The organism is Pleomorphochaeta sp. DL1XJH-081 (genome assembly GCF_049310885.1).
Classification (GTDB): Bacteria; Spirochaetota; Spirochaetia; order Sphaerochaetales; family Sphaerochaetaceae; genus CAYZJV01.
Map to the genome: position 1 here is coordinate 57,672 of NZ_JBMDYO010000007.1, position 40,696 is coordinate 98,367.

A 40,696-nucleotide genomic window follows, 5' to 3' on the forward strand; every position below is an offset into this window, starting at 1 on the left:
GTACAGGTACTTCCTACTGGTTCAGATGCGATGAATATGGGACGCTGTGTCTTTTCGGCATCAAGCCGATGATGGTCTATGATCTCAACGATATCGGCCTCATCCAAGCCTTCGACACTCTGCTTCAATTCATTGTGATCAACCATTACCACCCTTCTACGGGGACGTTCCAAAAAACAACGGCGAGTGACGAATCCAATAAACTTCTCACCGTCGAAAACGGGAAGTCCACGATAGTCACTCTCCATGAGCATCCGTTTGGCATCCTCAAACAAGTCATCCACCGCAACACGGGGAGGAGCACTTGCCAGCAATCTCCTTACCGGAAGACTCATGCGTAGCAGGCGAATGGTCTCAGCAGTATCTTCATATGATTTATAGACAATCCCCCGATATGGTTCCAAATCCACCTCGATGGGTTCATCGATTCCCAATCCTGTTATTATGATAGCCGGAAATTGATTTTCCACCGCATATTCCAAATGTCTTCTTCTATTTCCTACCACCAAAACTGGAAGATCGGGAAGAAGAGCATTCAAGCGATTACGATAGACATCGAATTCCATGGCGCCAGTCATGATATAAGCATCGAACCAACGGACATCGTTTTTCAGGATATATTCACCCCGGATCACCTTACTGAAATTCTCTGGATAAAACCGATAACGAGGTCTGTCCTCAGCATTCTCTCGGAGAAAAAAGGCTGTTATCTCATCAAGACTCAACAGTCCATGAAAGGAATCACCATCCAAAAGAGGTACAACCGAAGAATGGCGATTACTCATCATGGTGACCAGACTATAGACGGGGTCTTCAGGATGCAAAGACCAGAAATCCCTTGTCACCACATCGCCAACTTTCGCCCTCACATCCTTGACGAATAAGGGAGGTTCGGCACCTGCCTTCTCAAATTGTTTTTTTGAGGTTTCGTTCATGTGTCCGATACGGATAGGAATATAGGTATTGCCAGGATCAACGATACTCTTCAACCGAGCATAACACCATGCTGAACTGACCGAATCGAGATCGGGATTGCGATGACCGGTGACATAGATTTCTTGCATATGGAAGCCCCCCGTCCACATCGTAGTCAATCAATCACCTTCGCGCAATAGTAATTATTCAGACAACCACGAAGAGTCGTAAAAGGAGAAAAAATATTGCCTGCACAACAACAATCAATGATGGTATGAAACTGGTTGTTTTAAGTCGCATGGCCTCAAAAATCCGCGTGAAGGCATATGCTATGAGAAACCAGGCGATATAATTCTGCAGAGGTATCTTGCCTCCCGACCAACTCCAATAGTCGAGCGCAATCGCAACTGGTTCCATGATCCAGTCAAAGACTACAGTGATTGTAGCAGTTCCCAATGCAATAAGGGATGCATGGGAAGTTAGTCGCTTCACCATAGAGAGTGCTCCCATGATTATCAATGTCCAATTGATACCAATTAAAAGGGGTACCTCAAGCAGGGAAAAACCAAGAGTCTGTCCATAGGTGTAAGCGCCGAAAATCATTCCTGTTGCGACACCAAGGATCTCAAGGATGAGCGTACAGAGGAAGGTGATCGCAGCCCATATCAGTAAACGATTATTATGTGCCTTAAAATCGGGCAAAAAGCCTATCACAGCGGTTGCCAGTATCGTGTAGGGAGTCATGAACAACATTAATGGGTAGGTCGCATCAATGAGATGGAAGACAAATCCCATAAGATAGAATATGGGTAACAGGAGCATGACAAAGCGCTCAAACCGATTCTCCACTAACATCCGAACGCCATCCCCAACGTATGGGCAAGTCCCTTGCGGAGTATGCGAAACTTCGCCGGCTTGACCCGCTTGTCAAAAACAATCATTGGATCCTTGGCAATCTGGCGAGCTGTCCAACAATACATATCGGCCGCAGTCATGATCGGAATCCGATAGCGACGTGGAATATAATGATAACCTTTTTCAGCCTCACGTTGCCACTGGGAATATCGGGCGATCTCTTGCCTGATAAAACGCTTGAATTCTTCCTTTTGTGCAAGAGCATCCTCCTTGGTGAGTCCTCTAAGAGAGGTCTCTCCTAAGGGAAGATACCGCCTCCCTAGCATGTTATCCTCTTCGATATCACGAATAAAATTTATATATTGCATGGCTCGGCCAAGCATTGCAGCTGCTTGGAAACTCTCCTCTGGAAGGTCCATGATACGTGCCATGAACAATCCAATGACTTCCGCCGATCCATAGATATAGGTCAGCGTCTCATCGAGCGTATCACATGAAGTGGATACCAGATCATGTTGCATGGAATCGAGAAAGGCTTCTGTCCAGAGGGGATCGAAATTCTTCCTTTCTTGCAGTTCGAGGAAGGCATCGATGATGTGGTCCCCGGTCGGCTGTCCAGTCAACAACCCTTCACTGTACAAGGCCCGGAACGTCTTGAACTTATCCGGATCGACCGGAATATCATCGACCAGGTTGTCGGCTACACGTACAAAGCCATAGAGCGCGTAGACATCTTCCCGCACATACTGGGGAAAAAATCGCGAACTGAAATAGTATGTCTTGCTTCCACTTCGGAAAATCTCTTCATGCTGTTCATGGACCATAGGACTTCTGTATCTCCTGTGCAACGATTTCCGAAGCTATGAGTACCATCGGAACCCCAACACCTGGGTGAGTATACTGTCCGGTGTAAAAGAGGTTTTTTATCTTCTTACTCCGGTTAGAAGGCCTGAAGATCGCCGTCTGCATCAAGGTATGTGATAGCCCAAGAGCGGTACCCTTGAATGCATGATAATCCTCTATGAAATCCCGATGGGTATATATCCGCTTTACTGCGACATCCTTGGTAAGATCCTCACCCGTAACTTCCTTCACATGCTCCAATACGTGAGCAAGGTAGGCCTCCCGCTGTTCGTCGGAATCATCCAAGGCTGGTGCAACAGGAACAAGGAGAAATACATTCTCTCCACCTTCGGGAGCCGATTTAGGGTCGGTCTTTGAGATGCAACTCAAGTAAAAACAAGGATTCTCAGGCCAAGCAGGATCCTTGAAAATCGTATCGAAATGGGCATGCCAATTTTCTGCGAAGTAGAGATTGTGGTGCTCCAAGTTCTTTAGTTTCCGGTCAATTCCCAAGTAGGCAATGAACATCGATGGGGCCACCACCCGATTCTCCCAATAACGATCGCTATACTGAGATTCATTATCATGGAGAACTTCACGATCCATATGGTGGTAATCGGCCCCCGAGACAACTACATCGGCCTCATAGTATCCCTTGGAAGTCTTGACCCCCATAGCCTTCCCGGCCTTGGTCTCAATTTCGACAACCTCCTCTCCCGTGACCAGAGTTACCCCCATTTCCTGGCAGAGTTTCACAAAACCTTGGGCAGCTCCTGCCATTCCGTCATTGGGAAAGAACACTCCCAGATTCAGATCAACGTGGCTCATGATCGAGTAGATGGCAGGGGCTTCTACTGGATTAGTGCCCAAGAATACCATTGCATACTCAAGAATCTGTCGGGCTCGACGATCTTCAACATAGGAACCGACGAATTTATCCAATTTCTTGAATATACCGAGTCGTAAACCTTCGGTCATGATTCTCTTATTGAAAAATTCACCCAAGTGTTTGTAGTCTTTGTAAAGGAATTCTTTCATGGCTACCTCGTACTTGTAGGTAGCTTGCTCCATATATCGGGAAAGGGCTTCGCCCCCACCACTTTCGAAAGATTCAAAGAGGGCAATATTTTCCTCTTTTCGCGGACTCAGGGAAGCGGTCTCATCATTACCAAAGAAGACCTTGTAGTAAGGATCGAGCGGCAGGAGGTTAAAATAATCTTTCCTCTCCTTGCCAAAAAGGGAAAAATAGCGCTCGAAGACCTCTGGCATGAGATACCATGAAGGCCCAAGATCGAAGGTATAACCACCCGATTTCCAGTGTCGTGCCCGACCACCGAGTGAATCGAGTTTCTCGAGGAGTGTGACTGACCAACCATCCCGAGCTAACAATGCCGCACTACTGAGGCCTCCGAAGCCTCCACCGACCACCACTGCCTTCTTTTTCATAGATTGACAATACAAGATTTTTGAACACATTACAAGAAATATATGCTACCTTAGTGCCATAAGTAGTTGTAACGAGAGCCTTTTTATCCGAATGGAGGGTCTGTATGAATCTATACCTGAGCATCACCATTGCAGTATTGGCTGCTCCCTTAGCCCTCTCGTTCGACAAACGGGTTGCCTACTACACCCATTGGCGGCAATTGTTTCTCTCCATGATACCGGTGAGTACACTCTATATCGTTTGGGATATTCTGGTAACAGAACGGGGGGATTGGGCTTTCGAAGCCGAATATGCCGGTTCTATTAGGATTTTTGGTCTTCCTCTCGGAGAGTGGATGTTCTTTATAGTAGTACCGTATGCATGCATCTTTATCCTTGAGGTCGCAAGGGCTTATTTTCCTGACAGAGAGTACAAAAACCCAAAAATGATCCGATATGTGGGAATCACTGCTGTAGGTATCTTCCTCGCTCTAGCTGTGCTGTTTAAAGATCTTGATTACACTATGCTTGCCTTGCTTTCCGTAGCTGTGTGGATCGGTGTGGCACTTATAGCAACCCCGTGGATATTCGGGCAAATACATACGCTGTGGTATTTTTTCCTCTCCATTGTAGCATTTCTACTAGTAAACGGAGTCCTTACCTACCTTCCCATAGTTACCTATAATCCTGAGGCCATTTGGGGTGTCCGAATCGTGAGTATTCCCCTTGAGGACCTCTTTTATAACATAGGCATGTTGGGACTTTTTCTCGTCAGTTATGAAGCCTGTGGACGGTATTTGATAAGGAGAGAACACTGATGGCATCCGATAAACCGATACGGGTAGTAGGAGGAGGATTCGGTGGGCTATCAGCAGCGATCGCTCTCGCTTCAGTTGGAAAGAGGGTCATCCTCCACGAAAAGCAAGAACAATTGGGAGGAAAAGCCAGTAGTAGGACCATAGGTGCATTCCGATTCGATACAGGGCCATCCCTTCTTACTCTTCCCGTCGTATTCGAACGATTGTTTGCCCTATCTGGTCACAAGATGGAAAATTATATTCCGATCGTACCGCTCTCTCCCCTTACCCACTATTGGTTTTCCGATCATACCCATTTCACGAGCGATCTATTGGAACGATTCATTCCTACCCTGACAAAACATCTTTCCGTAACAGAAAAGGAGGTCTCACGCTACTTCTCTCATACGAAGAAAATTTGGGAGATCACCAACGGTGTTTTCCTTGAGAAATCCCTCCATACGGCATCGACCTACCTGTCGAAGAATACACTCGGATCGCTGTTGGGAATTGGTTATATTGATGCTTTTAGAAGTATGCATACAGCCAATGCCACCTCATTTTCTGATAGTAGGATGATCCAATTGTTGGACCGATACGGAACTTATAACGGATCCGATCCGTACAAGGCGCCTGCAACGCTCAATATGATTAGCTACGTGGAGCATGGATTGGGTGGATTCGGTGTCTCAAACGGCATATATGGCATTATCGAAGGAATGGAAAAACTTGCTCGAGAGCTTGGTGTGGAGATCGAAACGAAGAGTGAGGTGGAAAAAATACTCTACAATCACTCCAACAGGCATATTGAAGGTCTTTTGATAGCGGGAGAAAAGATCGAATGCGATTGCGTTGTTTCGGGTGTGGATGTCTCCACCTTATATGAAAAATTGCTGGATGACACCGAAGCCCCTTTAGCACAACGTTACAGGAGGCTGGCACCATCCTCATCTGCCCTAGTCTTCTATTGGGGAATCGATCGATCGTTTAATCAGCTCGGATTGCACAATATCTTCTTTTCAAGCGACTACAAACGGGAATTTGAGCAGATCCATCGATTTTCCCAAGTCCCCCTTGAACCAACGATCTATATCAATATCACCAGCAAGTTGACCCCAACCGATGCCCCACTAGGACAGGAGAACTGGTTTGTCCTAGTGAACGCACCATGTGATGATGGACGGGACTGGCAAGCCGAACTTCATGAGACTCGTATGCACATCATAAACAGATTGTCGAATATCCTGGATGTGGATCTAGGCACACATGTAGTGGCGGAAGATTCATGGACTCCTCGGCAGATAGCGGATGAGACAGGAAGCTACCGGGGAAGTCTGTATGGAATATCGTCGAACACAAAAATGGCAGCATTCCTCAGACACCCGAATTTTTCTCGTAGATATCGCGGGCTGTATCTATGCGGAGGAAGCGTCCATCCTGGTGGTGGCATGCCATTATCTGTGCAATCGGGGATGATCGCCGCGGAGTTACTGTTAAAGAGGAAATATTAATGGGAATTGCTATTGCGCTATCCGTTATCGTGGCGTGGGCTGGACATCTTGTATGGATCCTCTCAATCGATTCACCCGACCTCCTGTCCGTCTCTACCTATCTACATATCATGGTACAAGCCTATCTCTACACAGGATTATTCATAACAGCTCATGACAGTATGCATGGTTCAGTAGCAAAAAACCGAAGGATAAATGATGCTATAGGTCAGTTGGCTCTCTGGCTGTTCGCTGCATTCCGCTATAAGCCAATGTTTACTAAACATATGGCACACCATCGAAACCCAGGTACTATACAAGACCCGGATTTCTCGCCGAAAAGCCAGCATCCGATAATCTGGTTTTTCCACTTCTTCTTCAATTATGTCACCATACTGCAACTGGTTACCATGGCAATCCTTTTCAATATCGGCCGCTATCTTGTGGGTATACCCTTGGCTAACCTGTTGTTGTTCTGGGTCCTCCCTGCCTTCCTCGGGACTTTCCAACTCTTTTACTTTGGGACCTACCGCCCCCATCATCTTCCTCACACGGAGAACATGGAACCTCATAGGGCACGAACCCAAAAGAAAAACCATATGTGGGCAATGGTAAGCTGTTGGTTTTTTGGATACCACTGGGAGCATCACGAGTTCCCTCGCACCCCCTGGTGGAAACTCTATCGGAGCAAAGATCGAATCGGCTCCCTATAGGCTTGACCCTCCTTGCGATTAGCACGAAAATATGGAGAACATAAGGAGTGTTGAGATGAAGAGAGTCGTTCTAGCAAATGACCATGGTGCTGTTGAGGTCGGTAAAGAGATATCAGAGCACCTAAGATCACGAGGATATGAAGTAAAGCATCTGGGAGTTTTCTCCGCTGATTCGGTCGACTATCCCGATATGGCAGCTCAAGCTTGTGGGGAGTATCTCTCTGGTGGCTATGAATTCGGTATTGTCTGCTGCGGCACGGGTATCGGAATCTCGATTTCAGCCAACAAGATCGACGGTATACGTTGTGCGCTTCCCCAAAACGTATTCGCCGCAAAGATGGCAAGGAGCCACAACAACGCCAACTTCATTGCATTCGGAGGAAGGATCGATTATCCTGAGCCGATTATCGATATGCTGGATGCCTTTATTGACAGTAAGTTCGAAGAAGGCCGACACGCCAAACGAGTCGATAAGATCATGTCCTTGGAGGGTGGTACCTGCTAGTGCTCCATACCATCCTAATCTTTACTTCTTTTGGGACTATCGATTAGAGCACTAGTCAACTATGCCGATGTCTTTGGGTAGGAAAGATGAACGGATGCGGCAACAACTCGTCGAATCGGAACTGTCTGCCCTTACCCTCCGTATCGTAAAGGAACACTTCGGTATCGCTCTTCGCGAATTCAGCCATGACCTGCAGGCAAAGTGCACAAGGTGGCGCCGGTGGATCGTCATCGGATACGACAACAACCATATCGATCCTAAAATCGCCTTCTGAAGCGACAGCTTCCATCATAGCTCCCCGCTCGGCACAAATGGTCGCTCCATAACTACTATTTTCTACATTGCAACCACGGTATACACTACCGGTCGAGGCACTTACGACTGCCGCTCCAACTTGGAAATGGGAATAGGGTGTGTAGGCATTCAGTCTCACTTGACTGGCGATTTCCCTTGCCTTGAATCGCAGCAATAAACGATTAAATTCGGAGATACTAGAAAAATCTTCAAAATCATCCAATCCTCCGATGATGAAATCAGCACCTACTGCACGCAACTGCTCTTCCGAAAAGCTGGTCGTAATTCCTCCACAGAGACTTCCAGCAGCTTTTGCGGCCTGTACCCCATTGGTAGCATCTTCGAAAACGATACATTCACCATTCTCAACTCCCATATCGTTGGCAGCCTTGATATAGATATCAGGGAATGGTTTCTTACGTTCTAAATCCTTCCCATTGACCAGTACCTTGAACCACTTAGGATCGAGACCCATGACTTCAAGGTTGATTTCCATTTTTCGTCTATCGGCACTGGTGGCAACAGCCATGAGCATTCCCGCCTCATGGGCATTGGTGAGGAATCGTACCACTCCAACAAGCGCACTCTCCTTACCCATAATCAATTGTTCATAGATATCGTAAGTGTCGAGTTTAGCCTGTTCTATATCGAGTTTGATACCATACTTTTCAGCTACTCCCCCAATATAACGATCTTCACCAGCTCCAACGAAGGGAATGAAGTCTTCCGCCTTGACCGTAACACCGATACTGGCGAAATAAGCGATCGCCGCTTCGGAGATATATTCTTCGGAGTCGATGAGAACTCCATCCATATCGAACAAGATTGCTTTGATCATGTTGTATCCCTCGATTTCTGTTATCAGAGCGGTTCTACCGCTTCATGCAATAGACTGATCAGTGGTTGGTAGTCACCCTCCAATGAGGCTATATCGGCTTCCAATAATCGGCTGTCGGAGGTATCCGATGGATTAATTCTCCATCCCGCTGCATGACTCAACTGTTGGAAAAACAACCTCATAGTTCGAGTATTTCCATCAAGGAAAGGGTGCAATGCGTGGACTTCAGCCATAAAGTAGGCAAGATTGTCAACAAACTCATCCAGTTCCTGGTTTCTTAGATAATGTTCATCACGCAACTTGTTGAAGATATCTTGTGCCACCGATGAAATATACTGGGGCAAGCAGAAAATAGTCGAACGGGTAATAGGAATGTAACGGACCATGCCTGCAAAGGGATAGATATCATCGAACAGTCTGGCATGAAGGGTTTTCAGATGGTCAAAGTCGAACTTCCATTCCTGCGGCCCCATGAGAATCTCGGCCATTCTGACAGCCACAATCTCGGTCTCCACCGAATCGAGCAGATCCTGGTCTTTTATACCAAAATAGTTGATATAGACCTCAGTCCCGGGATAACACCCATCGGAAGTCTTCTCTCCACCATCCTCCTTTACCAGTCCATAGGAGTCCATGATGTTGTTTATAGCGACGTCTCCTGTGACCTCTTCATCCAAAACATCGCGAATAATCTGTTCAGTCTTATCGCTGACGGGATAACTTTCAGTCTCCATTACAAAACAGATGAAGTCCAGATGCCTACGCAAGTGACTTTCTTTCATGAATCCTCCATAGATCAGAAATCGTATCCAACACCAAGTCTGACAATGCCTGTCAGCTCATAGGGTTTAAAATTCCCTCCAAACAGCAATCGGGTTTCAGCTTGGAGCCCTACCGACCAACGTTCATCGATCAGGTAGCGACCATTCAATTGGACCACAGGACCAAGGAAGAATCCCAACTGATCTTTTGCAGGAGTATGGATATCCTTACCGGTAAACATAAATGAAAGTCCACCGGATATATCGAATAGGAATCTCTCCGAGATAGGATACTCCAGTGTGACCATACCATGGAGATCTATTCCTGCAAGAGGTGTTGTCCCGATTTCATAACCTGTAAAGCCAAAACCTGCACGTATTCCTAGGTCGAACGCCTTATTATTAGGTTTGAAGTCGGTGTAGACGAAATCAGCAGTAAGAGAGGGAAGAATACGCGTTCTTGGGTTGGCAAAATCGCCATCGGGATCGAATGCCGACTTCCAGATGAGATTGTCAGCCTTGCCACCGACTCCGATAAAGAAATCTATTCTCTTACGGGCAGGATTATCTTGTACAGGAGTCGCAATAGGCATTGCCTGCACCGGTTCTCCGAAGACAATCTCTTCTGCTTCGAAAGACTCGGTACCAACATCTCCATCAGCAATGACAAAATCATCAAATGTTGAGTTATCGATGGGTTCTTCAATCTCTCCTGGTTCAGTCGTGACAACTGTAGCATCCGTCTCTTCCAATTCGGGTTGAATTGTTGTCTCGGCAGGGTTCGTTAACTGTGCTGTCTTTACCGCTTCTTCGGGTATCGGCATAGATACACCGAACTCGACAGGATCATAAGATAACAAAGCACTTGGACTCCAGTTCTCCGAATCATAACTCTGTTGTACATAAAGTGTGTGGTAGGAGGTGTCCTCGACAGGACCGAATGTAAATCCGTTTACCGAAGCTTCGACCACCGTCCAGCCATCAGGATCTTCGGCATCCAGCTGGTATCTGAACGCCACAACATCTTCATCCGCAGCATCCCATTCCCAATCAATGGTGATCAGCTCGGCGAACAGCGGGCTTGCACTACACAGTAGGAACACTACCATGAACACGAGACCCATCCGTAGCGATGTCTTCATATGCATACACCTCCAATCCCTTTTCAAGGGACGTATGCATAGCGTAGCCATGGATAGTGACTTAGGTCAAGTGCAAGGTTGGACACAGTAGGCGATTATCGGTCAGTTTCCTATCAGTTTACGCATCCAGTAGGCTGCCCGTTCGGACTCACCCTCTTTCAATGGTCCCTCCTGCCCTTCTACGATAAATCCGATGGGAGGAGAAGCCCTATGGAATCCTCTTCTTGTCATGATCTTATCCATTGGCTCTGCTGCATAACCGAAAAGTGATACCATGAAAGTTAGAAATTTAGATCCTACATCGACAACAGAAACCCGTGTATCGAAAACGGCATATCGTATTTTTTCCGATAATGAGCCCGAGGGAAGGCTCCTAATCATATCTACTATTGCTTTTGTTGGACGGAAGGCTCGCGTCGGGCTCCCAATGACCAGCAGGTCGCAAGAATAAGCCCCATCACGGGAAAAATCCTGAACTTTCACCATAGTAGCCACATGAGGCTTTTGTACTGCATCACAAAGAGCGCGGGCAATTGCTTCTGTATTGCCGAAAAATGAATCGTAGACAATAAGTATTTCCATCGGACGAGTCCTCCCAGACGCAATGGTATCACGAAAGATACACTGGCCATATCCCTTAAATACAAGGACTTGAAAGATACAGCGGCAACATGATAATACTTCGCTACTTCTTGCCCATCGAAAAGCTATGAGATATGCTTTGCAGATGAAAAAAACGTCCTCTCTTAGAAATATCGCTAATCTTTGTGTTTTCTGTGGCTCTTCGGAGGGTCGGAACCCACTCTACATGCAAGCAGCTCATACCTTGGCCATAGAAATGGCTAACCGACGGATCAATTTAGTCTACGGCGGGGGAGGAGCTGGAATCATGGGTAAGCTCTCATCGACTTTGCGCCACTTGCCGGTTTCGGTTGTTGGCATCATACCTGATCGAATTTATGAGATGGTACGCCATTTGGACCATGCGGAAGATGAATTGATAGTGGTAGGAACTATGCATGAAAGGAAAGGGGCCATGTACGAACGTTCGGATGCGTTTGTAGCCCTTCCCGGTGGCATCGGTACTTTGGAGGAATTGATGGAAGCTCTTACCTGGTTACAATTGGGCTACCACGAGAAACCGGTGGGTATTTTAAACACTGCTGGCTTTTTCGATCCATTGATTGCCATGTTGCACCATATGGTGGATGAGGGTTTCCTTCGTATGAACATGCTCGAATCACTTGTCGTGGAATCCGAACCCAAAGCACTACTCGATTCCTTGGAAAGAATTGATCTGACGATTCCACAAAAGATTTCCACTTGATATAATCTTTGTATGAAACAGCTGTATCACTTGAGAGATTTCCTATTCATAATCGGCGGCTCCATGGTCACCGCTATAGGTGTCGCGGGCTTCATCACACCAGCAAAACTCGCTGGAGGAGGCGTCAGTGGTATTTCAGTTATCCTCTACCACCAATGGGGTCTTGAAGTAGGGCTGACTATCTTTCTTCTGAGTCTTCCCCTCTTTATAGCTGGAATCCGGATATTCGGAACCCGATTCGGCTTCAACTCACTTCTGGGGACAGTTCTATTATCGCTTTTCATCTCTTTGTTCGGTCTGCTGATAGGATATGAAGGTTTTCTTACTTACCAGGATTCTGTAGATACCCTACTATCCGCACTATTCGGGGGATTCCTCAGTGGTTTCGGCATGGGGTTGGTACTCAAAGGAGGTGCCAATACCGGGGGAACTGATATCGCAGCCCAGATTATAAGCAAGTACACTCCTATTCCGACCGGTAGTGCACTTTTCCTTGTCGATGGTCTGGTTATCGTTGCAGGTGGACTGGCCTTCGGTCTGGAGAGCGCCCTATTTGCCACCATAACCTTGTATGTGACCAGCGTTTCGATTAATTTCGTCCTGCTCAATATGGGCACTCGCTATGCGAAGACGGCACTTATCGTAAGCCAAAAGCACCATATTATCTCCCAGCGTATATTGGATGAATTAGGTCATGGGGGCACCTTGCTGCAAGGCAAGGGAATATATTCCAAACAAGAGAGACCGGTTCTCATGACCGTGATCCCAAACCAGAAGATTACACAGCTGAATACCATTGTAAAAGAGGAAGACCCCGAGGCCTTCATGATCATAGAAGAGGCCTACGAGGTCCTGGGAGAGGGTTTTGTTCCCCTTAAGGGTAAATCGAAATCCTAGATATCTCCAACAGCATGAACCTTGTCAGTTTTTCCATAGTTTTTCTGGATATATACCCTCTTCGATCTTTTTCGCCAGTTCATCCTTTACAATCTGACGGTCTTCTTGGTACGTCATGCCAAACCAGCGTTCAGTCGTTGTATAAAATCGCATTTTCCCGATACCTTTATTCACCATGACACTTGCTCCCTCAGGGAGGTAACACTCCTCCTTTTCGGTGGTAAGTCCGGACTTCAGGAACTCATTGAAGTACTCCTGATAGAAATCGAGAGCTGCGGGAGAAAATCCGAAATAGTTCATGGATACCCATTCATCACCAGTAAGGATCTTGTCTTCACCATCTATTGAACTGATGATCTTATCCCCTTCATGGAAAATCTTTTTATTCTCACGCATGGATACCAGATGCCCATCCTTGACATTACAGATTGCCCGTGAAACGGACCCGCTGCGACTTGTGGTATTCTTGAGCACATAACCCACCATTGCATGTTCGGTGGAATCATTGGATATGGAGGCTAGATGCTTTCCCATGATCTGATAGGCTTCCCTTCCATAGTAATCATCACTATTAATTACACAGAAAGGTGCATCTAATACATCTTTCGCACTCAGGACCGCGTGTACTGTGCCCCAAGGTTTCTTCCGTCCTACAGAAGCCTTTACCTGCTCTGGAGTCAGAAGTGTATCAAGTTCCTGAAAAACATATGTAGCGTCGCAATTCGCGGCAACCCTATCGAATATACGGGAGCGAAAATCTTTCTCTATATCCTTACGAATGATGAAGACAACCTTTCCGAATCCACCTTGTAGTGCATCATAGGTCGAATAATCGAGCAGGGCTTCATTGTGCATCCCTACTCCGTCAATTTGTTTAACGCCACCATAGCGGCTTCCCATTCCTGCTGCCATGACCAAAAGAATCGGCTTCATTGGGACCTCCTCTCAAAATTCTGGGTCTAGTATACCATGATGGGGAAAAAACCACTACAGGAGAGCGTCTACCTTTTTCAGTCCGCAGAGACTTCAACGGCAATCGAGGCTTCATAGGCACCGAATGTGTACCCTTGGAGATCAAAACCCTCTTCGACTGTGGGAAAAGTCACATAGATGATTCCCTGTTCCGTGGATCGAGATCCCTCCCGGATACCAATGCTCTTTTGGATGGCATCGAAATCTTCGTTGGAGATTCTGTCTAGATTAGCCCTATTGACCAGACTCAATTTAAAGGGGATTGGAGGAGAATTGTTATCCGCACCAAGGCCAACACTCCTGAATGCAAATACATTGGCTCCCAATTGAGTAGCGAAGCCGGGTGATAATCTCAGTTGATAGGCGACATCGGGACTATTAGAGAAAAACTCATACGTAGCAACCTCATGGGTAGTTCCTGCCATTTCCTGACTAAGCGTGAATTGGATACGTTCACGTACATTCAACGAAAAACTTTCTTGCAATTCAATGTGTCCCTGCATGGGGATAGTTTCGCTAAAGAGGCTTCTTTGGGCTGTAAGGGGAATGGTAAGGAGTTGGAGAAGCGATAGTACCAACACCAGTCTTCTTAACATGCACCCTCCTTATCCCTTTTTGAACCACTAGCGACAATACTCATGGTAATAAAAAACACCAAGTGATGTCAAGAGATATTGTTTTTATTGACCATTGTAATATATTACCCAAGTATAATTTTTTTAATTTTTTATATTATATTTATTTATACAATTTTAACTTATGTCATAAAGTTGCCAATATTATGTATTTCCTCATGTTAGCCTAAGGGAAAATGCGATAGTGCTATTGACAATGTCAGTGGCAATCCATAGCATACGTGAATCGGATGCGTAGCTCAGCTGGATAGAGCGCTGCCCTCCGGAGGCAGAGGTCGTGGGTTCGAATCCCGCCGCATTCAATCGTACTTCCGATAATTACTATACGCCAGTACTCTTTTCCCGTACCTTTCATGAAAGGAGTAAATTTAAGATCCATGAAAACAGACAGCACAACTGTTTCCGAATATCTCCAACAGATACCTCCTCGATGGCAACCCACGCTATCCGATCTTCGCGATCAATTGAGGATCCATGTGGATAAAGGATTCGTCGAATCACTTCGCTGGGGAATGATCACCTATGAAGTTCCCCTCGAGATCTCGGGACCAACATATAATAAGAAACCGTTGATGTTCGCCGCACTCGCAGCACAAAAGAACTATTGTAGCCTTTACCTTATGGCAATCTATGCTTCACCGGAGAAGATGGCCTTCCTGGAAAAAGCATATTATTCAAAAGGCCTAAAACCCAATATGGGAAAATCTTGTATCAGATTCAAAAATCTTGAAGATATCCCTCTCTCAGAAATTCTCCAATTGCTCAAGGATATATCGGTAGAAGATTTTCTTGCCATGACAAGAGCTTGAGCAAGTTTGCAAAAAGAGGCACACTCAGTAAAGGTATCAAAACCCCATGGCAAGAGGTGGAAAAGGAGGCGTTGCCTACATAAACACCCCTTGGGGCAAGGTAAAGACCTTATTCGAGGATGCAGTATTGTCCCAATTGCCAGTTGAACAAAAACGCCCATTACTTTTCTCAAACAAGCAACTTGTAACATTGATCATCCCTATTGTCATTGAGAGGATTCTCGATGTCTCCATAGGTTTTGCAGATACATTGATGATCTCCTCCGTTGGTGAAGCTGCTGTATCAAGTATTTCACTTGTAGATTCGGTCAACTATCTATTCCTTTTCCTTTTTTCAGCACTCGCAGCCGGTGGTGCGGTTGTTGTTGCCCAGTATATTGGCCAACGTAACGCCGAACGTGCTGGGGAAGCGGCAAAACAACTAATTTATACTACGACACTCGTAGCATTGATGTTTACTACTGCTTTCCTAATCTTCAATCGAACTATCCTCATAGCCCTATTCGGTTCGCTTGATCCTGAGGTACTTGACCAAGCACAAATCTATTTTGCATTCACAGCCCTCAGTTTTCCATTTCTTGGTCTTTTCAATAGTGGAGCAGCTCTTTTTAGATCGATGGGCAATAGTCGCATAACTATGCGGGTCTCAGTGGTCATGACGCTATCTAATATTGCAGGGAATGCTCTTCTAATCTACGTATTCAATCTAGGGGTATTGGGAGCTGGTATTGCATCCCTCGCGTCACGAATCCTGGCATCTTCGATCATGCTATCGCTTCTTATGAACAAGACAGAGATTATCAGGATAGAACGGTTGCTCCAAATCAGATTCGAATGGACTATGGTGAAAAGAATTCTTCGCATTGGTATTCCCAATGGTATTGAAAGTGGGATATTCCATATCGGCAAAATTCTTGTACTGAGTCTGACAGCTACATTTGGAACGATAGCCATTGCGGCGAATGCGATAACGAACTCAATCGCCTCTATGACAAATATTCCGGGAGGAGCAATCGGTTTAGCAACCATCACTGTAGTGGGACAATGCATGGGAGCGGGAGAATTTGATCAGGCGGCTTATTATGCGAAAAAGCTTCTAAAATCAGCATATTTCACCATGGCTGCATTAGCAGTTATCCTCTTTATCCTCGTAGAACCGATGGTCCACCTATTCAATTTAAGTGAAGCGTCTACTACTTTAGCAATCCAAATACTGAAGATAATGTACGTAATGAGTACTCTTCTATGGCCTGTAGCATTCACGCTCCCCCAAGTACTTCGCGCCTCTGGTGATGTCAAATATACCATGACGGTGTCCATCATTTCCATGTGGACATTCCGTGTAGGACTAAGCTATATCTTCGGAGAAGTTCTTGGATTAGGTTTACATGGTGTATGGTTCGCGATGTACGTCGATTGGATCTGTCGATCAACATGTTTTGTCACTCGTTTCCTTAAGGGTACATGGAAAACCAAACGGGTAATTTGACTAACAGATGTAATTATAAGAAGCAAACGGTAACTCGATGCTGTTATACCGGTATGAACAAATATACAAACCATACCGTTACGGCTACAGACATCAAGGAACTGCCCACGGAACAACGCCCCCGTGAAAAGCTACAACGCAAGGGTGCCGAAACCCTTTCGGATGTAGAACTCCTTGCCATATTAATCGGAACTGGAACCACCAAGCGTCCTGCCTTTGTCCTCGCTCAACATATTCTGGATCTATTGGACAGAAATAGTGGAGGCTCGGAGGTCCTGATTGAGGATCTCACGGCTATAGAGGGAATGGGGGTAGCCAAAGCGACTCTCATAAGCGCCGCTCTCGAACTCGGCAGGAGACGGCTTCCATCTAAACGAAAACAGATCATTTTCCCTGGAGATGTCTATCCACTCATACGACACTATGGAAATCGTCCCCAGGAGTATTTCCTTTCGGTCTCCCTCAACGGTGCACATGAAGTCATTGCAGTGCAGGTTGTTTCGATTGGACTGGTGAATCATACGTTAGTACATCCACGAGAGGTCTTTGCGTAGGTTTTGATACAATGATTTAGAGGTACTATAGGCATAAAACCCCTCTAGAATGCGCTAGTTTGAGGTTTTCATGCCATCACGGCCTTAATTGGAGAAAGCTTTTTAGCGAGGAAAGACTCGTGGAATTGAGAGCTTGTGTATTTTGAAACCATGGGATACGCACACATAGAAAAAAACTATTAGTGTACCCCGATATTAAAATTTGAAAACGTTGAAGTTAGTTAGATTGTCGGATCTTCACCAACTTGATTGCTATAACCCTTTTAGTATCACCTAGATTACCGTGAGCGATTTGAGATTTTTCTGAATATTGCATATCTCGTTTTACAATCATTACTTGATGATTATTACTCTTTACTTATCCCTATCTGGATAATAAGCTGAGTTATGGTTAAACCTCTTGGAGGAATTTCATGATTTCAAATATTAGACTTAGTACAACGAATTCATTTGATGGTTATCAAATAACTCAATACTTAGACATCGTCTATGAAAGCATAGTTGTTGGTACAAACCTTTTCAGTGATTTCTTTGCTAGTGTCTCAGATATATTTGGAGGAAAATCGCGTAGTTACCAAAAACAACTATACCAGTTACGCAAGTACGCCTTAGAAGGCTTAATTGAAAAAGCAAGAGAGAAAGGTGCTAACGCAATCCTTGGAATCAAAATAGATTCTGATGAAATTTCTGGCTCTGGAAAATCCATGTTCATGATCAATGTTGCAGGTACTGCAGTAGTAATAAAAAAGATAGACGATACAAGATCTGAAGTGCAACATTTAATGGTTGATGGTGAAGATGTAAAAAAACACATAAAGATGCAAGAAATCGAAAAAAGATACACTAAACAGAACTTTCAATTGGAAGAAGATGAGATTGATATGCTTATACATGGTGAATTCCCAGACGCAGCCAAATTTTTCCTTAAGTCGCTATTCACAATCCAAGAAGGGTCTTCAACTTTTAACCGAGAAGACTATAACGAAAACCTTTCTTCTTTATTAATGTATCTAGGTCAATTCGAGCCAAAAGAGCAAGCATCCTTTCTTTATCCTTATATTCCGGACTATTTAAGACTTGAAGAAGCCATAATGACCATTCTGAATAGTTTAGGCCTTGTTGATTTTAGTAAAATCGCTGATTGGTTCTATTCAGATGCAGTCGACCTCCAACACTTTGCACTGAATGTATTAAAAATAATTAAAGCTGGGTATTCTACAGAAGATATAGTTGCTTGTCAGAATCTTATACATCTTCTGGAAAAGAAATATTCCATGGACACCCTAGAAGACGATGGAAAGAACTGGGAATGCGCCTGTGGGAAGATCAACTCAACTAAACATTCCAATTGTAGACGGTGTAACAAGAACAGATTGGGATTTTTCGATAACGAAGTTCAACCTTTAGAAGTAATCAATATTTTGAGAAATGAATTATCTATAGTTAAAGTGCTGTTGAATGATGACTAATCAAAAATTATTTGAAGGAGGCAGTCAAATGGGAAAATTACATAAGCCGGGAGAAGACAATCAGAAGCCTGGCAAATATATTGAAACCGGTCCACTTGGAGGAGATTTGCCAAAACCAAAAGTGGTAAAAATTGATCCAGGTGATAGACTCCCGCCCACTAGCAAACCTGGGAATAAATGGAAACATAAATAGGTTGAAGTTAGAGCATTGAATTAGCAATTTTCTTTCGGTAGAGGTTCTTCAGTCAAATATTGCCCCAGCGTTGCCCCATCGTCAGTGACCCAATAATCATTGCCGTTTAGACTAGCCCCTCCAACAAAACCTGCGGCTGCAGAAGGGCTAGTGAATCTAATTTCCTTCGATAGGACAAACGAATTGTCGATAATATCTTTGTATTTCTCACGTAATCTAATCACTTGCTTCGGGGCACTTCTGACCTAAGCCCTTTGTCTAGACAGTTGGTTTGAAATCATACGAAAATCAAGCCACCCGTTGTTCCATTTCCTTGATTGGAAATGCTCCATAATAGACTGCATCTGGAGTTTGATATGCCAACCCTTGATGCAACCTTTCTCCATTAAAGAAATCAATGAAGCCCTTCAAGCCCCTTCTCAACTCACCGAGAGTCCGGTAGTCGTGAAGGAAGATATGTTCATATTTTTGGGTTCGCCACGTTCTCTCCATGAATACGTTATCCAGACACCTGCCGACTCCATCCATGCTTATTTCAACTTTTAGATGCTCAAGGATTGCTAGGAACTCAATGCTAGTAAATTGGCTGCCTTGATCACTATTAAAAATGGCCGGTACACCATACTGATCAATTGCTTCATACAGACATTCCTTGCAGAACGCCACATCCATAGTATTACTTACCCGATGGGATAAAATCTTACGGCTAAACAGATCGATGATGGCCACCACGTAGACCATACCACTGGGAAGCCTCACGTAGGAGATATCTGTTGCCCAGACTTGGTTCACATGCCGTATCTTCTTTCCTCTCAATAGGTAGGGATACTTCTTATGTTGCTTTCCTTTCCCTTGTCGAGAGGTGTTCGGTTTAGGAGAAATACCACGAATCCCCAGTCGTCTCATAATCTTTCTTACCCGCTTCTCAGTTGCTCGTTCATACCCATCTTGCTGTAATTGTCGAGCCAGTTTCTGGTACCCAGTCGCAGGATGATCTGTCCACCAATTGAGAACAACCTGTACCAACGCAAGTTCATCATCACAGAACTTGATCTGATCCTTGTGACGAAGCCACCAATAGTAGCTACTTCTCGATACACCTAACAGGCGACATTGCTCGGCAATACCCATACTAAAGGTTTTACCATGCAGTTCGATCGAAAGCCCAGGAGTGATGATCTGCTCATCTCTTAGTCCTGGATTTTCAGTTTTTTTTTGAGTAGCACGTTCTCCAGTTGGCTCTTACCATACTCTTCAAGTAGCAACTGTTTCTCCCGTTCAAGTTCCTCTAGGTGCTGTTCAAGCTCCTTCTGGATCTTCGATTTCTCATTGAAGAACCGAGGCCCTTCCTGTTGGAGAGTCTTCTTCCAAGTACTTACCAAACTCACAGAGATGTTGTTTTCCGCAGCAATTGCCTGAATGGTCTTCTCGCCAGCGAGTGCTTCAGAAGCTACTTTTAACTTGAAATCGCCAGTAAATGTCCGTTTTTTCCTTCCCATAGGTCCACCATACGCATGTTACGCATCGTGGGCAACTCTATTCGTATCTTTTCGACTCCTCCTGTCCAAGATTCGGTCTTAGTATACTAGAATAATTTCATTGGGCTGGGCAAATTTGATTAAATAGATTATCAAATCATGAAAAACTACCTTGAGTTTTAGTAATTTTCATAGCACGACTGTTGTATGACGTTTGGGGATAGGTAACAAAGTAGAATAAATATCCCAAAATGGGAACTTCATATTGATTATATTAAAAAAGGGATTATAATGTATGCATGTGATATCAAGAAGGTGTCTAATTGAGTTTGGTACTAATCACCCAGATGTTAGAGGAGAACTAAATACATGGTTTCACATGATGGAAAGGGGGAAATATCCAAGCCCCATCGCCATCAAGGAGGTCTTTAGGTCAGCAGATATTATTCCTAGTGATAGAGTAGTATTCAACATTAAAGGTAATTCTTACAGGATCATTGTGAAAATAAGATATTCCACACAAACTATGTTTATCAGATTCATAGGAACCCATGCAGAGTACGCTAAAGTAAATGCGGAGAAAATATAATGAAACCAAAACTATTGAAGAATGATCACGATTATGAGATGGCCCTAAAATATATAGAGTCGCTGATGGAACAACCTGAATCGAAAGACACCAACGAAGAAATTGAATTATTTACCTCATTGATATCATTCTATGAAGAAGAATCTTTTCCTGTTGACCTCCCTGACCCCATTGATGCAGTTTTATTCGTTATGGATCAACAAGGACTGGGAAGAAGAGACCTCATCCCTATTATTGGTAGCCAGAGCAAGGTATCTGAAATTCTGAATAGGAAACGGCCACTTAGTCTTTCTATGATCAGAAAACTTCATGAAGAACTGAACATACCAGCTGAAATTCTTCTTCAGGATACACAGCAGAACCAAGTTCCAGAGAAACAATTCACCTATGAAAATTATCCCGTTCCTGAAATGTTTAAGTTAGGATATTTTTCCAGTTTTAATAAAATTTCTCAAGTTAGAGAGTACTTTGAAGAAGCTATGTCTAACTTATTCCGTCAATTTGGTGGTAGAATTCCCCAGACAATTTATTGTAAGCAATCATTAGAAAAGGCAAAACCAAATCTTAATGCATTGCTTGCTTGGCAGGCGCATATCCTTCAAAAAGCATCTTCAGACGAGGTAGATGATTTCTCTTTAGATTCTCTCGATAATTCATTCTTCGAGGAATTGCTCTCATTCAGTATGTACTCCAAAGGTCCGCTATTAGTAAAAGACTACCTTAAAACATATGGAATCCGTTTTGTTATAGAACAACATCTCTCTAAGACTTATGTAGATGGTGCAGCTTTCAAATCTCATGATGACAAACCTATGATTGTTCTTTCTTTGAGACATGATCGAGTTGATAACTTTTGGTTTACCCTTTTACATGAGTTAGGGCATGTCGTTAAACATCTTTATAACGAATCGGATAATAAAGCATTTTTTGATGACACTTCTCCTAGTCCAAATGAATGTGATTCCCAACTAGAACAAGAGGCAAATCATTTCGCTATGGAATATTTAATCCCACCAACAAAGATAACAGTTAGTGAATTAAGTGATGCATCCTTTTGGTCTCCCTCTAAAATATTAACAACATCAAAAGAGCTAAAACGTTCTCCCGCTATTCTTGCTGGCCGTATACGATATGAAACCGGTAACTATTCTCTATTCTCCGAGATGTTGGAGACAAGAGGTTTAAAATGCTTGTTTCAGTAAATTGTTTTCTTAGAATATAATTGGCAGTTCTTTTACAAATATGATCTATTGCTAAAATAACCGTCATGCTTCATTAACCAAGGATTGACTGGTAGATGTAGCTGAGGTGCTGCGTTTGAGCGAGAATGAGAAAGCAAATATGTATGACAAAATCATCAAAAAAACCTGCTCGCACCGGATTTAAATTCGTATGCGCCCAAAAGGCACCTGAACGCTACACTCAAAACTACCAAAGTTCTTGGAAACGAATGTAGAAGATTGGTTATTTTTCATCGAAAAGTAGAATCTCAGTTCGATAATCTGTGAAATACTAAAAGGTTAGAATTATCTGATAGTTTAATCATAATACAATTCGGTCTACCATCTGAAGCGCTATGCCTACGCTCTTTTTTCCTTACGTATTCAATTATAAGCATCGCTTTTATCTCATATGGTTTATATAAAACGCTATTACCCAGCTTTACTTCCACATGAAAAGGCCCATTAGTATGGGCAAAATATCGTTCTTAATCCGTATTGCACTCATTGAATTGAATACGTATCCTTGACATCCGGAGGCAACCTAGTTAGCATTCATTCACGAGAACAACTTGTGTGTTTTCCCAAACGTTGAAGCAACGACTGTTCCAAGATGCAGCCGTTGTTGAGTTTTATAAGGGTTCGACATTTACCACAACTTGGATAGATTGTGAATCGAAAGAAAATGTCTTTTTTAAAAGAGCCTGTTTTTTGGCTCATTAAGGTCTATCCCTATTCTCATTAACCCCAGAAATACTCACTGGACCGTTTTTCATCTTTACATACAACTAATGTAATCAAAATACATTCTCTCAGTCAGTCCCTCTCCCACAACTCCTATGGATTTCTTAAGTTGTTTCGTTTTTCTCATTGTTTGTCCTTTCCCAAGAGAGGACTTCCTAAAACTGGTTTCGCGCCAAGCTTTCCGGCTTGGTAGAAATTAGCCAGATTATTGTTTTTGTGGAGTTTGAAATCTTGTGCGCTGTAATACTCACTTGTGCCACTATCCTGTTTCTCACAAAACCAAACCATGTCATTGCGCATATAATCCTGTTCCATGAGGTATTGTGCATGGGTGGTGACGATGAGTTGGGAGTTGTTGGCATTCAGCAAGAACATTTGCAAGAAAAAGGAGACGAGATCTGGATGCAAGGAAGATTCCAATTCATCAATCGCGGCCACATGAGAAGACCCAATCAGCTGCTGTAGCACACCTCCTAACCCGAAGTAACGCATGGTTCCTGCAGATTCATCCTCTGAAGAAATCTGATAGGTTCCTTGGGTTGTAGCGTGTAAAAATAGTAATTCCTTTACTTCCAATTGGTTGTCATTTTTCAATTTTTCCAAGAGACTTTTCGGGGCGCCCTGCTCTGCAAACTTATCCAGTAGGGTTTCATCGATAGGAATGATCCCGTTCCGTATCTCAAGGTCAGCTATCTGAAAGTCGGCTTTTGCCAAGAATGTCACAAAAAACTGTTTCTGTTTGGCATCTGCTTCCAATCGATTTCTACTCCATTCCCTCAAGCGATGATTTGGGGTGATTAGGGGCATCAGGTTTTTCCTGAAATATGAAATGACGGTATCCAGTACCGGAGAATGGATATTACTCTTCTGATAGGCAAATAACGTGGTGGAGTTCTCAAGGGTATTTCCATTCAGAATCGTCCTTTCCTTTGCAGATAGAGTGCATTTGGAGCCAAAATTGAGTTTAGAAACAGATTTCTCTGTGTCATAATTGCGTGAAAAGAGTGTGGCTATCCTTTTCTCTGGAGTAAAACGGAGAACTTCCCATAGTATTCGCTGTGAATCCAAGCAAACTAAGTATTCATATTGAATACCTTCGATGTAGAAAATCAATGAGAATGTTCCCGGTTGCGCTTGGGCTATAGGATCCAATAAGAATGGAGTGAATCCGGTTTCCTCATCCTTGGTCTCCGGACCGGATAATACCAAGTTCCGTACAAAGTCCAGTGCGTGTAACATATTTGATTTCCCCGATGCGTTGTACCCATACAAAACACAGACCTTGAGGAGACTCACAGAGCTATTGATTCGGGTGAGAAGATACTCATCCGACCCATTATGTATTTTACTATTTGGAAGAAAACTTAGCGTCTGTTTTGTCTTGATAGAACGATAATTTTCTACAGAAAATTCTTTTATCATATTTTTATTTCCTTTTCACGTATTATTTCTACGTTTAGTTAAATTATATTTCATATTTTTAATATTCTCAAGGAAAATCTTTATAAGAATATTTTTGCGCGCGGTAAAATGAAATGCACGCCAAAAGGGCATTTAACCGAATGGAAAATCTTCTTATAGGAGATCTTCTGAATCATCAGATAGAACGAAAACCTACGGAACAATTGAAGATTTTGGCGACGGATCTAAGAGTGCAGGAAAAATCAGCTCTTGTAGAGTGCGACCTATCAGAACATTCTAGTCACTCACAAAAGCAAAAACCGTCATATTAGGAAACCACTGTAACGGATCGCGTTCGGTGGTTTCCTTCTCTGTATCTGTTTTACCTAGTAATAAATACTCAGAACATTATCACATTCCCGCCAGTACAATCCTTAGGTAAGTTCTGCTAAATCTCAGGCCATAGCCTGTACATTATTAACACCATTACTCATCGAAAAGTAGAGCAATAATGGAGAAGTAATTAAATCAGCCACAGTCGATCTGGAAATCCTAAAGGGTGATGCAAACAAACTGGGGGAAGTACTCAAAGGTATATTCGCCGATGGATCGTACAGAGCAGTGAATGCAAGACGCTACTTGTGAAATGTACTCTTTTACCTTCCCAGCTTTGAAACCGAATAGATTCTCCCGGGTGTTTTATTAAACTCCCACATGATCACTACCGCGGGAGATTATATGTGGTCGGAGATCGCAAGTAGGCGGTGTTTCTGCCGTTACCTTGGCTGAGGATGTATCCCTCTTCCTTGAGGCGCTTAAGCGCAGCCTCTACTGAGGAACTTCCGATACTTGGGCAGAGCTCAAGGATCTGTGCTTTGGTGAACACTCCCAAGGTGCTGTCCACAGCTTTGCGCACGATCTCATATGGGGTACTTTTATAATCCATCGAACCAAGCCTTTCCTCGAGGTCACGATAACAGTTCAAAACGATGCCGAGAAAATATTTGATGAAGGAAGTGTAGTCGTTCTTACCCTCATGCCATCCGCTGGAGACTTTCTCCAATACGTCGTAGTACGTATCTTTAGTTTTCTCAATCTTCTGTTCGATACTGATGTATTTGCCCACCATGAAGCCACTTTGGTACAGCAACAGCGTGGTAAGCAGTCGACTCAACCTCCCGTTGCCATCATTGAATGGATGAATACACAAAAAGTCGCAGATAAATAGGGGAATCAAGATCAGCGAATCCAACACTTGCTTGGCAAGAGCCTCCCGATAGCTAGTGCAGACCGCATCTACGGCTTCCGGTGTCTCAAATGGTTCAATCGGAGTGAATCGGGTGAAGGAACTACCGTCCGCATGGGTCTCGTTGATGTAATTCTGGGTGTTTTTAAACTTCTTCCCGAACGTCCTGTCGGTATACGAAAGCAGGTCCCGGTGCAACTGTAGGATGACATCACCTGTGAGTGGAATATATTCATAGCTTTCGCAGATTGTGTTTAGCACGTCACGATAACCCACAATCTCCTGTTCATCCCGATTCCGGGGTGTAGTCCGATTCTCCACCAGTTGTTTCATTCGAGCATTAGATGTCCCAATACCCTCGATCCTGTTCGAACTGTCAGTGCTCTGGATCTTTGCCACTTCGACCAGCCGTTCCAGCTCAATCGGCTTCTGCCTAAGGTATAACTCTTGCCTACCCTTATACTCACGTATCTGTGCGACGAACGAGAGTATCTCGGCATCCCATGAGCTTTCTCTCAATTTGCTGTAATCGAATTCGCGCATCTTTATCCCACCTGCTTTGTTTTTCTCCCACAGAATACTCTATTTTAGGAGATAATTAATCCCCGGGGGAAAAACCAGATGACAACCGTCTGCATTCCAATGGTTACATTATCTGGTAATTACGCTGTACACATCATCGCACAATATGGTGCTCATCGGTGATTTCTCCGGCGATATTCATCTCGAATAACGTACGAACCTTTTGGCGGTCATCATCATAACGACTCAGGAGATAGGTGAGTTTCATCACAGCGGCTTCCAGAGTCATATCCTTGCATCCCAGCACCCGCAACTGTTTTACGATACGGGCACTCTCATAGATATCGAGCGATACACGACCATGGGTACATTGAGTAGCTATTACGACTATCTTTCCTTGTTCAATCGCTAAGGTGATGAAACCAACCAACCCCGAATCCTTCCCTGTAGGCATATTTCCCGCCCCGTAAGCTACGATGATGAATGCTTCAATACGCTCATTGTGTAGCAGAAAATCCAAGTCGGTATTCTGCAGACCGGGAAACAGATGAATCACGAACACCGTCTCCCTCAGTTTGCTGAACGGTTGGAACTCTTGTGCTTCTAATGTGGGATTGCCCACCGGGTAGAGGTTGAAGTTGATATTCACCCCGGCTTCACCAAGAGTGGGAAAGTTTGGACTATCGAATGCCTCAAACTTCCAAGTCGAGACCTTGGTGGTCCGATTACCACGCAATAACTTGTTTCCAAAGAATAATGCGATCTCATTGAAGGAACTGGCAGCAATCTCGACTGAATTGATCAGATTGCTTTTCGCATCCGTTCGTATCTGCATGAAAGGACGTTGGGAACCTGTGAATACCACCGGTTTGCCAAGACCCGCCAACATGAAAGAGAGTGCAGAAGCCGAGTAGGCCATCGTATCGGTACCGTGGATTACCACAAATCCATCGAATGCATCACGATTGTCAGCAATGGTAGAAGCAAGCAGATTGATATGTCCCAACGTCAACTCGGCACTATCTTGGATATAGGGGACCACCACATCGATTTGTGCAAGCAGTTCTAATTCGGGTACGACCGATAGAAGATCGTCTTTGGAGATACGTTCATTGGGTTTCCATACCCCCTCCTTCTCCAACATTCCGAAGGTCCCGCCAGTATGCAGTATGAGTATACGTTTCAGAGTACTTCCCTCCCCTATGCTTAGCTCTTATTACTATATCACATTCTACTTCAACCACATCACCAACTTGATCAAAGTCCCTCCAACAAATGCACTGCAGATATCAGAGCAATCTGTTGATTCGGCTCTCATAGTACGTATATAATGCATTGGATTGAACACAAATGGCTTCAGAACATACATATAGAGGAGATTGTTGATGACATTGCAGAACGAAAACCACATCAAAAAGGATTATTCCAATGGTTTGGTCATCTTTCTCGAAAAGAAATCCCTTACCGATGAACTATTTTCTTCCAACATGCCAGCGAACCATCGGGGGGTTGTCGATGACGTAGTTTCTGCATTGCACGAATTGCAACATCACCACCATCTGGTGATTGCAGGAGAAGGAGAGATTTCGGATCATCCAACTGAATCTCATCTAAGTTCCCTCCTATTAGAATCTGAAGTCAAATTCTCTGAAACCGCAGATTACCTGACTGGAAAAGATACATTCTCCCAAAGTGAAGACTCAACACGTACCCATATTGAGGAATTCTCACGAAACTATGGTATCCCTGTCGAACGCAGACTTCTCGTTCAAGCTGGTACAAAATTATCGATCTTTTGTGACCTGAAGAATCTTGGAACAGAAACAGTTCTTCCAGAAGTGCTCACTATCTGCTTTCACACCTATAGTGATATGGCATCTTGGATACTGTCTCATCCTTCTCCCTACAAAAACCTCCTTCAAGGCCTCCAAGAAGGAGCGGGAATTTTGAGAGAAGGCGGCCTCGTCGTCCTACCGACGGAGACCGTCTATGGACTCGGTGCGGATGCGACAAATCCGGTAGCTGTTCAAAAGATCTTTGCAGCCAAAAAACGTCCATTCTACGACCCGTTGATCGTACATGTGTCCGATACGAAGCAGATGCTACCGTTAGTGACCGAATTTCCTGAGAAAGCAAAAGCGTTAACAGCACATTTTTGGCCTGGACCGTTGACTGTCGTGCTTCCCAAATCCTCATTGGTACCTTCGATAGTGACTGCCGATAGTCCTTCGGTAGCAATAAGAATGCCCAGTAATCCATTGGCCCGCGAACTGATTCGCCTCGCAGGTAAACCGATTGCCGCCCCAAGTGCAAACCTTTTCGGTTGTACAAGCCCGACAACCGCACAACATGTGGAGCAACAGTTGGGGGGAACATACGATGCGATTATCGACGGAGGGGCATGCATCGTGGGTATCGAATCTACCGTGATATCATTTCTTGGAAAGACACCTAGGATTCTTAGACCCGGGGGCATAGACCAGAAGGCTATAGAGGCATGTATCGGCAAAGTATTGTCGGATCAACACGACAGCGTTGAGGAATCAACGACCAGTCCCGGTATGCTCCCCAGCCACTACGCTACAGCCACCCCACTCCAAATAGTCGAAAATCCGAGCGATTATGCATCAAGAAGTGATGTGGGTGTACTTCTCTTTGGAAAAAGTACTGAAGACTTTCATGGACCGGTAGAATATCTGAGTCTCTCTTCAGATCCGAAAGAGGCCGCTAAACGATTGTATCAGGCAATGAGAAAGCTCGATCGCCTATCACTCTCACTGATCGTGGTTAAGCTACTACCGGAAACCGGAATTGGAATCGCAGTCAATAATAGACTTCGAAAAGCTGCAAATAACCATTAAGCCACATGATAAGGCCAACTGACTGTTAAGGGTTTCTCCTTGCTAGCCACCTATTGGTCCTTACTGTTTTTCTTCAGAAATAAACTCATAGGAGACGAGCAACTTTGTAGACGAAAAAACAAATCGGGTGCCGTATCGAAAACTACGATTTTACAAAGTACCGCACAATCGTGGACCCATAGATAACGAAGTTTGCTCCGAAAGGATCCAAAGGCCCACGTCAATGATGATTCTGAGATTGAATGAAAATACTTCATTAGTTCCATTTTAATAGCTAAATGAGCAGGTGTCCTGCCGCAAAGAACATCATTCAATCTCCAGCGGAAGTGATGACCCGAGGATGCCTACGTTGCTTGTATTCGCTCGGGAGAGGGGACCATATACTGGTCCCTCCCCACTCGTTCAATTTATAGATCAAGCACAACCGCTGGGCAATCGCATATATCGAGCATCTTTATTGGAAGCCCCATGTACAGCCAGATCCAGGCTACTATAAATTTTTCGCGTCGTATCGTTGATATCGTCTTCACTTACTACATCCACCACCGCATACCTGTCTCTTAGATATGATAGCACCGGTTCCGTTTGGGCATAGTACACTTGTAATCTCCTCAATACAGTTGATTCTGTGTCATCGACCCGTTGTACGAGATCGGTAGTGCAGTTGTTGCATCGACCCACACTGTAAGGTTTATGGTATGCCAGATGGTAGACAGAATTACATGATGGACAGATACGCCTACCCGTCACACGATCAATGATTTTCGCATCATCCAGAGTAATATTGACTACTGTATCGATAGCCCGCATTTCTGCTTTCAAGCTCTTTTCTAAATGCTCAACTTGGGAAATCGTTCTCGGAAATCCGTCAAGAATGAATCCTTGCTTGCAGTCGGCTTGACGAATCCGATCCATTATTAATCCTATGGTCATCTCATCCGGCACCAGCGATCCGTTATCCATATGGATTTTCACTAGCTTTCCCAGTTCGGTACGGTTAGCAACATTTTCACGAAATAAATCCCCGGTCGAGATATGTGGAATTTGCAATGCTTCCGAAAGAAATCTCGCCTGGCTTCCTTTTCCAACACCAGGCGCTCCAAACATGATAAGTATCATTCGATAGAATCTCCTTAATAATTTCTGCGAGTGAATATGATGGAAAACATGCTTATATCCTCATTTGAATTAGTTTTACATATTCTTCTAGCGCTCCATCGTTCAGACATGTCTCAATGATTCTGCGTCCTAGATGATCTAATTCAGGAGTCAGGAATTTCTCCAACTCCTTCTTGAAAAAGTTCGAAAGAATGATTGACCCCGCATCATAGCCCTGTTCTCCTACCTCAATCTGCCGGTTGACTTCCAGCAATTCTTTGGGAATATTGACTCCATCTACTTTCACGTTAGCAATGGAATATCCAAGGAGTGGATTTCGGGAAGTATTGAGTTGATGTGGTTGGAATTTGGCACTGCCCCGTCTCGCAAGATATTCCCGCGCGATCCATTGTGGCATGAATCCGACTTTGTATATTCCGATATACTGGTTGGGAACCAATATATAGCGGGTATTCGGATAATCCACAATCTGCTTGAGCAACAGGTTTGCCTGATCGACCATCCTCCCGGTAGCGAAAGGCCAATAGGAACCGACTCCCTCACTACTCATACCTTCCGTATCGGTGATGCTTGGATTGTCGTGTCCTCGAGGGGCCACCAACCTCCATAGCCAGGCCAAAGCCGGAGGGAGGATATGGAACAGGCCAATAATACCGTAGGTTGGATGTTCCATTGAGCAAGGAGGTGTCCGTACGCCAAAACTCCGGATGTCGATTTCGACAGGTTGATCGACAATCTTCGTCACCAGTCTTCGGGGCATGATAACCCGAGGATTTGGACAAGGTTTGCCAGGAGCATCCAAGGTGTGTTCCCAGATCAAACAGGTAGAACCAGGGGAGGTTTCGTAATTGAGGAAAATAAGCGGTTCTTGGGGATGTATAGTCAATTCCTCTAGGTATGGATCAGTACCATACTTTGTGATGTGGTTAGTTCGGAGGAACCAACCGTCCTCAGCATCCCCCACTACAAGCTTCCCACTCGAGTTTTGCATTGCAGGGTGGCACAAAGCCATATCGTCGGTCACTGGATTAAGTTCACAGGGCTCAATCAAGTCGAGGTACATCTTTTCATTCGTCAATGTGTTCTGACTGAGAAGAATTCTTCCATCCATTTCTCTGTGAATCTTCTCAATCATTTCACTCTTTCCACCGCCACTGGCTCCCTCATGCATAATAGTGATTACGTTGTCATAGGGTGTGACTACCATCACAGTCGATCCATGGGCGGTAACCCATCCCTCTTTTTCACCAATGTCCAGGAGTACGCCGTAGACACCTTTTTTCGCACTGGGTCCTGGATATAGATTATAAGCAAACATCTCATACACTGTTTCCAACCTATTGTGCACTACCATTTGCTTTCCATTGAAATGGGTATGTCGGAACGTTGGTGCAAGGTAGATGATTGCTGTTGGTGTAAAACCCTCAGGAATCTCACTAGCCGGTATGAATCCCTGGAGATCAGCTAGTCCACCAGCGAAGAACCCGGCATTAGCCGGAGCCACCAATAATGCAGGACCTCCCATCTCCTTGATTCCCGCGGTGAAAGGCATCAGAATCAGATCCGTTGTAGATAACCAATCGAAGGTTAGTTCTCTAAGTGTAGAGAAATCGGTTCCATACTTTTCAAAATAGCGAGTCTTGTCGGTATCGCCTTGATCAGCTATCAACATGCAGTTAGGATCACGACGTCTCATGTAGAGATCAGGGTAGTTGACGACAGCACCATTCTTGCATCTAGCGACAGTCGCCTCGACTATGCTTCCTTTACCGGGAACATCGTACGACACCTCAAAATAGTCGCAGCCTTTTCCACCCATCGCTGCTTCCAACATCTCTTGCCTGGTTTCGGGAATCATTACCTTGTTCCCTTTTGACAATACTACTTGCAATTCCTTTGGCAAAACCATTTTTTCTATCATATTGCTCATTAGTTTCCCCTTCCCGTGATTTTATAGTGATCAAGGTTCTCAATTATCTGACTCATGGTATCCATGATGAGATTTGTCTGATCCCTGCACATGGCGATATGAAGCAAAGCTTCCTTTTCGTTCTCAGACGCCCATGCTCCTAGCAGATAGGGTTCATACATCCCCATGGTGTAGTTGTAAAATCCAAACAAAAAATCGAAGAATCCAGACAGGAAATCTGTAGAATCTAGCGTGCTAAGATGTGATTCATAGTTCTTCTCGTGTATGTCGAGCATCAAATGGGGTATGCGCCAACAATCTACATACCCTTCTTCGGTGAAATGCTGATTGAGTAACGCAACCTGATTCCCATCTTTCTCTGCTATGTTGTTGCAGTACAACTCCATAAGCAGGTAGAATTCCTTCGACTGCAATAGATCCTTACTTGAATTGCAGTGCGATTCCTTCGAAAACGATACACCTGTACTGACTCTCTTACCCACCATCTATGGTGTCCTCCTTGCAGTTTGCCTGCATGCCTCTTTGGGCCAAAAAAAATCCAGCATCTATCGGCAACTACCGACAAACACTGGATTACTTCGGAACTGGTTTAAAACCCTTTCCTTTGTCTTCCAAGAGAACCTTTGGGTCCTCTGATAAAATTCTATATGTTCAAACTACTACTTGGAAAATGTATTCTCCAAATTTTCTGCCAACGTAATGACTATAACCTTCTCCCCTGTCCGCGTACTGACATCGGAATGCAAACTTACAATATTGACATCGACCACTTCTTTGATTTGCTTCTCAAAATATTCACAAGCACTTTCAAACAAACTGGTCCTGACCTGCTTCAACAACTCAACGCCCTGACTACTCTCTGCCAGTTTTCTTTCAACCTGACTTAGGAAGCCCTTTAGCCGAATAATTATCAAGTCTTGACAAATTGTCGTTTTAATTTGTTTGGGACCACGTCCCATGTAATTCATTTCAAAGGCACTTACCGCTTCGCTTATTCTCGCCTCAGATTGTCCCTTTGTCATTAAGTACAACTCCTCTTGACTACAGCACTCTAGATATTATCGCCAACTTTGTCAACATATCGCATTGCCTCATAATTAATCTAGCCGAAAATCATCTATGCCTCATAACTAAAAATCTAGCCCAAATTGATCTACTCTCCAAGACGCATTGCTTCATATACTTAAATCAGAATACACGATTGGGAGGGAACATACGCCGTAAAATTGCGACGTATGATTATTGTGGTATTCGGTCTCTTTCACCATCGTTCGAAGAAGTTTTTAATCCGATTTTAAAACCGCTACTAGCATTCCTCTGTGTACGATCCATGAAGGGGCAAAGCTCGCTCCGTTGAGAAATTCCAGATGCCCATATGCATTGATCCAAGGATGGGTGAAAATGCTTTCACTCCAAAACCGATCTACACGCTCTAGGTCGAATACCAAATCCATTTTTTCTTCGCGCAGGGCTTCACTCGTGTTGCTATCCAATGCCTGAAAGATGAGCACTGAGCTATCTTCCGTACTCAGTCTCTTTTTGTAGTAACCGATTGGCAATCGGTATCGATTTCTGATAGGTATCTTACCAGTGGTAGTGGATTTGACATCAACATCAATTACTAAATCTTCACTTGAATGAATCTTCCATCCCTCTAAATCATACACGATCTTTGGAACAAGCTTCTCTATAGCTTGTAATTGTTGGAAGGGGGTGAATGGAGCCCCTTTAGGAATATCTCTTGCTGTTATCTCGATCACAGTTTCATAGGGGACCCGAAAGAAAAACCCTTTACCTGTCTCGTTATTCATAACACAGGGGACGTAGATTTGTCCCTCTTGTCGACAAAGGCCTGCAGTCACCTTTCCAATTGAGGTGTGCTTTTGAACGAGCTGCAGAGAGAGATCCAGTTTATCAGGGACCCCTTTTCCACTGTAATTATAGTGGTAAGAAATTTCTTCATCTTCGTAGTGCCATCGATTATCTTTTAGCAGGTATTCCCATGCTCCCATATGCTCTCGATTGAAGGCCAAGGCGAAGGCCTTTACCGTATCGAAGATCTTTCCATCCCATGATCTGAGAAAGAAAGAATTGCCTTCCTTTTGTACTACAGAATACCAATCCATTGGATGAGATCTTGGTCTTCCATCTCGCCACGTGACCATGACCGGATATCCTAACTGTTCACTCTCAGCTTTACATCGTTTAGCAAACTCTTCGGTCGAGGCCTCTTTTTCCGGTAGTTGTTTTGACCCAGAGGTAATCCGGTATAAACGATATCGACCAATCTCCCTCCTCGGAGGGAACCCATCAGCTAAGGCTATCGCTGATGTATCGATAACCTGCATCATCACTAGCTCGATAGCGATTGCATGCTCGTCATATTCTGTATAGGAGTCTACCTTCCACCAATATGCTTCTTCTAAAATTCTCATGAACTCTTTATTGTCTACCATATGCAATAAGCTGTAATGCCCTCCTCTGTTTCCAATACCTGCTCTACCCAGTCATACAAGAAACGAAGCACCTCTTTCAGCATTGCATAGTCGGCTCGATACGATTCATTGATCAGAGATAACCAAGTCGAATCCATCGTATGCTTTTGATAGTCGGGGCTGCATAGTGTCTCAAATAGGTGTTCCCAATCATCGTGTGCTAATAACACCTGCCAATCTTTCATAGCCTCTTCCCACGCTCCACGAGGATTGAAATAGGGTTCTTCAGGCATATCTCCCGTAATGGCAGCTCTGAATATCAGTCGATGGATCACGCTGATAACTTCACCTGCAAATTGTTCACAAAACAAACACTCGCGCTTTTCACTTCCATCACATGCTACAACCGATCGTTCTTTCCCAGCTACAAGCACCATATAGGCATAGGTCTGTGTGACAAGTGCCGGTTCCCGTTTCAGCCATGGAAACCTACTGAAGCGCCAAGACGGCCCTTGAATGAACAAGGTACAGTTTTGCAGATCAAAGTAACCAGTATGACCTGTTTCTACGAATCTAAAGGCCAAAGCAGAGAGTAGATGGGAATCCAAGTCCTGCAGTAGATGGTCAAACGGTATCTCATCCAATGGAAAGGCATACAGACTATAGTCATCCTGTAACAGTAGTACAGATTCCACCGTGAGCCCTACCTCTTGTTTGATAGAGAGCGGAACATGACTCTTATTTACCACAGTGATCTTGGCTGCAGCTATGTTACGCATACAGGCTTTTACCAACGGTGAGTCATCTGAGGTTGAAACCTCATTTGGTGGCAGCAATACAATAGGAATGCAGAACAACCAAGCTACCGAGGTAATTGTTGATAATTCATCAATTTCAAGTCAAGGCCTGAATTCCAGTGGATTCTATGGATACTCTTATGGAATCCATAACATCGATTCATCCTCGACAATTATTGACAGCAACATAATGGCGAAAGGAGGAGGGCCAACAAGCTCCTTTGGAGCAACGTTGGGGACAAGAGCTATCTATGAAAACAGTTCCAATAGCGTAATTACTGGAAATTCTATTCAATCCTTGGAAAGTGCATTTGCTGGCAGTGGTGTAGCATACTATGCTACTAACTCTCCTTCGGTTTTGATTAACAATCAGATTTCAACAACGAGTGGGGCTTCTCTTGCCTATGGACTGTATTTATCCTCTTCAAATATGGTAGTCGCAGGAAATGTCATTAATGTGGGTCGAATAACGAGTTTTGGCGGTCCTGTCTACGGAATTTACTCATCAAACAGTAATCCCTTAATACTCAATAATTCCATCGAAGGTGGCGACTCTGGAGCAGCTGATGAAACCTCTTACGGAATATATTTGGGTAGTGGATCCGCGGTGCTTTCGAATAATATATTATATTCGAAAGCAAGTAGAGGTCCGCGGTATGGAATTTATAGTAGCACTGGAACAGTTATGCCAAAACACATCAGTCATAATGCATTCTTTGACCTAACAACAGCCTGGTTCGCTCCACAAGGAACAACTGGTGTTTATTATGTTACTCAAGCATCAGAATTTACTACATCAAGAACTGGACTAGATGAATCAAAAATGATTGGAAACATTGGTGAACCTGTTGGAACAGAAGATCCATTATGGTCAAAAACCTCGATTTTTAACGGCTACTCATCTAATGACTATTCGTTAAATTCCGGTACAAGCGATTCACTTAAGTTCGGAGGAGTTAGTCTTACTTCCAGCTTAATACAAGCTTACATTGATGAATTGGGGGTTACATATTCTGTAACAAGTTTAGAGGTGGCCAACCTGATTTCATACGATTCAGCCCAAAATGAGAGAGATCCTGATAATTGGTCCATGGGGGCCTTACAATATTGATATCGTGCTATTAGTTGAAAACTATAAACGAGGGGGTCACCTAGTATGGTAGACTCCCTCGTTTACTAATTTGAAAGTGTAAATGGTAACATACTCATAACCTCGAATAGAGATAAGCACCAATCGCAGTAATAAATATTGTGAAAGTTTTCAATCCTTCATATAAAACTCCGCTTCATACCCCGCCGCATTCAGCATCAAGCCTTCAGCCCAAGATGGCACGATACTCATGATCCTACCGACTTCGTCGACCTCCATGTCCATCGGTGCTTCAATGACCACTTCGTCATGGATGTGCATCACGATGTGGCATCCGGCGGCTTCAAGTTGCTGCATGGCGTAGCATAGCAGATCGCGACTGATCGCCTGCACAACATTTTCTACCAATTTTCCACCAAATGTATCGATACGTTCCCACTTCTTCGTAGCCCCCACCCCCTCATAGGTGACACAGTCGCTACCGAATACGTTGGTACCGATGCGGGGTTTCACATATGCGAGCCTCCGGCCAGATGGCAAGGTGATGAACAGAAAGCCACTCTCATAGGAGAATCTTATACCGTGTGTATTGGTCGTGGACCTATCCTTGACTGCTTGGATCACCGTTTTGTCGACATCCCACCAGAGCTTGACGATGTTCGGATTGGACTGGCGCCATGCATCCACCAAGAGCTTGAGCTCACTCTCGGCAAGACCCATATCCAAGGCACCCATCGCCTTCAGTGCCCCTACCGATCCGTTATAACCAAGCGCCAATTCGGATACCTTACCTTTCTGCCTCAGATGGGCATTTTCACCGTGTTTCTCGACGGGAACTTTGAACATCTGAGAAGCAGACGCACAGTAGATATCCCCATCCTCGGCGAAGATATCCATACGCCAAGTCTCCCCAGCGAGCCAGGAGAGTACTCGTGCCTCGATCGCCGAGAAGTCGGACACGATGAAACGATGGCCTCTTCTCGGAATGAAGGCTGTTCGGACGAGCTGGGAAAGCGTATCTGGCACATCACCATAGAGCAGCTTCACCGCCTCGTAATCGCCACCCTTCACTAAGGTCCTGGCGACAGCAAGGTCCTCGATACTGTTTCTTTTCAGATTTTGGGCTTGAATTAGTCTTCCTGAATTGCCTGTCACCCACACCCGGCCGTCCCTTCTTACCAGGAAGTATCCCGATTGGGTTTGTGCACAGAAGACCTTTCCTTTGAAGTCGGATATTGTCGGCTTCTTGGAAATCTCATGGCAATTCCCCGGAGTCAACCACACGCTCACCGTAAAATTATCCATCCTAGATGACCGATGAGGGGGCTCTTTCCTCAGCTTGAGGCTCGCCACCCTGCCGGACATGTGGGCGAAAGCCTGGACCATGTCGGCATTCACCTTGTTGCAGGTGGAATACTGGATGCTGTTGGGAGCCGGACGATAACCGTCCCAATGGGGGAGCTCGTCAAAGAAAATATCTGCGCTTTCATCAAATAGCCATGTGCCGTAAGTCTTGGATCGAAATTGACGGAGCCACATTGGCACATCCCTGTTTGCGATTCGGAAGCGGTGGTATTTCCGGTCAGCCTGATCGTAGACGGAAAGGGTGTACACCAGAGCTGCCCTTCTGAGCAGGGTTTTGCAGCGTTCGATCTTCCTTTGCTTGGTGAAGTTGTAACAGACAGACCCATCCTCGGCGTAATGTCCATCGGCCTGCGTCATGACGAGCACCCGCAGCGCATCATTGTCCGGCCGCCCCTTCACCATCCGATACCCGGTGAACGGTATGCACGCCGGTCCTGTCGCCATCTGTTCCACCGTACCGACACTCCAAGCCCCCCATCTTTGTCTTTTGAAGTACATCTTGTGATCGGGTGTGCTAACTTGAGCTATGCGGTTACTGCGGTATTCATACATGGGACCTGCATAATCGAAACAAAGAGCTTTCGCATGGGAAAATACCACCCCCTCGTTCACTGGGCTCCAACTGGCAATCAGTCCACCCTTCCACTCATCCAAACGCTCCCATCCGTGTATGGTCAGTACCTCATGATCACCGGTGAGGCACCACCTTCCGGTACGATTCGCCCCATAAAATTGGAACATGCCCCGAGCACGATCGTCAGAACAAGCTACGTTCTCCATCGCCTGGTACTTCTTGATCGACGATTTGGCCAGTTGGAGCCTGAGCTCAAGCACTTCCTTGATCTCACGCGGAGCACCATCCAAAGCGGAGATCACATCCTTTTTACCCAGCGAGTCGACCTCGAGACCATTCTCAGCCAGCCAGGTCTTCACCTGCGCGACCGAGTTGGGATTTTCCAGGTCTGTGATCTCCTGCATCCGGGACACCAGCTCTTGCCGAGAAAGACCATCCATCTCGATCGCACTACGTACCAGCTGGCGATCGACCAGCACGCCGCGATCATTGATAAGCTGATCCAGGTGGTACTCATCCCAAATGGCATCGGGCACAGGAAACCTCCCTAGGCGTTGGTGGATGGCAAGCTCGACTTCAACATCACGTTTGTTGTAATCGACAAAGAGATTCCACTTCTCTGGAGCATCGGCAGGACGATTCCTTCTGCGTCCCCCATTGGTGATCGTAGGAGCACACGGGATGCAAAAGTACCGGATCAGATCTTTGCCCTCTGAGAGCTTTTGCTTCTCTAGACCCAGTACCACTCCCACTCCCATGAGCGACAGTGGTAGTCCAAGGTACGCCGACCAGATCATCGTGCAGCGCCAGGATGACGGATCCAGGTACGTGCCTGTGGGCAGTCCCAAATAGCGCGAGAGACAGATTCGCTCGAAGGCAGCGTTGAACGCCCACTTTTCCACACTGGTATCGGTGAGCGCTCCGAGTATCTCTTGAGGGATCTTTTCGCCCCGGGCGAGATCGACCACCTGTACCGGTCCGCCATCAACGCTGTAGCCAAACAAAAGGATCTCGAAGTCCTCAGCATCGCAATACCGAAAAACTCCACTCTTGGCGAGGTTCTCTGACGAATACGATTCAATATCCACATTCAAGTAATGCATTCTAGGCTCCTGGCATCAGTGATCGGCTGTAGTAGTGGGAGGATCGGGAAGGACGGCAGATGCACCCACCGCCCTCCCCGCTTTCTATCAGGCAAGGAAATCATCCTCGTCATCGGTGACGAAATCGCTCTCCGCGCTCGCCCTCCCACCCAAGGGCTCTCCGTCGCGCAGTACCTGCAGGTTGTTCAGCCCGCAGGCGATACCACGGTTGCCGTTTGAGTTGAACGCATAGAAGGAGATAGAAGCTCTTCCAAAGACACCCGAGTACACTTCCGTTCGATTGATCACCGGGTTGCAATTGGCATCCACGATCCCTGGTGCGGTGGCGCTGTTGGCGTTGACGAAGAACGCATTCGCATACGCCGCATCATCGGGGCGGTCGATATCCCCGTCGCGCAGGGGGTTCTTCAGTGATGCAAGTGGCGGGACGCTCTTGCCATTTCCCTTCAGCTTCGCCTCTCCCTCGGCATACGCAGCCTCAATGGCAGCTTTAACTTTCTGCACGGTGGCCTTATCGCTTTTTGGGATGATCAGCGATACCGAATACTTTGGTGTGCTGCCATTGATGGACTTGGGTTCCCAGACTGCAAGGTACGACCATCTGGTGTCCTTGCCGGTGATGACTTTTGTGTTTGACATTTACTTTTCCTCCATGAAATCGTGTATTGTGATCGCCGGCCGTTTATCGCCCTCCGGCACAAGCGTCGGTTTGCCTTTGGGCTTCACTACATGCGAACCCAAGATCTCGTTGAAACGTGTCCTTCCCAGCAAATTGGTCATTGCCGTAATACCCAATACCTTGTGCTCATAGGGATCGAAGCCAGCCGATCTCACAGCCTCAGCTGCAGCGGCCTCATCGGTATAGCGCCGTATCGAACGACCTTCCACCAGCTTGAAGCCTTCAAGCGTTCCTCCTTTCTCCAGGAGCGAAAAAGCGTAGGCCTTTACATCACTTACCCAAGAAGCCAGCTCATCAGCTTGCGTGAGGATCTCAGCAATCTCGTGATCTCCCAGCAGTACAGGCTTGGCGAACTCATAGCGTGCAAGGTCCAAATTAGCCTCGGCGCGCTTGCGGCAGGTGGCCTTCACCTTGCAAAAGCGGCAGTGCGGTCCCGAGCAGAATTCCCCTTGGCCTGTGAACGCGAGCTCGGCACGGGGCTTGAGGAACGAGTCAGCCCATTCGAGGAGCTCTCCAACATCCATCGTGAAGGTACCCACATTCGCCAATCGCGGTTGGAACACCGTCATGCTGACCTGCTGGAGGTCATACAGCGAGGAGAACATCCCGATCGCTCCCAG

At 45.1% G+C, this 40,696-nt stretch carries 39 protein-coding genes, 1 tRNA gene and 1 pseudogene (1 of these 41 running past the window's edge); 16 read left to right on the plus strand and 25 right to left on the minus strand.

Going from position 1 to position 40,696, the window contains the following annotated elements; all coding sequences use genetic code 11:
• The 4 genes in view from ACODJP_RS11235 to ACODJP_RS11250 are tightly spaced (at most 58 nt apart) and all read right to left on the minus strand, a layout consistent with a single transcriptional unit that may run on beyond the window.
• A protein-coding gene (locus tag ACODJP_RS11235; RefSeq protein WP_422481515.1) for a putative manganese-dependent inorganic diphosphatase crosses the window boundary here: on the minus strand, positions 1 to 1,064 show its 5' portion. It extends 574 nt beyond the left edge of the window; 1,064 of the gene's 1,638 nt are visible here — the first part of the coding sequence; its start codon is at positions 1,062 to 1,064; the stop codon falls past the left edge of the window.
• Positions 1,065 to 1,122: 58 nt separating this feature from the next.
• Complete coding sequence (locus tag ACODJP_RS11240) at positions 1,123 to 1,770, minus strand: carotenoid biosynthesis protein (protein WP_422481517.1); 648 nt, start codon at positions 1,768 to 1,770, stop codon at positions 1,123 to 1,125.
• A complete protein-coding gene (locus ACODJP_RS11245) occupies positions 1,764 to 2,594 on the minus strand; it encodes a phytoene/squalene synthase family protein (RefSeq protein WP_422481519.1) in 831 nt (276 codons plus the stop codon). The genes ACODJP_RS11240 and ACODJP_RS11245 overlap by 7 nt, the downstream gene beginning before the upstream one ends.
• Positions 2,584 to 4,059 (minus strand): phytoene desaturase family protein, encoded by a 1,476-nt coding sequence (locus ACODJP_RS11250; protein WP_422481521.1) that lies wholly within the window; start codon positions 4,057 to 4,059, stop codon positions 2,584 to 2,586. The genes ACODJP_RS11245 and ACODJP_RS11250 overlap by 11 nt, the downstream gene beginning before the upstream one ends.
• 104 nt (positions 4,060 to 4,163) lie before the next feature.
• Between ACODJP_RS11250 and ACODJP_RS11255 the strand changes: the two genes are divergently transcribed.
• The 4 genes from ACODJP_RS11255 to ACODJP_RS11270 are packed head-to-tail and all read left to right on the plus strand — an operon-like array spanning position 4,164 to position 7,543.
• Positions 4,164 to 4,856: a lycopene cyclase domain-containing protein gene (locus ACODJP_RS11255; protein WP_422481523.1), complete on the plus strand. Its 693-nt coding sequence runs from the start codon at positions 4,164 to 4,166 to the stop codon at positions 4,854 to 4,856.
• A complete protein-coding gene (locus tag ACODJP_RS11260; RefSeq protein ID WP_422481525.1) occupies positions 4,856 to 6,346 on the plus strand; it encodes a phytoene desaturase family protein in 1,491 nt (496 codons plus the stop codon). The genes ACODJP_RS11255 and ACODJP_RS11260 overlap by 1 nt, the downstream gene beginning before the upstream one ends.
• The gene (locus ACODJP_RS11265) at positions 6,346 to 7,038 is read left to right on the plus strand and encodes a fatty acid desaturase (protein ID WP_422481527.1); all 693 of its coding nucleotides are present in this window, start codon (positions 6,346 to 6,348) and stop codon (positions 7,036 to 7,038) included. Before ACODJP_RS11260 ends, ACODJP_RS11265 begins: the two co-directional genes overlap by 1 nt.
• Before the next feature lie 55 nt (positions 7,039 to 7,093).
• Complete coding sequence (locus ACODJP_RS11270; protein ID WP_422481529.1) at positions 7,094 to 7,543, plus strand: RpiB/LacA/LacB family sugar-phosphate isomerase; 450 nt, start codon at positions 7,094 to 7,096, stop codon at positions 7,541 to 7,543.
• 55 nt (positions 7,544 to 7,598) lie between these two features.
• Here ACODJP_RS11270 and cdd read toward each other — a convergent pair whose 3' ends face one another.
• The 4 genes from cdd to ACODJP_RS11290 all read right to left on the minus strand — a co-directional run bounded on the left by cdd (position 7,599) and on the right by ACODJP_RS11290 (position 11,160).
• A complete protein-coding gene (cdd, locus tag ACODJP_RS11275) occupies positions 7,599 to 8,675 on the minus strand; it encodes a cytidine deaminase (RefSeq protein ID WP_422481531.1) in 1,077 nt (358 codons plus the stop codon).
• A 23-nt stretch (positions 8,676 to 8,698) separates the two neighbouring features.
• Positions 8,699 to 9,457: a Fic/DOC family protein gene (locus ACODJP_RS11280; RefSeq protein ID WP_422481533.1), complete on the minus strand. Its 759-nt coding sequence runs from the start codon at positions 9,455 to 9,457 to the stop codon at positions 8,699 to 8,701.
• A gap of 14 nt (positions 9,458 to 9,471) precedes the next feature.
• The gene (locus ACODJP_RS11285) at positions 9,472 to 10,578 is read right to left on the minus strand and encodes a hypothetical protein (RefSeq protein WP_422481535.1); all 1,107 of its coding nucleotides are present in this window, start codon (positions 10,576 to 10,578) and stop codon (positions 9,472 to 9,474) included.
• A gap of 102 nt (positions 10,579 to 10,680) precedes the next feature.
• Positions 10,681 to 11,160 carry a flavodoxin family protein gene (locus tag ACODJP_RS11290; protein WP_422481537.1) on the minus strand — a complete coding sequence of 160 codons (480 nt, stop codon included), beginning with the start codon at positions 11,158 to 11,160 and terminating at the stop codon, positions 10,681 to 10,683.
• A gap of 145 nt (positions 11,161 to 11,305) precedes the next feature.
• Between ACODJP_RS11290 and ACODJP_RS11295 the strand changes: the two genes are divergently transcribed.
• Positions 11,306 to 11,905 carry a TIGR00730 family Rossman fold protein gene (locus ACODJP_RS11295; RefSeq protein WP_422481539.1) on the plus strand — a complete coding sequence of 200 codons (600 nt, stop codon included), beginning with the start codon at positions 11,306 to 11,308 and terminating at the stop codon, positions 11,903 to 11,905.
• A gap of 12 nt (positions 11,906 to 11,917) precedes the next feature.
• Positions 11,918 to 12,802, plus strand: coding sequence for a YitT family protein (locus tag ACODJP_RS11300; protein ID WP_422481541.1), 885 nt, complete (start codon positions 11,918 to 11,920; stop codon positions 12,800 to 12,802).
• 24 nt (positions 12,803 to 12,826) lie between these two features.
• Here ACODJP_RS11300 and ACODJP_RS11305 read toward each other — a convergent pair whose 3' ends face one another.
• Both ACODJP_RS11305 and ACODJP_RS11310 read right to left on the minus strand, forming a co-directional pair.
• A complete protein-coding gene (locus ACODJP_RS11305; protein ID WP_422481543.1) occupies positions 12,827 to 13,735 on the minus strand; it encodes a hypothetical protein in 909 nt (302 codons plus the stop codon).
• Positions 13,736 to 13,812: 77 nt separating this feature from the next.
• Positions 13,813 to 14,370, minus strand: coding sequence for a hypothetical protein (locus tag ACODJP_RS11310; RefSeq protein ID WP_422481545.1), 558 nt, complete (start codon positions 14,368 to 14,370; stop codon positions 13,813 to 13,815).
• A gap of 267 nt (positions 14,371 to 14,637) precedes the next feature.
• On the opposite strand from ACODJP_RS11310, the gene ACODJP_RS11315 reads away from it, so the two are divergent.
• The 6 genes and pseudogenes from ACODJP_RS11315 to ACODJP_RS11340 all read left to right on the plus strand — a co-directional run bounded on the left by ACODJP_RS11315 (position 14,638) and on the right by ACODJP_RS11340 (position 18,923).
• Positions 14,638 to 14,711, plus strand: a tRNA-Arg gene (locus tag ACODJP_RS11315).
• A 75-nt stretch (positions 14,712 to 14,786) separates the two neighbouring features.
• Complete coding sequence (locus ACODJP_RS11320; protein ID WP_422481547.1) at positions 14,787 to 15,218, plus strand: DUF1801 domain-containing protein; 432 nt, start codon at positions 14,787 to 14,789, stop codon at positions 15,216 to 15,218.
• A 46-nt stretch (positions 15,219 to 15,264) separates the two neighbouring features.
• Positions 15,265 to 16,707 (plus strand): MATE family efflux transporter, encoded by a 1,443-nt coding sequence (locus ACODJP_RS11325; RefSeq protein WP_422481549.1) that lies wholly within the window; start codon positions 15,265 to 15,267, stop codon positions 16,705 to 16,707.
• A 53-nt stretch (positions 16,708 to 16,760) separates the two neighbouring features.
• Positions 16,761 to 17,261 carry a JAB domain-containing protein gene (locus ACODJP_RS11330; protein WP_422481551.1) on the plus strand — a complete coding sequence of 167 codons (501 nt, stop codon included), beginning with the start codon at positions 16,761 to 16,763 and terminating at the stop codon, positions 17,259 to 17,261.
• A 413-nt stretch (positions 17,262 to 17,674) separates the two neighbouring features.
• Positions 17,675 to 17,992 (plus strand): annotated as a pseudogene (locus ACODJP_RS11335) (YbjQ family protein); the annotation flags it as partial.
• A gap of 766 nt (positions 17,993 to 18,758) precedes the next feature.
• Positions 18,759 to 18,923, plus strand: coding sequence for a YjzC family protein (locus ACODJP_RS11340; protein WP_422481553.1), 165 nt, complete (start codon positions 18,759 to 18,761; stop codon positions 18,921 to 18,923).
• Between the two features lie 20 nt (positions 18,924 to 18,943).
• Here ACODJP_RS11340 and ACODJP_RS11345 read toward each other — a convergent pair whose 3' ends face one another.
• The 3 genes from ACODJP_RS11345 to ACODJP_RS11355 form a co-directional block, all read right to left on the minus strand.
• A complete protein-coding gene (locus ACODJP_RS11345) occupies positions 18,944 to 19,147 on the minus strand; it encodes a DUF4357 domain-containing protein (protein ID WP_422481555.1) in 204 nt (67 codons plus the stop codon).
• Positions 19,148 to 19,211: 64 nt separating this feature from the next.
• Positions 19,212 to 20,054: an IS3 family transposase gene (locus ACODJP_RS11350; protein ID WP_422481557.1), complete on the minus strand. Its 843-nt coding sequence runs from the start codon at positions 20,052 to 20,054 to the stop codon at positions 19,212 to 19,214.
• 59 nt (positions 20,055 to 20,113) lie between these two features.
• A complete protein-coding gene (locus ACODJP_RS11355) occupies positions 20,114 to 20,422 on the minus strand; it encodes a transposase (protein WP_422481559.1) in 309 nt (102 codons plus the stop codon).
• 274 nt (positions 20,423 to 20,696) lie between these two features.
• Between ACODJP_RS11355 and ACODJP_RS11360 the strand changes: the two genes are divergently transcribed.
• A complete protein-coding gene (locus ACODJP_RS11360; RefSeq protein ID WP_422481561.1) occupies positions 20,697 to 20,990 on the plus strand; it encodes a type II toxin-antitoxin system HigB family toxin in 294 nt (97 codons plus the stop codon).
• On the plus strand, positions 20,990 to 22,192 hold the full coding sequence (locus ACODJP_RS11365; RefSeq protein ID WP_422481563.1) for an ImmA/IrrE family metallo-endopeptidase: 1,203 nt from the start codon (positions 20,990 to 20,992) through the stop codon (positions 22,190 to 22,192). The genes ACODJP_RS11360 and ACODJP_RS11365 overlap by 1 nt, the downstream gene beginning before the upstream one ends.
• Before the next feature lie 885 nt (positions 22,193 to 23,077).
• On the opposite strand, the gene ACODJP_RS11370 is transcribed toward ACODJP_RS11365, so the two are convergent.
• The 3 genes from ACODJP_RS11370 to ACODJP_RS11380 form a co-directional block, all read right to left on the minus strand.
• On the minus strand, positions 23,078 to 24,376 hold the full coding sequence (locus ACODJP_RS11370) for an AAA family ATPase (RefSeq protein ID WP_422481565.1): 1,299 nt from the start codon (positions 24,374 to 24,376) through the stop codon (positions 23,078 to 23,080).
• A gap of 700 nt (positions 24,377 to 25,076) precedes the next feature.
• A complete protein-coding gene (locus ACODJP_RS11375) occupies positions 25,077 to 26,144 on the minus strand; it encodes a Fic family protein (RefSeq protein WP_422481567.1) in 1,068 nt (355 codons plus the stop codon).
• A gap of 133 nt (positions 26,145 to 26,277) precedes the next feature.
• Complete coding sequence (locus ACODJP_RS11380; RefSeq protein ID WP_422481595.1) at positions 26,278 to 27,327, minus strand: asparaginase; 1,050 nt, start codon at positions 27,325 to 27,327, stop codon at positions 26,278 to 26,280.
• Between the two features lie 181 nt (positions 27,328 to 27,508).
• Between ACODJP_RS11380 and ACODJP_RS11385 the strand changes: the two genes are divergently transcribed.
• Entirely contained in the window at positions 27,509 to 28,984 is a 1,476-nt protein-coding gene (locus ACODJP_RS11385; RefSeq protein ID WP_422481569.1) for an L-threonylcarbamoyladenylate synthase, read from the plus strand.
• A 414-nt stretch (positions 28,985 to 29,398) separates the two neighbouring features.
• On the opposite strand, the gene ACODJP_RS11390 is transcribed toward ACODJP_RS11385, so the two are convergent.
• The 6 genes from ACODJP_RS11390 to ACODJP_RS11415 form a co-directional block, all read right to left on the minus strand.
• Positions 29,399 to 30,103, minus strand: a complete 705-nt coding sequence (locus tag ACODJP_RS11390; RefSeq protein WP_422481571.1) for an adenylate kinase — start codon at positions 30,101 to 30,103, stop codon at positions 29,399 to 29,401.
• A 52-nt stretch (positions 30,104 to 30,155) separates the two neighbouring features.
• Positions 30,156 to 32,033 (minus strand): DUF4914 family protein, encoded by a 1,878-nt coding sequence (locus ACODJP_RS11395; RefSeq protein WP_422481573.1) that lies wholly within the window; start codon positions 32,031 to 32,033, stop codon positions 30,156 to 30,158.
• Positions 32,033 to 32,518, minus strand: coding sequence for a hypothetical protein (locus tag ACODJP_RS11400; RefSeq protein WP_422481575.1), 486 nt, complete (start codon positions 32,516 to 32,518; stop codon positions 32,033 to 32,035). Before ACODJP_RS11400 ends, ACODJP_RS11395 begins: the two co-directional genes overlap by 1 nt.
• Positions 32,519 to 32,692: 174 nt before the next feature.
• Positions 32,693 to 33,055, minus strand: a complete 363-nt coding sequence (locus ACODJP_RS11405; protein WP_422481577.1) for a DUF2294 domain-containing protein — start codon at positions 33,053 to 33,055, stop codon at positions 32,693 to 32,695.
• A 261-nt stretch (positions 33,056 to 33,316) separates the two neighbouring features.
• Complete coding sequence (locus ACODJP_RS11410) at positions 33,317 to 34,489, minus strand: hypothetical protein (RefSeq protein WP_422481579.1); 1,173 nt, start codon at positions 34,487 to 34,489, stop codon at positions 33,317 to 33,319.
• Positions 34,483 to 35,247 (minus strand): hypothetical protein, encoded by a 765-nt coding sequence (locus ACODJP_RS11415; protein ID WP_422481581.1) that lies wholly within the window; start codon positions 35,245 to 35,247, stop codon positions 34,483 to 34,485. The genes ACODJP_RS11410 and ACODJP_RS11415 overlap by 7 nt, the downstream gene beginning before the upstream one ends.
• Here ACODJP_RS11415 and ACODJP_RS11420 point away from each other — a divergent pair.
• Positions 35,237 to 36,376 (plus strand): hypothetical protein, encoded by a 1,140-nt coding sequence (locus ACODJP_RS11420; RefSeq protein ID WP_422481583.1) that lies wholly within the window; start codon positions 35,237 to 35,239, stop codon positions 36,374 to 36,376. The genes ACODJP_RS11415 and ACODJP_RS11420 overlap by 11 nt on opposite strands.
• Before the next feature lie 150 nt (positions 36,377 to 36,526).
• Here the strand turns inward: ACODJP_RS11420 and ACODJP_RS11425 are convergent, their stop codons facing one another.
• The 3 genes from ACODJP_RS11425 to ACODJP_RS11435 all read right to left on the minus strand — a co-directional run.
• Positions 36,527 to 39,397, minus strand: a complete 2,871-nt coding sequence (locus tag ACODJP_RS11425; protein ID WP_422481585.1) for a DNA polymerase — start codon at positions 39,395 to 39,397, stop codon at positions 36,527 to 36,529.
• Between the two features lie 87 nt (positions 39,398 to 39,484).
• Positions 39,485 to 40,036 (minus strand): DUF2815 family protein, encoded by a 552-nt coding sequence (locus tag ACODJP_RS11430; protein ID WP_422481587.1) that lies wholly within the window; start codon positions 40,034 to 40,036, stop codon positions 39,485 to 39,487.
• The coding region (locus ACODJP_RS11435) for a DUF2800 domain-containing protein (protein ID WP_422481589.1) at positions 40,037 to 40,696 on the minus strand (660 nt) is incomplete at its 5' end.

Bases quoted from the DNA above. Each gene is read 5' to 3' on its own strand.
- ACODJP_RS11385 (WP_422481569.1), top strand. From the start codon at position 27,509: ATGACATTGCAGAACGAAAACCACATCAAAAAGGATTATTCCAATGGT.
- ACODJP_RS11300 (WP_422481541.1), top strand. From the start codon at position 11,918: ATGAAACAGCTGTATCACTTGAGAGATTTCCTATTCATAATCGGCGGC.
- ACODJP_RS11305 (WP_422481543.1), bottom strand. From the start codon at position 13,735: ATGAAGCCGATTCTTTTGGTCATGGCAGCAGGAATGGGAAGCCGCTAT.
- ACODJP_RS11245 (WP_422481519.1), bottom strand. From the start codon at position 2,594: ATGGTCCATGAACAGCATGAAGAGATTTTCCGAAGTGGAAGCAAGACA.
- ACODJP_RS11325 (WP_422481549.1), top strand. From the start codon at position 15,265: ATGGCAAGAGGTGGAAAAGGAGGCGTTGCCTACATAAACACCCCTTGG.
- ACODJP_RS11405 (WP_422481577.1), bottom strand. From the start codon at position 33,055: ATGACAAAGGGACAATCTGAGGCGAGAATAAGCGAAGCGGTAAGTGCC.
- ACODJP_RS11375 (WP_422481567.1), bottom strand. From the start codon at position 26,144: ATGCGCGAATTCGATTACAGCAAATTGAGAGAAAGCTCATGGGATGCC.
- ACODJP_RS11260 (WP_422481525.1), top strand. From the start codon at position 4,856: ATGGCATCCGATAAACCGATACGGGTAGTAGGAGGAGGATTCGGTGGG.
- ACODJP_RS11240 (WP_422481517.1), bottom strand. From the start codon at position 1,770: ATGTTAGTGGAGAATCGGTTTGAGCGCTTTGTCATGCTCCTGTTACCC.
- ACODJP_RS11430 (WP_422481587.1), bottom strand. From the start codon at position 40,036: ATGTCAAACACAAAAGTCATCACCGGCAAGGACACCAGATGGTCGTAC.
- ACODJP_RS11370 (WP_422481565.1), bottom strand. From the start codon at position 24,376: ATGATAAAAGAATTTTCTGTAGAAAATTATCGTTCTATCAAGACAAAA.
- ACODJP_RS11265 (WP_422481527.1), top strand. From the start codon at position 6,346: ATGGGAATTGCTATTGCGCTATCCGTTATCGTGGCGTGGGCTGGACAT.
- ACODJP_RS11295 (WP_422481539.1), top strand. From the start codon at position 11,306: ATGAAAAAAACGTCCTCTCTTAGAAATATCGCTAATCTTTGTGTTTTC.
- ACODJP_RS11400 (WP_422481575.1), bottom strand. From the start codon at position 32,518: ATGGTGGGTAAGAGAGTCAGTACAGGTGTATCGTTTTCGAAGGAATCG.
- ACODJP_RS11285 (WP_422481535.1), bottom strand. From the start codon at position 10,578: ATGAAGACATCGCTACGGATGGGTCTCGTGTTCATGGTAGTGTTCCTA.
- ACODJP_RS11340 (WP_422481553.1), top strand. From the start codon at position 18,759: ATGGGAAAATTACATAAGCCGGGAGAAGACAATCAGAAGCCTGGCAAA.
- ACODJP_RS11420 (WP_422481583.1), top strand. From the start codon at position 35,237: ATGTTACGCATACAGGCTTTTACCAACGGTGAGTCATCTGAGGTTGAA.
- ACODJP_RS11280 (WP_422481533.1), bottom strand. From the start codon at position 9,457: ATGAAAGAAAGTCACTTGCGTAGGCATCTGGACTTCATCTGTTTTGTA.
- ACODJP_RS11360 (WP_422481561.1), top strand. From the start codon at position 20,697: ATGCATGTGATATCAAGAAGGTGTCTAATTGAGTTTGGTACTAATCAC.
- ACODJP_RS11330 (WP_422481551.1), top strand. From the start codon at position 16,761: ATGAACAAATATACAAACCATACCGTTACGGCTACAGACATCAAGGAA.
- ACODJP_RS11365 (WP_422481563.1), top strand. From the start codon at position 20,990: ATGAAACCAAAACTATTGAAGAATGATCACGATTATGAGATGGCCCTA.
- ACODJP_RS11290 (WP_422481537.1), bottom strand. From the start codon at position 11,160: ATGGAAATACTTATTGTCTACGATTCATTTTTCGGCAATACAGAAGCA.
- ACODJP_RS11255 (WP_422481523.1), top strand. From the start codon at position 4,164: ATGAATCTATACCTGAGCATCACCATTGCAGTATTGGCTGCTCCCTTA.
- cdd (WP_422481531.1), bottom strand. From the start codon at position 8,675: ATGATCAAAGCAATCTTGTTCGATATGGATGGAGTTCTCATCGACTCC.
- ACODJP_RS11250 (WP_422481521.1), bottom strand. From the start codon at position 4,059: ATGAAAAAGAAGGCAGTGGTGGTCGGTGGAGGCTTCGGAGGCCTCAGT.
- ACODJP_RS11350 (WP_422481557.1), bottom strand. From the start codon at position 20,054: ATGGGTATTGCCGAGCAATGTCGCCTGTTAGGTGTATCGAGAAGTAGC.
- ACODJP_RS11415 (WP_422481581.1), bottom strand. From the start codon at position 35,247: ATGCGTAACATAGCTGCAGCCAAGATCACTGTGGTAAATAAGAGTCAT.
- ACODJP_RS11395 (WP_422481573.1), bottom strand. From the start codon at position 32,033: ATGAGCAATATGATAGAAAAAATGGTTTTGCCAAAGGAATTGCAAGTA.
- ACODJP_RS11410 (WP_422481579.1), bottom strand. From the start codon at position 34,489: ATGGTAGACAATAAAGAGTTCATGAGAATTTTAGAAGAAGCATATTGG.
- ACODJP_RS11310 (WP_422481545.1), bottom strand. From the start codon at position 14,370: ATGTTAAGAAGACTGGTGTTGGTACTATCGCTTCTCCAACTCCTTACC.
- ACODJP_RS11390 (WP_422481571.1), bottom strand. From the start codon at position 30,103: ATGATACTTATCATGTTTGGAGCGCCTGGTGTTGGAAAAGGAAGCCAG.
- ACODJP_RS11355 (WP_422481559.1), bottom strand. From the start codon at position 20,422: ATGGGAAGGAAAAAACGGACATTTACTGGCGATTTCAAGTTAAAAGTA.
- ACODJP_RS11425 (WP_422481585.1), bottom strand. From the start codon at position 39,397: ATGCATTACTTGAATGTGGATATTGAATCGTATTCGTCAGAGAACCTC.
- ACODJP_RS11320 (WP_422481547.1), top strand. From the start codon at position 14,787: ATGAAAACAGACAGCACAACTGTTTCCGAATATCTCCAACAGATACCT.
- ACODJP_RS11270 (WP_422481529.1), top strand. From the start codon at position 7,094: ATGAAGAGAGTCGTTCTAGCAAATGACCATGGTGCTGTTGAGGTCGGT.